Genomic DNA, 46,609 nt, shown 5'->3' on the forward strand with positions numbered 1-46,609 from the left:
ACGCGATTATAAAAGCCGGTTCGGCGTGTTCAACAGGTGGACGGGGTGATAGTGATCATCAGCGTGATCGATGAAACGGGCTGGATAGAGCATTGGGGTGAGGGTGAGCGGTGGGTGTCAGGGGGCAGCCCTGGGCGAACTCAACTGATGAAAATGATTTTCGACACCAGCTCCGCGCTGTTCTTGGCCTGTAGCTTCTTCATCAACCGCGCCCGATGCACCTCCACCGTGCGATGGGAAATCCCCAGTTCCCGCGCCACTTCCTTGCAGGTCAAGCCATTGACGATATGCAACGAAATCTCCCGCTCTCGCGGCGTCAATCGCACCGCTGGCGCCGGTTGCCGATCGAGCCGCTCGAAATGCCACACCATCAGCTTGAACGGGTCGTCCAGGGTCAAGGTGAAACCATGGGCGCGCGCCCAGAACACCTCGCCATTGCGATGCTGCATGAAGCGCTCATCGGTATAGAAGGCCCCCGGGCCGGTCTTCAACCAGTGCTCGCTGCGTTCGCCGATACTCTGGTAATCCGCATGGGAGGGGTACAGCAGCAAGGTCAGGTTGCCGCGCAGTGCCTCCCGCTCATAACCGAACAACCGCACGAAGGCCTGGTTGCAATCGAGCATGCGCCGATGGGCGGTGACCATCTGTGGGGCCGGAGAGGCCTGGAACGCCATGCGCTCGAGGTCCTGCAGGGGAAGGGTGTCGACAGTCATCGGGCGTCCTGCCTCGGTGCTTGGGGTCATGCCGGATAGCGCCCACTACTTACTCACGTACGTAGTTGCCCCAACTAGCCTGGGGTTCGGCCGCTGGCCCATTGTAGGGAATACTCGCTTCAAGGACAGAAGAATATCACCATGTTCCATGATTCAGTCTCCATCGTCGCGGCTGCGCACAGCCAGTTCGGTCGCCTGGAAGGGCAAAACCTCGAAGACCTGATTGTCCAGGTCACCCGCGACGCCCTCGCGGACGGCGCAATCGACGCCGATGAGATCGACGCGCTGTTTCTCGGCCACTTCAATTCGGGCCTGGTAGCCGACGGTTTCCCGGCGTCGCTGATGCTGCAAGCCGACCCGCGACTGCGCTTCAAACCCGCCAGCCGCTGTGAAAACGCCTGCGCCTCTGGTGCGGCGGCAATCCAGGCGGGCATCAATGCCATCCGCAGCGGCGCCGCCGAACTGGTGCTGGTGGTCGGCGCGGAGAAAATGACCAGCAACAGCACCGCTGAAGTCACTCAGGCCCTGGCCGGGGCTGGCTACCAGCACGGCCTGGATGAAACCGGGCTGAGCTTCCCCCAGTTGTTCGGCCAGGTGGCGCAGCAATATACCGAACGCTATCACAGCCCGCTGGCGTCGATGGCGGCGATTGCGGTGAAGAACCACGCCAATGCCATGGCCAACCCGCTGGCGCAGATGCACCGGGTGATGGATTTCGAACACTGCAACAACGTGTCGCCGAGCAATCCGCTGATCGCGCCGCCGTTGCGCCTGACCGATTGCTCGCTGATCAGCGACGGCGCGGCGGCGATCATTCTCGCTTCGCCCAAGCGTGCTCGCATCATGCGTCGGCAGGTGGCGATCCGCGCGATGAACCACGTGAATGATTTCCTGCCGCTGGCGCGACGCGACGTGCTGGCCTTCGAGGGACCGCAGCGGGCGATCCATGGTGCTCTGCGCGAGGCGGGAGTGACCCTGAACGACCTGAGCTTCGCCGAGGTGCACGACTGCTTCACCATCGCCGAGCTGCTGATCTACGAGGCCATGGGCCTGGCGCCGCGTGGCGAGGGGCACCGCGCGCTGGACGACGGCATCGTGCGCCAGGGCGGGCGCTTGCCGGTGAACCTGTCGGGTGGGCTCAAGGCCAAGGGCCATCCGGTCGGGGCCACGGGGGTGTCGATGCATGCCCTGGGCTTTGCCCAACTGACGGGCCGGCCTATCGGCCTGGGCGTGCCGGCGGCGGAATTCGGCTTGCTGTTCAACATGGGCGGCATGGCCGTGGCCAACTATGCCAGCGTGTTGCAGGCGGTGCGGGTATAGACCATGAATATCGCCCATTGGCTGCTTGACGCGGCGCAACGTTGGCCCGCTCGCCCGGCGCTGTTCGAAGGCACCCGCCAGGTCGCCGACTACCAGGGGTTCGCCGCCCGGGTCAGGGCTCGGGCCCTGGAGCTGCGCCAGGTTCACGGCATCGCGCCGGGCCAGCGGGTGGCGCTGCTGATGAAGAACAGCTGCGGCTACCTCGAACTGCTCTACGCCATTTGGTGGAGCGGAGCGGTGGCGGTGCCGATCAACAGTAAGTTGCACGCCCTGGAGGCCGCCTGGATTGCCGGCAATGCCGGGGCGCGTCTGATCTACACCGACGACGGCGCCGTCTTCGATGCCCTTCCTGACGACTGCCGTGAGCTGGCGGCGCCTACCCAGGACGCGGCAGTGGCGGGTGACCAGCTGTTGGCGCCGCACCCGTGCCTGGATGCCGACCTGGCCTGGCTGTTCTACACCTCTGGCACCACCGGGCGCTCCAAGGGGGTGATGCTGTCCCATGGCAACCTGGTGGCAATGTCACTGTGCTATCCGCTGGACGTCGACCCGGTGGCGGCCGACGATGCCGTGGTCTATGCCGCGCCGATGTCCCACGGTGCTGGCCTGTACAACTTCATCCATGTGCGCTGCGGCGCCCGGCACGTGGTGCCCGAGTCGCGCGGTTTCCAGGCCGAGGAGCTGTTCGAGCTGGCCCAGGCGCTGGGCCAGGTGAGCCTGTTCGCGGCGCCGACCATGGTCAAGCGCATGGTCGAACAAGCCCGCCGCCAGGGCTATACCGGCGAAGGCATCAAGACCATCGTCTACGGTGGCGGCCCGATGTACCTGGCTGACCTGGACCAGGCCCTCGACACCTTTGGCCCACGGCTGGTGCAGATCTACGGTCAGGGCGAGTGCCCGATGACCATCACTGCCTTGTCCCGCGCGCGCATTGCCGACCGCAGCCAAGCGGATTGGTCGACCGTCGCCGCCTCGGTGGGCCGCGCCCAGTCTTGCGTTGAGGTGCGCGTGCTCGATGCTGCCGGCGAACCCCTGGCGCCCGGCCAGGCCGGTGAGATTGCCGTGCGCGGCGCGGCGGTGATGCAGGGCTATTGGGCCAACCCGCAGGCCAGCGCGGCCACCCTGGTGGATGGCTGGCTGCGCACCGGCGATATCGGTTGCCTGGATGCCCAGGGCTACCTCACACTCACCGACCGCAGCAAGGACGTGATCATCTCTGGCGGCAGCAACATCTATCCTCGAGAAGTCGAGGAGGTGTTGATGCAGCACCCCGAGGTGTTCGAAGCCTGTGTGGTGGGCGAGCCCGACGCCGAGTGGGGCGAATCGGTGGTGGCCTTCGTGGTCTCACGTTCACCCGCCAGCCTCGATGCCCAGATGCTGAACCAGTGGTTCCTGGCGCGCATGGCTTCGTTCAAGAAACCGAAGAAGTACCTGTTCTGTGCCGAGCTGCCGAAGAACAGCTACGGCAAGATCTTGAAAACCCGCCTGCGCCAGTGGTTGCAGGACCCGACCAAGCCCTTGGCGTAGTGCGGTGTTTCACCAATACAACCCCACACCAATGCTGAACCGCTGCATTTTCATGGACAGTTTCACGACAGGAGTTCCCGTGATGGGCATGTCACCTTCCAATACCCTGCGCCAGCGGCGCCGGGCGTTTCTCGGCGCCACCTCGGGCCACTTGATCGAGTGGTACGACTACGGCGTCTATGGCTTCCTGGCCTTGTACATCGGCAAGGCCTTCTTCGTCTCCGACGACCCCACCAGCAGCTTGCTGGCGAGCTTCGCGGCCTTTGCCCTGAGCTTCTTCATCCGCCCTCTGGGTGGGTTGTTCTTCGGCCCGCTGGCCGACAAGATCGGCCGGCGCAAGACGCTGGTCACGGTGCTGGTGATGATGGCCGGCTCGACCTTCCTGCTTGGGCTGCTGCCGACCTACGCCAGCATCGGTATCGCCGCGCCGATCATCCTGGTGCTGATCCGCTGCGTGCAGGGCTTCTCCGCCGGGGGTGAAATCGGCACCATCACCAGTTTCATCTCCGAGTACGCCGGCCCCGGGCGGCGGGGCTTCGCCACCTGCTGGCTGATGGTGACCGCGGTGCTGGGCCTGGTGCTGGGCGGGGTGGTGGCCAACGGCATGACCTGGATGCTCGGCGCCGAGCTGATGCAGGACTGGGGCTGGCGCATTCCGTTCCTGGTGGCCGGGCCGCTGGGCTTCATCTCGCTGTATATCCGCCTCAAGCTCGAAGACAGCCCGGAGTTCGTCGCCCTGGTCGAGGCCGGCCAGACCTCCAAGGCGCCGCTGCGCGAGGTGTGGCAGTGGAAGCGGGCGATTGCCCTGGTGTTCTTCATCATCACCTTGCACAGCTCGATCTTCTACCTGGTGCTGACTTTCGCCTCGACCTACATGTCCAACACCCTCAAGTTCGACAGCGGCACCACCTTGCTCTACGTGTTCGTCGCCAGCCTGTCGGCGGCGCTGGTGATGCCGTTCGGCGGCGCCTTCACCGACCGTTACGGGCGCAAGCCGTTCCTGATGGTGATCGGCGTGCTGGCGACCCTGGCCATGTACTGGTTCTTCAAGGCCGCGCCCAGTGCCACGCCGGCCACGCTGTTCTGGCCGCTGATGGCGGTGGCGATCCTGTTCGGGCTGTATGCATCGTCCACCTATGCGCTGATGAGCGAGCTGCTGCCCACGCGCATCCGCTCCACCGGCATTGCCGTGGCCTACAACATCCCGGTGGCCGCCTTCGGTGGCAGCGCGCCGTTGATCTCCACCTGGCTGATCAAGGTCACCGGTGATATCTCCGCGCCTTGGTACTTCTACGTGGCTACTGGGGTCGCCTCGCTGCTGGCGCTGTTGCTGCTGCGCAAGGAAGACTTCGTGGCCACCACCCATCGGGCCCAGGCGAGCGAACCGGCAGCGCAGTTGCTGGCCGAGCCCCAGGCTTGAGTTCAGGCGTAGCCGCCCGAGCGGGCCAGGCCAAGCCTGACCGCCGGGCGCTGGGCGATCTGCTCGAGCCAGTCGCGTACCTCGGGGAATGGCTGCAGGTCCAGGCCCAGTTCCTCGTGGCTGCGTAGCCAGGTGAACAGGGCGATGTCGGCGATGCTGTAGCGTTCGCCGGCAATGAATGGCCGCTCGGCCAACTGCTGCTCGACCACGCCATACAAGCGCAACGCCTCGCGGGTGTAGCGCTGCAGCGCCTCGCGGTTGTCGCTGGTCGAGCCGTGGCGGAACCACCAGAGCTGCCCGAGCATGGGGCCGACGCTGGCGATCTGGAAACACAACCATTGCTGCACGACGCGCTGTTCATCGGCGCTGTCGCCTGCCAGCGCGCCTTGCCGTTCGGCGAGGTAGGTAAGGATCACTGCACTCTCGAACAGCACCAGGTCGCGGGTCTGGTCGACCAGCACCGGGATCTTGCCGTTCGGGTTCAGCCGCAGGAACTGCGGGGTCTTCTGCTCTCCCTTGTTCAGGTCGACGAAGGTCTGCCCATAGGCCAGGCCCAGCTCTTCCAGGGCAATCGAGATCTTCTGGCCGTTGGGGGTGTCGGCGGTGTACAGGTGCAGTGGCGCGGAGGTCTTCATCGGTGTTACCTTTTTGATTGCAATTGCAATCAGATTGCCTCATCCACCACGCCCGTGCAAGGGCGGTATCGGGAGGGACGCCCCATGGACACCCTGCATCTGCAACGCACGCAACACACCGGCCAGGCGGCAGCGGCCTGCCTGCGCAGCCTTGAACACACGGCCCTCGAGCCCGGTTCGCCACGCCGGGCGGCCCTCGGGCTGGTCGAGACACTGCGGCGCGATCAGCATAGCCACGGCCAGTTCTGGCTGATCGACGACCGCGCCGACCCCGAGCAACCGGGCCTGGCCATCAGTGCCTGGCCGTTGTGGTTCAGCGACAGCGCGCGCAACGATGAGCGGCCACTGTTCTACTTCACCCGCTCGGCCACCTCGGCCCACCTGGAGATGTTGACCGCGCAGACCGCCGATCGCGGCATCATCCTCAACGACATCGAGGCACTGCCTTCGCGCTGGGCCAAGGGCGCGCACCCCTGGTTACCCCTGTGGCTGGCTGCCAACTGGCACTGCTTGCCGTTCGATCCGGCCTGTGGGGCCGAGGCGCAGGCGATCATGGCCGGGGCGCTGCGCGAGTTCTACCTGGAGGGGCGCCCGGGTTTTTGCTACCTGACGTTGCACGATGCGCCGGATGAAACCCTCGATTGCGACCGCCGCGATGCCTACCGCGGCATGTACCGGCTGTGCGGCAGTGCTGCCCCGCAGGTGCGCTTGCTGGGGGCGGGGCAGATACTCCAGGAGGTTCGCGCCGCTGCCCGCCAGCTTGCCCAGGATTGGGGCGTGGCCTGCGAGGTGTGGAGCTGCCCCAGCTACACGCGCGTGGCCCGCGAGGCGGCGGCGGTACTGCGCTGGAACCGCAATCACCGGCAACACGCCGCGCGGCGTTCGCACCTGGAGGCGTGCCTGGGCAGCACAGGGGTGCCAGTGGTGGCGGTGACCGGCTACGACGCATTCGTGGTGAACCAGCTGGCCGCGCATGTCGATGCGCCGTTCACCGCGCTGGGGGCAGATACCTTGGCTTCTGGCCAGGGCCTGGGGCGCGACTGGATCACCTTCGTCGCCCTGCAGGCCCTGGCGCGTGAGGGTGTGGTTGGCACCCGCGACCTGCGCCGGGCGCTGCGCCAGTATGGCTTGGGCTGAAGGGGATGATTGCACCGCGCTACCGTGGCGCCTGGTTCGCCAGCAAGCTGGCTCCTACAAGGGGTGCCGGTCGCAGACGGCGTAGGAGCCGGCTTGCCGGCGAACACCGGCACAGCCGGTGCCATGCACCGCGTCGCCTGGTTCGCCAGGCCGCTACAGCGGTTGTGCCTTGCCTAGCCCAGATTCTGCATATTGGCCTGTTGCGGCAGGGCCGTGACCTTGATCGCCCGTACCGGCACGGCGAACTTGGCGCCAATCCGCGAGAAGCGCTCCAGCAGGCGGAAGTTGATGGCCTGCTGGATGTCCATGTACAGGTTGTAGCCGGGGTCCTTGACGATGTACACGCACTCGAACTCCAGCGCTTCCTTGCCAAAGCCGCGCAAGTGGGCGCGGTCGAAGCGCACCTGGTCCTGGGCCTTGATCGCCTCCTCGACGATGCCCGGGGCTTTTTTCACCGCCTCGGTGGGGGTGTCGTAGGACAGGCCGAACTCGAAGACGATCCGCCGTTCCTGCAGGCGCTTGTAGTTCTGGATAGTGCTGCCGATCATGCTGGCATTAGCCATGACGATCTGCTCGCCGCCCAGGCTGCGGATGCGCGTGGTCTTCAGGCCAACGTGTTCGACGCTGCCGGCCAGTGGACCGATGACGATGAAGTCGCCGACTTCGAAGGGCTTGTCCACGGCAATCGACAACGAGGCGAACAGGTCGCCGAGGATATTCTGCACCGCCAGCGCCACGGCGATGCCGCCCACGCCGAGGCTGGCGACGAAGGCGGTGATGTTCACCCCCAGGTTCGACAGCATCGCCAGCAGCACCACCGACCACAGCAGCACCCGTGCGCCCCAGGCCGACAGGGTGGCCAGGGCGCTGCCCTGGTTCAAGCCGGCGCTGCGCTGGCGGCTGAAGTAGCGGCTCAGGCCCAGGCCGATGGCGCGGTTGGCCCACAGCCCAATCTGCAGCGCGGCGACCACGAACCACAGGCTGCCGACCCGGTTCAGCCAGCGCTCGGGCAGGTCGAGCATGCCCAGACCCACCAGCAGCGAGGCGAGTAGCAGCAAGCCGTTGCTGGTGCCGGCCAGGACCTTGGCCAGCACCTGGCTCATGGCGCCGTCATGCTCCGACCAGCGTTGCACCCGCCGCCGCAGCAAACCAATGGCCGCGCGGGCGATGACGAAGGTCAGCAGGGCGGCGCCCAGCGCCAGTAGCAGGTTGAGGATGGAGATACCGAATAGCGTGGTGTCGGTGAAAAAGCGGGTGATGCGATCGTTCATGTGGCGTGCCTCCTGGTTGCCGGTAATGATTGCGCAAGGTGCGGTTGCTGGGCGTCACGCGCAGGTCTCGGGTCGAACGGATTTCATCTCCCACGCATGCAGCACAATGAATCAACCGTCGGATTGCTCCTCAGGCGGGACCTGGCCCTCGGGCCAGGCGGGGCTGGCAGCTCGGGTTCAGGCTTGGGCACCGGCTCGCCGGGGGCGTGGGGGCTTCATCGACGTAGGGATCGGGTTGCTGGGGGCATGGCGCGCTCCTTCGAGGTAGCTGACCTGCGTTAGGCCTTGGGCCGGGCGCGCCTGTTCAATCCGATTTTCCCAGAGGATGCGTGGATCGGCCGCGACATCGGCAGGTATCCCCTTGGCATGTAGGACTTTCGCTTCAGCGCGAGTCAGTGAATGCTATCAATACTGTATAAATATCCAGTATTTGCTGGAGATGCGCGCATCAGGGGGCTGGCGGCCCCAAAAGCACCCCGTGGACAGAAAAACCAGCTCGGTTAGGGTGAAGGCCTCTCCTTTGGAAAGGGAGAGTTCTCAAACTCAATGGAGCAATACCCATGAACAAACCACAAACCCAAGGCCCACTGCGTCACGGTCGTGTCACCACCCCAGCCTCCCGCGGCATGGTCGCCATCGATCTCGGTGTACTGAGCGGTTGGCAGGTCGATGAAATGGAAGGCGGCAAGAATTTCCCGGCCCTGGCCGCCGGTCCGTTCCCCGCGCCGTTCCAAACCGACAACCCCAGCGTCGCGCCACCGGCCGATGGCTACATCCTCAGCGGCGGCAAGGCCGACGCCCGCGACTGCGTCAACTTCACCGACGAGGAAATGAGCAAGAAGCTCAACCGTGCCTTCACCTGGCCGCTGATCAATGTCGACGCCGGGCAAGTGTTCAAGGTGACCTGGAGGTACACCGCGCCGCACACCACCCGCGGCTATCGCTGGCTGATCACCAAGGATGGCTGGGACCCGAAACAGCGCATCAGCCGCGCGCAACTCGACGCGCAACCCTTCGCCGAGGACTTCTACCCGCAGGTGCCGTACTACAGTCATGCCGGCGAGTTGAAGGCCAAGGTCGACCACGAAGTGAAGCTGCCGGCCAACAAGAAAGGCCGTCACGTCATCGTGCTGATGTGGATCGTCGCCAATACCGGCAACGCCTTCTACCAGGCCTTCGACGTCGACTTCCAGTAAGTCGACCCATCATCCATACGTTCTAAAGGATTGGAACATGGTAACTATTGACTTCACCCAGCACGCCTCGCGGCTGGACGATGCCGCCTCGCGCATGCCGAGCCTGGATGGCAAGAAGATCCTCATGGGTTATTGGCACAACTGGCCGGCCGGCCCTGCCGATGGCTACCAACGCGGGCAGTTCGCCAACATGAGCCTGGAGGAGGTACCGCGCGACTACAACGTGGTGGCGGTGGCTTTCATGAAAGGCAGCGGCATTCCGACCTTCAAGCCGTACAACCTGTCCGACGCCGAGTTCCGCCGCCAGGTGGGCGTGCTCAACAGCCAGGGCCGGGCGGTGCTGATGTCCCTGGGCGGCGCCGATGCGCATATCGCCTTGAACAAAGGACATGAGCAGCCATTGGCCAACGAAATCATTCGCTTGGTGGAAACCTACGGTTTCGATGGGCTGGACATCGATCTTGAACAGAGCGCGATTGATTTCGCCAGTAACAAGACCGTGTTGCCTGCCGCGCTGAAGCTGGTCAAGGACCACTACAAGGCCCAGGGCAAGCATTTCATCATCAGCATGGCGCCGGAGTTCCCCTACCTGACCAGCGCCGGGCGCTACGTCGACTACCTCAAGGCACTGGAGGGGTACTACGACTTCATTGCCCCGCAGTTCTACAACCAGGGTGGCGATGGGCTGTGGGTCGAGGAGGCCAACAATGGCCGCGGCGCCTGGATTGCCCAGAACAACGAGGCGCTGAAAGAGGACTTTCTCTTCTATCTCAGTGAAAGCCTGGCCACTGGCACCCGCGGCTTCACCCGGATTCCGGCCGACAAGCTGGTGATTGGCCTGCCGGCCAACGTTGACGCCGCAGCCACCGGCTATGTGAGCAACCCGACTGCGCTGACCAATGCGTTCAAGCGCCTGTATGCCAAAGGCGTGCAGATCAAGGGGCTGATGACCTGGTCGGTCAATTGGGACAGTGGGGTCAACAAGGACCACGTGCCTTACAACCAGGAGTTCAGCCGGCGCTATGGGCCGTTGATCAACGGCGCCAAGGCCGCCCAAGAGGGGGTGTCGGCCAGCGCCCGCTAGCCCTTGGCCGCAGCGGTGCCCGGCAGACGTGCCGGGTGCCCGTTGCGCAACTGGCCTGCCATGACAATCCGCTGCCGCGAGGCAGCGGATTGTTTCACGTTGGGCACGGCGGCGCTGCGCTCATGGCTCGAACAGCAGTTCGGCAAAGTGATCGGCCATGCTCACGCGGGACTGCGCCGGCCAGATGGCGCTGAGCTCGAAGTGCGGCAGGTCGGCGCCGTCGCGGATCTGGCTGTAGCGAGTGCCTTCGAAATGCAGGGCTTGCACCGTGGCCGGCAGCAGCGAGACACCACGCCCGGCGGCGACATAGGCCACCACCGTCAGGGTGCGGTTGGCTTCCTGGATGATCTCGATGGGGTGGCCTTGGCGGCGGAAGGTGCTGAGGATCGCGTTGCGGATCAGCGGCAACTGCTGTTCGGGGAACCACACCAGGCCAGTGGCCGCGAGCTGCGCCAGGCCGACCTTGCCATCCTCGCCCACAGGATAGTCGCTGGGCAGCACCGCGATCAGGGGGTCCTGGTTGATGCGTTGTTCGCGCATGTTGCCCTGGATCGACACCGGCGTATGCAGCAGGCCGATGTCGATTTCGCCGCGTTGCAGGGCCAGGGCCTGTTCAGCGTTGCTCATTTCGCGCAACACCATGTCGACGCCGGGGTGGCGTGCCTGCATACGGTCGAGGGCACGGGGCAGGGTGCCGAACAGTGCCGTGGACACGAAGCCGATGATCAGGCGCCCGGCGCGCTTGGCCCCGATGGCGCGGGCGCGCTGCGTGGCGGCGTCGATTCTGGCCAGGCTGGCGCGCAGGTCATCGATGATGGCGCTGGCCGCGGGGGTCAACACTGCGCCGCGGCGTGAGCGCTCGAACAACTTGACCCCAAGCTCCTTTTCCATGCGGACCAGGGCCTGGCTCAGGGCAGGCTGGGCGATATCCAGTTGTTCGGCGGCGCGGGTGATGCTGCCGCTGTCGGCAATCGCCAGGAAATAACGCAGATGTCGGGTTTCCATACGCTCACGTTATGTTTTTTGATCGTTCGCATAATAGATATCAATCCATGGTTTTCATAGGATGGCGCCATGGATTGGATCCAATGCCTTGGGCAGCAAGGAGCGTGTAATGGACAGGGACGTCGAGGTCACGAGCAGATCGCCGCTCGAAGCGGCAGGCGCCGATGGCGACGGCTTCGCCGATCGCTGGCATGCCGGCACGGACGTGTCGGTGAGCGCCATCGATGGTCATGCCCATGTCTTCGTGCAGGGCCTGCCTATGTTGCGCGAACGGCGTCATACACCCGACTACAGCGCCACGGTGGATGACTATGCGCGGCAACTGGCAGCGCAGCGAATTTCCCATGGAGTGCTGGTGCAGCCCAGTTTTCTCGGTACCGACAATGCCTTCCTGCTGGGCATGCTGGCGCGTTACCCCAAGCGTTTTCGTGGAGTGGTGGTGGTTGAACCGGAAATCGCCGAGGCCCGGCTCGAGGCCTTGGCCAGCTGCGGTGTGGTCGGTGTGCGCCTGAACCTGCTGGGCACCGCGTTGCCAGACCTGGCGCAGCCGTCCTGGCAGCGCTTCATGGCACGGATCAAGGCGCTGGACTGGCATATCGAAGTGCAGCGTCAGGCTGCGGACCTGCCCTATCTGCTCAACGCCATGCTGCGCAGTGGCTGCAAGGTGGTGGTCGATCACTTCGGCCGTCCAGAGCCCCGGCAGGGCACCGCCGACCCAGGTTTCCAATACCTGTTGGGCCAGGGCGACAGCGGCCAGGTGTGGGTCAAGTTGTCTGGGGCCTATCGCTGCGCAGCAACGCATGCCGACCCTGCCGGGCAGGCGTTCGGCGAGCGCGCCAGCGGCTTGTTACTGCAGGCCTTCTCCAGCTCGCGGCTGCTCTGGGGCAGCGACTGGCCACATACCCAGCACCGCCGGTGGGTCGATTTCGCCGCCGCGAAAGCGTCCCTGGCGCAGTGGGTGCCGGACCCGCTGGCGCGCTTGAATGTGTTGCGCCACACCGCCCAGGGCCTGTTCAAGTTCTCTCAATGAGGTGTTTCCATGACTGATTCAAGCATGCAGCGCAGAGCCGCGTTCCGCCGTCAGGTCGAAGCACGCCAGGGGCTGCTGGTAGCCGGCGTGTTCAATGCCCTGAGCGCTCGGATTGCCAGTGATGTCGGCTTCCAGGCCTTGTATCTGAGCGGTGCCGGCGTCACCAACATGTCGCTGGGCCTGCCCGACCTGGGGTTCGTTGGCCTGGACGAGATGGCGGCCCATGCGGCCCGGGTGCGCGACAGCGTCGCGCTGCCCTTGATCGTCGATGCCGATACCGGCTTCGGCAATGCCCTGAACGTGCGTCATGCGGTGCGGGTCCTGGAGCGCAGCGGAGCGGACGCGATCCAGTTCGAAGATCAGGTACTGCCGAAGAAATGCGGGCATTTCGACGACAAGGCAGTGATCAGTTGCGAAGAGATGGTCGGTAAGCTAAAGGCCGCGGTTTATGCTCGCGAAGACCCGAACCTGATGATCATCGCGCGGACCGATGCTGGCGCCGTGGAAGGCATGACTTGCGCAGTCGAGCGTGCCCATCGCTATGCGCAGGCTGGAGCTGACATCCTGTTCATCGAAGCCACCGAGCGCCTGGAGGATGTCCATCGCCTGCCAGGGCTGTTCCGCACGCCGAGTTTGATCAACATCGTCATTGGCGGCAAGACGCCGGTGTTGGGCCGTGCCGAGCTCGCCACACTGGGTTACGGTATGGTGCTGTACGCCAATGCTGGCCTGCAGGGGGCCGTGCTGGGCCTGCAACGTGCATTGACGGGCTTGTTCGAGCAAGGGCGCCTGGACGAGGACCCTGCCCTGGTGGTGTCGTTCGCCGAGCGCCAGCGGTTGTTGGACAAGTCCCGCTTCGACCGGCTTGAGCGCGCGTATGCCGTGCATGCCCAATAGCAGGCACGCCCTGGGTAGCGGGGATGGTACATCCAGGACGATGCCCCAGGCTCTCAGTGATACCCGTCGCCCACCTTCACCTTGCCCCTGAACACGTAGTAGCTCCAGGCGGTGTACACGAGGATGAACGGCAGGATGAACAGCGCGCCGATCAAGGCGAACAACTGGCTGGCGAGCGGTGACGCCGCCTGCCAGATGGACACCGTCGGCGGGATGATATTGGGCCAGATGCTGATGCCCAGGCCGCTGTAGCCTAGGAAGATGATCAGCAGGGTCAACAGGAATGGTGAAGCGGTGGCCCGGTGCGCCAGGGTGGTGAGGGTGCTGATGAAGCAGAACAGCAGCAGCAGTGGCACCGGTAGGAAGTAGAACAGGTTGGGCAGGCTGAACCAGCGCTGGGCGATCTCTGGGTGGGCCAGCGGTGTCCACAGACTGATCACCGCGATGGCGCCCAGCAGGCCCCAGATGAAATACGACGAATAGCGGTACATCTCCTCCTGCAGGCGGCCTTCGGTCTTCATGATCAGCCAGGTACTGCCCAGCTGCGCGTAGGCCAGCAGCAGGGCGAAGCCGCAGAACAGCGGGAATGGCCGCAGCCAGTCGAGCGAGCCACCAGCGTACAGGTTGTTGGCCACCGGGATGCCGTCGAGGAAGGCACCCAACGCCACGCCCTGGCTGAAAGTGGCGACGATCGAGCCGCCGATGAAGGCTTTGTCCCACCAGTGACGGTTGCGCTCGCTGGCCTTGAAGCGGAACTCGAAGGCTACTCCACGGAAGATCAGCCCCAGCAGCATCAGCACCAGGGGCAGGTACAGGGCGCTGAGGATCACCGAATAGGCCAGCGGAAACGCCCCGAACAGGCCGGCACCGCCCAGCACCAGCCAGGTCTCGTTGCCGTCCCACACCGGAGCCACGGTGTTCATCATCACGTCGCGCTCGTCCTTGTCCTTGATCGCCAGGAAAAGTATGCCGATCCCCAGGTCGAAGCCATCCATGATGACGTACATCATCACGCCAAAGATGATGATCAGTGCCCAGATCAAGGTGATATCGACGCCCATGGCTTTCGCTCCTCAGGTTGCAGTCGCCTGCGACAGGGTCAGTGATCGTCCGCCGCGGACAGGGGCCGGGCTGGGGTTTTCGCCTGGCCCGCGCCCCCGTCGACGGCGTGTTCGCCGGCATGTGGCTGCGGCCCCTTGTGCACCAGCTTGAGCATGTAGGCGATGCCGGTGCCGAACAGCACGAAATACACCAGCACGAACAGCGCCAGGCTGATGCTCATTTCGGCGGTGGTCAGCGGCGACACGGCATCCTTGGTACGCATCAGTCCATAGACCACCCACGGTTGTCGGCCCATTTCGGTGGTGACCCAACCGGCGATCAGGGCGATCAGGCCCGAGGGGCCCATCACCAGCATGAAGCGCAGGAACAGCGGCGAGCGGTGCAGCCTGTCGCCGCGGCGCAACCACAGGCTCCACAGCCCGGCGAGGATCATCAGCAGGCCCATGCTCACCATCAGCCGGAAGGTCCAGAAGATCACCGTGGAATTGGGCCGATCCTCGGGTGGGAACGACTTGAGCGCGGGGATCTGCCGATCGAGGCTGTGGGTCAAGATCAGGCTGCCCAGGTACGGCACCTCGATGGCGAAGTGGGTCTTCTCGGCCTGCATGTCCGGCCAGCCGGCGAGGATCAGCGGCGACGGTTCGCCCGGGACGTTTTCCCAGTGGCCCTCGATGGCGGCGATCTTCGCCGGTTGGTGCTCCAGGGTGTTCAAACCATGGGCATCGCCCACCAGGGCCTGGATCGGCGCTACCACCAGGGCCATCCAGCAGGCCATCGACAGCATGGTTCGCGCAGGCTCCAGGTGCTTGCCGCGCAACAAGTGCCAGGCACCGGAGGCACCGACGAAAAACGCCGTGGCGAGGAACGCGGCAATGGCCATGTGCGCCAGGCGGAACGGGAACGAAGGGTTGAAGATCACCGCCAGCCAGTCCACCGGCACCGCGCGGCCATCGATGATCGCGTGGCCCTGTGGCGTCTGCATCCAGCTGTTGGAGGAGAGGATCCAGAACGTCGAGATCAACGTGCCCAGCGCCACCATGGCGGTGGCGAACATGTGCAGGCCACGGCCCACCCGTTCCCAGCCAAACAGCATCACCCCGAGAAACCCGGCTTCGAGGAAGAACGCGGTCAACACCTCGTAGGTGAGCAACGGCCCGGTGATGCCACCGGCAAAGTAAGAGAACTGCGCCCAGTTGGTGCCGAACTGGTAAGCCATGACCAGCCCGGAAACCACGCCCATGCCGAAGTTCAGGGCGAAGATCTTTATCCAGAACATGTAAAGTTCACGGTAGACATCGCGCCCGGTCTTCAGCCAGAGCGCCTCGAGTACCGTGAGGTAACTGGCAAGGCCGATGGTAATGGCCGGGAAGATGATGTGCACCGCCACCGTGAAGGCGAACTGGATACGGGCCAGATCAAGCGCTGTGGAGCTGAATGTGTCCATGTGGTCTGTGCCTCACAGGGCGTTTTGCTACGCCGAGTTGTGATGGAGGCGCAACGAAAGATGAGCGGGCATCGATCCGTTGCCTTGACATGTCGAGGGGGTGTGGCTTGATTCTAGATCATGATTTTTGTAGCGGCGCAAACTTTTAAAGTTACGCCGCCCGGCTGTCGGCGGAAACTTTCCGGCGTTGTGTTTATCACGACAGGTTGTACGCTTGGCAATGGCTATTGCAACTTGTGATGCCCTAGGTCCCGCTAGAACAGCGGCTTATTACGCAACCAACTATTTATAGCCGATGCCTATAAATAGTTTAGGCGCTGTACGCAAAGCCTTGAGACGAAGGTCAGCCAAGGCTTTGCGTACAGCGCCCGAGGAGCGACCATGGCGACGCGACGCAAGGTACCCGGAGTACGCAACTACGATGGTCCGGCCGGTGGCTGGGGGGCTTTGAAGGCGACCGCGACGGCGGTGCGCGAGCAGATGGACACGCTCAAGGCGCCGTTGACCCTGATGCGCACCAACCAGCCGGACGGTTTCGACTGCCCAGGGTGCGCCTGGCCGGACAAGGAGCACAAGTCGACCTTCCAGTTTTGCGAGAACGGCGCCAAGGCGGTGACCTGGGAGGCGACCAACAAGCGCGTCACTCCCGAGTTCTTCGCCAACCACCCAGTGGCGACGTTGCTGCACCGCACCGATTACGAGCTGGAGGACCTTGGCCGGCTGACTCACCCGTTGGTCTACGACCACGCCAGCGACACCTACAAACCGGTGGAATGGGAGCAGGCCTTCGCCCGCATCGGCGAGATTCTCCGCGGGCTGGCGCCGAACCAGGTCGAGTTCTACACCTCCGGGCGCGCCTCCAACGAGGCAGCCTATCTGTACCAACTGTTCGCCCGGGCGCTGGGCACCAACAATTTCCCCGACTGCTCGAACATGTGCCATGAGCCGACCAGTGTCGGCCTGCCACGCTCCATCGGCATGGGCAAGGGTTCAGTGTCGCTGGACGATTTCGACGCGTGCGAGTTGGTTATCTCCATCGGCCACAACCCCGGCACCAACCACCCGAGGATGATGGGCACGCTGCACGAAGTGTCGCGGCGCAAGGTGCCGATCATGGTTCTCAACCCATTGCGCGAGCGGGCCCTGGAGCGCTTCGCCGATCCGCAGGACATGATCGAGATGGCCACCTATGGCTCCACCCGGATCGCCTCGACCTACCTGCAGGTCAAGGCTGGAGGCGACGCGGCGGCGATCAAGGGGGTGATGAAGGCGTTGCTGGAGATGGAGGACTCGGTCGGTCAGGTGCTCGATTTCGAATTCATCGCCCAGCACACCAACGGCTTCGAGGCGCTCAAGGCCGACCTGCTGGCAACCGCGTGGCCCGATATCGAACACGCCAGCGGCCTGGGCAAGGCCGAGATGGAGAAAGTGGCCGCGGCCTACGCCAAGTCCAACGCCACCATCGTCACCTACGGCATGGGTATCACCCAGCACAACGAAGGCACCGCCAACGTGCGGCTGATCTGCGACCTGCTGATGCTGCGCGGTAATATCGGCAAACCTGGTGCTGGCATCTGCCCGTTGCGCGGCCACTCCAATGTGCAGGGCAATCGCACGGTGGGCATCACGGAGAAGCCTGCGGCCGAATTTCTCGAGAAGATCGAGCAGGTGTTGGGTTTCAAACCGCCTGTCGAGCACGGACACGATTCGGTACAGGCCATGCAGGCAATGATTGCCGGCACGTCCAAGGCTCTGATCTGCCTGGGAGGCAACTTTGCCGTGGCCTTGCCCGACCCGGGCCAATGCTTCCCGGCGATGGGCAAGCTCGACCTGAGCGTCCACATTGGAACCAAGCTCAACCGTACGCACCTGCTGGTGGGCAAGGAAACCTACTTGTTCCCGTGCTTGGGGCGCACCGAACTGGATATGCAGAACGGCGAGCGCCAGGCGATTACCGTCGAGGACTCGATGTCGATGGTGCACGCCTCTGCCGGCAAACTGACCCCCGCGTCCGAGTTCCTGCGCTCGGAGCCGGCGATCATCGCCGGCATGGCCAACGCGACCTTGCCGGACAGCCTCGTGCCCTGGCTGGAGCTGGGCGCCGACTACGACAAGATCCGCGACCTGATCGAGAAAACCCTGCCAGGCTTCGACGACTACAACGCGCGCATCCGCGTGCCGGGCGGTTTCCGCATGCCGCTGCCGGCCACCGAGCGGATCTGGATGACGCCGTCGGGCAAGGCCGAGTTCTTCGTCTTCCCAGGCTTGCATGAGGACAAGGAGGTCGAGGGCGACGATGTGCTGCGCCTGATCACCTTGCGTAGCCATGACCAGTACAACACCACCATCTATGCCCTGGACGACCGCTATCGCGGCGTGTTCGGCCGCCGCGACGTGCTGTTCATGCACCCGGCGGACTTGGCGGCGCGTGGCCTGGCCCATGGCGACCTGGTGGACATCGAGACGGTCACCCACGGGCGTAAGATGCGCTACGAGCGGATCACCGCCATCGAGTACAAGATCTCGCCGGGATCGGTCGGTGCCTACTATCCCGAGGCCAACCAGCTGGTGCCGCTGGACTACATTGATGCGGACAGCGGCACGCCGTCGTACAAGTCGGTGCCGGTGCGGGTACTGCGCTCGGAGCTTAACTGAGAGGAGGGCGGTTGCAGCGGTTAGGGCAAGGCTGCAACCGCCAGCGCGGCGCCTGCGGGGAGACGTGCGGGGTGGCCAGTTGCACAAATCACGCCGCCTATTGGCGGCGCTTCTTGCGCTCATGCTACGTTGTCGCTCCTCGCCGTAGCTGGGCTAGTCTGGTCAAGACGCCTTGCTTAAGCACAAAAAGCACGCGCGCCTTGTTGGAGGTATTTGCAAAACATCCCCTTAAAGGCCTGGCTTGGCACGCATAAAGACCCAGATCCCCGTCGCGATCACCGCCAGGCAGATCAGCACGTTTTCACGGCGCAGCAGGTGCCAGGGCAAACGCCGGAGTGGGCGCATGATGGCAGCTCGTAGCCGGTCCCACAGCGGCACCCTGCCGCCGCTGAGGGCCAGGTGGGTGAAGTACAGCGTGCCCACGAACATCAACAGGGGGCTGCTCCACTGCAGCCAGGGCACCTCCTTGCACCATACGAACGCCAGGGCGGCCGGCGCGGCGCTGGGCAGTACATGGCGCAGCACCAGCAGCCCGGCACTTTGCCGATACCAGGTCGGTGGCAGCATCCAGCGGCTCAGCGGCACATCGAGCGGCGCCAAGAGCACCGCCAGGAACGTCCAGATCCGGTAAACCTTCATGCCCACGAACACCACGGCGGCGACGAACAGCGGCGACAGCAGCAGGGCGCTGCTTCCCAGCCTGTTGGGGTGGGTAACCAGCGTTGCCAGCAACAGCAGCGACAGGCTGAACCACAGGAACGCGTATACCCCGAAATAGCTGGTCGCCGGCAGCCACTGCCGCCAGTTGTCGAGCGGCTGCAGGTCCAGGCGCGCGGGCAGCTCGGGGTGCTGGTATTCGAGGGTTTGGGCGAGCTCGCTAAAACGTTGCCAATCGTAGTCGTGGAACAGGTCGGCCAGGCTGCGGCGTTGGCGGTCGCTCATGGGTTTGAGCAGCAGGGCGGTTTCCCGGTACAGCTCGGGGTCGGCGTCGAACCGGTCCAGGTTCTGCCGCACGGCGACTTCCAGGGCGTGCTGTTCGCATCGCTGGATCAGGCCGCTCCAGCGCCAGTATGCGCAGGGCAGCGCGCCCTGGGTTGCGTCCCAGCCCATGGCCTGGCACACCCGTTCGAAGAAGGCCGGGGACCACTGGGGCGCCGACTCGAGCCACGCCAGCAGGTCCTGCTCGAACTGTTCACGGCGTTCGAGCGCAACCAGCCACTCGCTGGCCAGCCACAGGTGCAGCGCGTCGATGACCTGGCGCTCCTGGCCGTCGGCCAGCCATTGCTGCATCTGCGCCAGGGACGGTTGCGGCGGGCTGGTGGCGAGTGTGGGGGCGATCTGTTCCAGAGGCAGCGCTGGCGGCGTGGATTGCGCGCTGGGGGGGCTTGCCGGCGCAGGCGCGGCAAGCACCTGCTGATCATCCTCGGCCCGCCAGGCCGCTTCGGCCAAGGCGCTCTCGTAGGCTTCGCGCAGGCGTTGGAACGCCTGCGGGTCATCGTCCGGGCGGTGCTGCTTGAGCAGCCGGGCATAGGCACGCTTGATGCTGCGTGCATCGGCATCTTCGCTGAGTTCCAGCAGTTGCCAGTGGCTCATGGCTCAGAACTCCCGCTCAAGGTCGGCCAGGTGCTCGGTCACCTCGCTGCGGGCCTTGCGGACCTGCTGCTCATCCTGGGTATCGAGCATGCGTTGGAAGTAGTTGGCCAGCCCGGCGACATGCTCGCGATCCGCCCCCAGGCGTTCCTGGTACAGGCGGTCGAGCCGGGCCAACAGCAGCGTGTTGACCTGCTGGTCGCGCGGATGCACCTTCAGGGCTTGCAGCGCGGCCAGGCGTTGGGCGATTTCCTCGGGGGGCAGGACCCCGGGGTTGTTCTCGATCACCAGCCGACGGGTTTCGCCGTTGATCGGCAGGTGCACCTGGGCTTCCAGTAAGCCGTTGTTGTCATAGGTGAAGCGTACATCCAGGTCCACTTCACCAGCCTTGCGCGGCGGCACCGCAATCTCCAACTCGCCAAGGAAGATATTGTGGCTGACCAGCCGGCTTTCACCTTGGTAGATCCCCAGCTTGACCACTGTCTGGTTGTCGCTGAGGGTCGACACGCTGCGTGAGCGACTCACCGGTACCACGGTATTGCGCTCGATGATCGGCAGGTAATGACCCGCCTGGTAACCGTTACCGTGCTGCACCGACGTCTCGATGCCCAAGGTGTAGGGGCAGACATCGGTCAGCACCACCTCTTCAAGCGAGGCATGGCGGGCCTGCAACGCGGCCTGGATGGCCGCGCCCTGGGCCACTACTTCGTCGGGGTTGAGCTGCATCGACGGGATCCGGCCGAACAGCGCGGCCACCAGCTTGCGCACCAGCGGCATGCGCGTGGTGCCGCCGACCAGGAGGATTTCGTCCAGGTCGGCGACCTTGATACGGGCATCGCGCATGGCGCGTTCGATGGGCGCGCGCAGGCGCTCGAGCAAGGGCCGAACAATTTCTGCCAGTTCGCCCTGGGTCACCTCCAGGCGCCACTCACGGTCTTGCTCGCGCAAGGTGAAACTGGCAACCGGCGCCTGCCCGAGGGCATGCCGAACCCGCTGGGCTTCGCGACGCAAGCGCTGGGCAGTGGCGGGGAGAGTGGTGTCGGGCAGGTCGGCGCGGCCGATCTTGCTAATGAAATGCTCTACCAGCAGGTCGTCGAAGTCTTCCCCGCCGAGAAAGTTGTCGCCCGCGCTGGCGCGGATTTCCATGACGCCTTCGAACAGTTCCAGGATGGACACGTCAAAGGTGCCGCCCCCCAGGTCGAACACCAGGAAATTCGCTTCGCTGCGCTGTTGCAGGCCGTAGGCCAGGGCGGCGGCGGTGGGTTCGTTGATCAGCTTGTCGACCTTCAGGCCGGCCAGTTCGCCGGCGATCCGCGTCGCTTTGCGCTGGGCATCGCTGAAGTACGCCGGCACGCTGATGACCGCGTGCTCGACAGGCTGGCCCAACGCGCGCTCGGCGTCGGCCTTGAGGCTGCGCAGCAGCAGCGCCGACAGCTCTTCGGCACGGTAGGCGCGCCCGCCGAGCTGGGTCTCGCGGGCGCTGCCCATGTAGCGCTTGAACAGCGAGGCGCTCAGTTGCGGATGGGTGTGGAGCCGCTCGCGGGCGATTTCCCCAACTACCAGTTGGCCTTCGTCGTCGAGGCCGACCACGCTTGGCGTGAGTAGCCCGCCCAGGGCATTGGGCACGATCCGTGCCTGTTCGCCATCCCAGTAGGCGACAAGGCTGTTGGTGGTACCCAGGTCGATGCCGATGATCACAATCACGCTTCCTTAAATGACGCAGCCGGGCGCCAAGGCATCCAGGCTGCAAGTATCGTCACCACGCTTGTGCCAGCGTCATGGCCTGGGTTATCGGCAGGGCCGCTGGCAGCGTTAACCCGTTTGTGGCTAGGGGCGCTCGAGGTGGTGCGAGTCCTTGGCGGTAGCATTTAGCCATAACCGCAGGGCTGACGGCAGCTAGAAATTTTCGCCGCCTGGGCCATGCTCACAGGGTTTGTTTGCCGTCTAATCAAGGAGCGTGATGGATGAAACTCATTGGCATGCTGGATTCACCCTATGTGCGCCGTGTGGCGATTTCCCTGGATCTGCTGGGGATCAGCTTCGAGCATGAGCCGTTGTCTGTGTTCAGCACGTTCGAGGCGTTTTCCCGGATCAACCCGGTGGTCAAGGCGCCGACCCTGATACTGGATGATGGCTCGGTACTGATGGACTCGACGCTGATCATCGATTATTTCGAGCGCCTCGCCAGCCCCGCCAAGTCGCTGATGCCGTCGGCGCAGCAGCCCCAGGCGCTGGCCGCGGCCCTGGGTAGCCTGGGGCTGGCGCTGGCGGCGTGCGAGAAGGCCGTGCAGATCGTCTATGAGCACAAGCTGCGGCCGGCGCAAAAGCTCCACGAGCCTTGGGTCGAGCGCATCTGCGGGCAGTTGCTGGCGGCCTGTGCCGAGCTCGACAGGCGCTGGGCGGCGCGGCCGGTGCAAGGTGAGCGGCCAGACCAGGCGGCGCTCAGTACCGCGGTGGCCTGGTCGTTCATGCAACTGATGGTGCCCGAGTGGGTCAAGGCTGGAGATTTCCCAGCCCTCGCGGCGCACACGGCGCAACTGGAGGCGAGCGAGGTGTTCAAGCGCTATCCGATCGCTTGATCGCGGGTGCGAGTCGCACCTCGAGGTTCTTTTGCTATGGCCAACCCCAGGCCAGCCGCCGGCCAGACGGTCATGGCGGATTGCCTCGCGGGGACTATCGTTGCTGGACCGAGCAGTGACTACCGACCGAGGGCAGCGCCATGAACACGAGTGATCTACTGGAACAGTTGCTTCGGGCCGGGCAGGGCTCGAAGCAGCAGGCAAGCAGCGACATGCCAGCGCCAGGTAGCCTTGGCGGTTTGCTGGGCGGATTGCTGGGTGGCGGCAGGGCAACGGCAGGTGGTGGCCTGGGTGATTTACTGGGTGGCCTTTTAGGTGGCCGCGGCGCTAGTCAGGGACGCGCCACGGGCAGCGTCAATTACGCAGCGCTGGCGTCGCTGGGCATGATGGCGTTCCAGGCTTATCAAAGCTGGCAGCGCAGCCAGGCGACTGCCCCACAACAGGCCGTGCGTACCGTGGATCAATTGTCCGGCCCAGAGGCCGACGATCACAGCCATGCAATCCTGCGCGCGCTGATTGCCGCCGCCAAGGCTGACGGACGCATCGACCCGCAAGAAGAGCAACTGATCCGCGCTGAAATCAAAGGTCACACCAGCGATCCGCAACTACAGCAATGGCTGGATGATGAGCTCAGCAAACCCCTTGATGTCGCCGAAGTGGCGCAGTCGGCCCAGGATCCGGCCATGGCAGCGGAAATGTACCTGGCCAGCGTGATGCTGGTGGATGACCAGCAGGCCGCAGAGCGGACCTACCTTGACCAACTGGCCAGCGCCCTGCAAATCGACCCGACCTTGCAGGTGCATCTGGAGCAGCAGGCCAAGGGCACCGCCTGAACCGCGGAGTTGCCTGCGCTGCTCGTCAACCTGCCGCCGGCACCTGGTGGCGTGAACCGCTGCTGGGTGCCCACTCAGCTATCACGCCGATCCGCGTCCTCCACTTGGTCCTGCCCTCGGCGATGCTTAGCTTGCGCTAGCCGCCAGCGCATCAGGTCGTCCGCGCCTGGGCCGGCCTCGATGGCGATGTCCAGCGGCGTCAGGGGTTCCCCCGTTTGCTGATCGAATAAGCCCCAACTGACGTTGGCGCCTGTTTTGCGGCTGACAAACTTCAGGGGCGGCGCTACCGCGCCGGAGACATCCAGGCGCTCGCCGATCTGGGCCAGTACCAGCATTAGCGGGGCGAGTTGCCGACCTTGTGTGGTCAGCAGGTACTCGAAGCGTTCCGGGTTCAGTTGGTAACGCCGCCGTTCGACCAGGTTATTGCCCTCCAGATGCTTGAGCCGGTCACTGAGGGTGGCGTTGGTCACCCCGGAGGATCGGCGAAAGTCATCGTATCGGCCAATCCCCAGGACAAGGTCGCGCAGGATCAGCAACCCCCAGCGATCACCGATCGCCGCCATGACGCCAGCGATCGGGCACACCATTCCGTCAAAACCTTTTGAGCGCATGAGTCATTTCCCAGGGGGCATCGAGGTGGTTCTCAGGTGGGTCTGATTATAAGAGTTGGCTGCCAAGTGGTGAAGAACAGATTGCGCAAGTACGCATGTGACTCCTATTATAAGAGTTACTGCTTGCCAGTGGCGATCGGGACCAGGATGGCGCAGGGCCGGATCGCTTCGCAGGTTGTCGCTTGCACAGCAATCGCTACGTTCACTCAACACCGAGGAACCCACGATGTCCGCTTACTCCACGTCCAAGATTTTTGTCATCGGTGGCACCGGGGCCCAGGGCCTGCCGATCATCAGCGGCCTGGTCGCCGACAGGAAATATGCCGTGCGCGCTTTGAGCCGCGACCCCGGCTCGCGGCGGGCGAAGGCCCTGCTAGAACTGGGCAACGTATCCATCGTCAAGGGCACCTTCGCCGACGAAGCGGTGCTGCGCGAGGGCTTTCGCGGCTGCGATGGTGCGTACGTCAACCTGGATGGTTTCAACACCGGGGAGAAGACCGAGCTCTACTGGGCGATGCGCTGCTATGAGATCGCCATTGAAGAGGGGATCAAGTTCTTCGTGTATGGGAATCTCGACTACGCGCTGAAGAAGGCGGGCTACGATTCGAAATTCCGTACCGGCCACTATGATGGCAAGGGCCGCATCGGTGAGTGGATCCTGTTTCAGAACGGGTTCAACCAGGCGCGCATGAGGGCTGCGCTGTTCACCACGGGGCCTTACATGGAGATGGCCGTCTCGCCGATGACGCCGATGACGCCCGCGGTCGAGGACGGTGTCGTGACCTGGCGAGTGCCGCTGGGCAGTGGTGCCGTTCCCCATGTGGCGCTCGAGGACTGTGGACACTATGTTCGCTGGTTGTTCGACAACCCCGAGCGCGGCAACGGCATGAACCTGGAGGTTGCCATCGAACACGTCGAGTACCAGAAACTGGCCGAGGCGTTCGAGCAAGTGACCGGGCACCCGGCGCGCTACATCGACACCGACCTGGACACCTACTGGCGTGGCCCGCTACAGATGGTGGCCGGTTTGCCGACCGGGTACAACGCCGACCCTAACGACAAGAGCACGATGAGCTTCGGCGACAATTTCACCGGGTTCTGGAATGTCTGGAAGCACAATATCATCCAGCGTGATTACGCCCTGCTGGATGAGATCCACCCGAACCGCATCAGAAGTGTCGAGGCGTGGTTGGCGCGGGCTGATCAACGGGGACGGGAGCTGGGGCAGGGCGGCTTGTGGGCGCGTGTCCAGCCAGAGAACTGCTTCAAGTCGCCACCGCTTCTGAAAATGCTCGAAGATGGCCGCTCGGGCGCGTTGTAGGGGCTTGAGTCACGGCGTTTGTCACTCACGGCGCTGCTGCAGCACCTTCGGTACAGTCTACCTGGGCAGCTCATCTAGACTGCCCATGCATGACGTTTGCAGGCGGAGGAAACAAGGCAACGAATCTAGTCGAAGAGGCTGCTTTACTCCCCTGCGCGTGGCGCTGTCACAAATAACTCATGATGAACGTGACCTCGGTGTTGGCAGTACCGCCCGTCACGCCCTTGTCTTGTGCGCCTGCGCCTGCGCCAGCGTTGGGTAGCGTGCGTATATACCTGGCATTCAGCGGGATCGAGAAATTGCCACCGCCTGCCGTCAGCTCGTTGAAGCTGTAATTCTTATCGAGCTGCATGGGATTCTGGTTGCTGTCGAGCAGTTGCAGGGCAATGCCTTTTGCGGTTGAAGCGTTATTTAACGCAACGATTCCCTGTGCGGCGTTCACGGCAGGTGCGGTCGGGTTGGCGGACAGGCTGTACGAGATTTTCTTGACGGTGCTGGAGCAGTTGTTCAGTAGCAGGTTGAATGCTTTGGGCAGTGTGAAATCGCCGTAGCGCGGGAAGTCCCGAGTGGAGTAGTCGCCTAACTCAACCTTCACGTCAGGTGTTTCGCAAGTTGGCGCAGGTGGCTTCATGTTGGCCAAGCGCAAGCACGGGCCGAACTTGCCAATGGCTCCGCCGATACTAGGCCCAATCCTTGACGTGGTCAGCCCGGCACAAGCATCGCTTACATCCACTGAGGCAGGGATAACAATAGAGGTTCTGAAGGGCACGTAAAACCCTTCTCTTTGCAGGTCGGTCAACATGTTGCCCAGTGTGGATCCCGAGCGGGTCGGTATGCGCCATGACTGCGTACCGCTGGTAGGGTAGTAACTGGTATCCGACCCGGTTGAGTAACGCCAGGTGGAAGTGTAGATATTGCAAATTGTAACGCCCGGTGCCCATTCGCAAACCCCTCTGCTGGAGTCGAAGGTTGACCAGTCACTAATGATGAAGTTGTAGCGTATCATGTCGCCTTCTATCGTCGCGCCCGCGGCAGCCAGGGTGAAAGCCTGCGCATGAGTTACGATGCCAGCGAATAAATAAACTAGAGTAGTGGCAAGGCGATGGAAGCGTGCGGATGTGTTTTTCATGTGTCACCGATAGTTAACCAGGCGTCGAGGGGAAGAGAAAAGACAGTCGTTATCGTCATGTCTTGGCGCGCCGCTCAACGAATCTCCAGTCAAACTCTGGATGGTCATTTTTCAGTGTGTCGATGGCCTCGGTAAGATTATCTAGTGTAAGGTTGGTGCTATGAGTGTTAGTGGGGGATTGCGTTTCTGTACATGCAGAAAGTGTAATTAAAGTGCTTGTTATAAATGCCGCAGCCAAGTAAAATGCTTGCTTGCTTGCTTGCTTGCTTGCTTGCTTGCTTGCTTGCTTGCTTGCTTGCTTGCTTGCTTGCTTGCTTGCTTGCTTGCTTGCTTGCTTGCTTGCTTGCTTGCTTGAGCGTAACTTTGTCTGAGTTTTGCATAGCGCATGCTCGATAAATAAAGCCTCGAATCTACGTGCGGATCTTCTGCTGGTTAATCAGACGATTCTGATAGCTTCTCATGCGCGACGGCGTTGGAGCGCAACGTTCCAGCAGTCATCATCTACTTTGGTTGGTTGGCGGTCCTTTCTGGCAATTGTTAGAATCCATCAGTTCTTATGGATCAATTGCAAATGCAAATTTTTCGTACTCTTATTTGCTCGGCCATGCTTGCATCCCTTGCAGGCTGCGCAACACCTGGCGAGCCGACCGGTAGCAAGCTTACTCGCAAGACCCCAGAGGCATATGCCGCCTGTGTGCTGCCCAAGTGGCAAGCGTTGGCGCCGCAGACCACGCAGAAATCGATTTCCAATGGTTATCGAATCACTGCGTCCAGCTCGGTGACCTCTGATGATGTGCTGGAAGTCGTCAAATCCCACGATGGCAGCCGTGCCACGTTCTACAAAGGCAGCTTCCTGTCCACCAATCGCCTGCGCCAGGCCGCTAAAGCCTGCCTGGATTGAAGGCACTCACAGCGGTGTGACGATGAGGCTTGGGCATGGGCGCGCACCCGGACAGGTGCAAGCGGCGGGGTACCCCGCTCACTGTGAGTGGGGTGAGATGGCAGGCCATGCGCGATGGCCTGCCGGGGGCTGTCAACGCTTGCCCGAAGCGTCCTGCTCGACCACCAGGTCCAGGACATAGACCTGCGACGGTGCGTCGGCCGGGGCGTTCTTCCACGCGTACTGCTTCACCCGCAATACGTTGCGTACACCGTCCTGATGCTCATAGCCCTCGATGGACTGGTACAGCGGGTGCCAGGCATCCTGGGTCGGCAGTTGCAGGCCGGCGTCGTCATAGCGCCGCTCGCGCACTTGCAGGCACTGGTAGTTCGGGATCAGCGGGTGGCTGCACTTGACGGTCTTGGCGGCCACTTCCAGGAACTTGATCTCGCCCTTGCTGCCGTAGCGGGTCTCTGGGGTGGCCTCGCCCTGGAACTTGAGGACCGAGCCGTCCTGGGTGGTCAGCTGCAGCAGTGGCTCCGGGGGCTGGCCGCTGATGGTGGTCCGCAGGTCACCCTTGAGCAGTTGGCCGACTTGGGCGTCCAGGTCCATCAGGCTTTTTTCGCAAGCCATCAGGGTCGAGGCGAGGGACTGCACCTTGAGCACGCCGTCCTGGTAGCTGTAGCCACCGAACTGACCGTTGCAGCCGCCGCTGATGTTCAGGTTCTGTTCGCCGAAGGTCAGTCGCAACTTGCGCTCGACACCCTTGGCCAGCGCGGCGATGGGTTTGCCCGAGGCGTCAGTGGCCGAGACCAGGTTCCAATAGTAGGCCGGCAGTGTCGGTTGGGCGGCGACAGTGGCGCTGGTGGCAGGCATCGAGGGCGATCCTTCGTGTGGGGTGGAAGCCGAAGTGCAGGCCTGGAGGAGGGCGGCACACACGGCCACGAGGAGAAGATTCTGTTTCATGATTCGCTCTTTCAGCCTTGAAAAATAAAGGGCGGCATTGGCTGCAAGCAGCCAGCACGCGCCGGTAACCCAGGGGTCGAGGCCGGCCGGGCTGGCCCGTTGCAACGACCTCTGCCGTTACCGATGGCAATGGGACAGCATTGGTTCCGTTCGGTTTCATGGTGTCAGGCAGCGAGGATGTTGCCAAATATTGCATGAGCGGCGTTGAGTACTGAGGGACGGGTGTGAAACGGGTTGTTTCGTGGGCCTTCCTCTGGGTAAAGTCGCGGCGATCACTTCAGGCCGCGTCGTCTGCTTCGCCGGCAAGGCCGGCTCCTACGGGGATTTGCCATGCTGGCCGGTTTCAATCACCTGACCCTGGCGGTCGCTCAATTGCCGCGCAGTGTCGATTTCTACCACCAGGTGCTGGGTTTCAGGCTCGAAGCCCGCTGGGCCCGGGGCGCCTACCTGAGCCTGGGCGACCTGTGGCTGTGCCTGGCGCTCGACCAGGTCCAGGCCCAAGACCTGCGGCGCAACTATACCCACTATGCGTTCTCGATAACGCAGCAGCACTTCAGCGCTTTCGCGCAACGCTTGCGCGAGGCCGGTGTGGCGCTGTGGAAGCAGGACAAGAGCGAGGGTGAGTCGCTGTACTTTCTCGACCCTGACGGCCACCAGCTCGAAGCCCATGTCGGTGACCTGCGCTCACGGCTGGCGGCTTGCCGGGCCAAGCCCTACGAGGGCATGCAGTTCTTCGATTGAGGCGCCGCAGGGCGGCGCAACCGCGCCATGTACAGGGCATCGACCAGCTGGCCGTCGCGCACCGCATAGTCGCGCAGACGGCCCTCGGCCTCGAAGCCGAACTTGCGGTACAGTGCCTGGGCGGCTTCATTGTCGGCATAGACGGTCAGTTCCAGGCGCGCCAGGTTCATCCAGTTGTCGGCAACCTCCAGTGCGCCAGCCAACAGCCGTGAGCCGATGCCCTGGCCCTGCCAGGCCGTGGCGACGCCCATGCCCAGCACGCCGGCATGCATGCGCCGCACCCGGCTCACTTGCTCGAGGCCGATATTGCCGATGACCTGGCCCTGGTGCAGCGCCACCAATTGCAAGTGCCGTTCGCTGTCCCCGGTCAGGCGCCTGCGCCAGGCATCGGCCGACTGAAAAGGCATCTGCAGGACCTGGCGGCATACCGCCGGTTCGTTGTACAGCGCGGTGACGCCTGGCACATGGGCTTCGGCAAAGCGTTCGAGGGTAATGTCCGGGTTGAGCGAGGGCACTGTATTTTCATCCTTGGCAAGACAAGTGGCAGGCTAGTGTGGTGCTTTGCAAAACACCACGCCAGTGTAAGGCGCGGCCAAGGATCGCTACCAGAGCAAGAAACCGGGTGCGCATCCACCCCGGCCTGGGTACAGTGCCTCGATCAGCCACTGCCCAGAGCCTGCCCATGTCTTGCGCCTTCACCTTGCTGCAATCGCCGGTCGGCACCCTCACCCTGGTCGCGCGCGGCGAATGCCTGGCCGCCGTGTTGTGGGAGCAGGAGCGAGAGAACCGGGTGCGCCTGGGCGCGCTGCATCGCGACGACCAGCACCCGACCTTGCGGGAAAAGGCCCGACAGTTGGGCGAGTACTTCGCCGGGCAGCGCCAACGCTTCGACCTCAAGCTGGATTTCACCGGCACGGTATTTCAACGTCAGGTATGGGCGGCGCTGCTGAGCATCCCCTTTGGCCAGACCCGCAGCTACCGCGATATCGCCCAGCAGATCGGCCACCCCAGCGCGGTGCGGGCGGTGGGCGCGGCCAACGGGCGCAACCCGATCTCGATCATCGCCCCGTGCCATCGGGTGATCGGCGCTTCGGGCAGCCTCACCGGATTTGCCGGCGGCCTGCCGGCCAAGCAGTACCTGCTGGGGCTCGAGGGGCGGCAAAGCCTGGCATTGGCGTTCTGAACCAGGTGTTCAGCCGAGCCAGGCCGCCAGGCTCACCAGCAGCAAGGTCGAAGCCGTGCCGACAAACAGGCTGTAGTGCCGATGGGCACGCCGTGCATGCTCCTCGACTTCACGCAGGTACTGCCCAGCTGGCGGCGCGTCAGGGCGGTGGCGCAGGCTTTCGGCCAGGTCGGCCAGGCGCCCGCGGATCAGCAAGCCCATCAGGTAGTAGCTGGCGCCGTAGCTGGTCAGGGTCAACAACAGGTATTTCATGTCGCCGCTTCCTTGGCGTTGAGGCAAGCCCCGAGGATACTATCGGCGCAGCCGCCTTCACCAGGCGCCAGGCTTGGATTTCATGGAAGAACAGCGATGACCCATACCGCCACCATCCCCGCCGACTCGCTTATCGCCGCGCATGCGGCCCAGGCCAGTTTTCGCCATTGTCGGGCTATCATCCTCGCCGATGAGCAGCAGCCGGCCATGGCCCTGTTCTTGCGGCTGATGGCCGACATGCCGGGCTGGATCGACCACCTCATGGCGCTGCGCAACCGTGTGGTCGCGCCAATGGGCCTCAAGGACCTCGGGCGTCTGACCGCCATCGATCCCGCCCGTGGCGCCGCCAGCTACCAGCCGGGTGAGCGGGTGGGAGTCTTCACCTTGCTCGCCAACCAGGCGGACGAGGTGCTGCTCGCCGACTGCGACCGTCACCTGGACGTGCATATCGCTCTACTACGCCGCCCGCTCGGCGCAGGCCAGTGCGAAGTACGGGTCAGCACGGTGGTGCGCACCCACAACTGGCTGGGGCGGCTGTACATGCTGGCGGTGGCGCCATTTCACCGTTTGATCGCGCCGATCGCCCTGCGTCGGTTGCGCACCTGACGGTCGGGACGCCGGCGGGCGAAACACACCTCGAGCTGCGTGATCGGGGTGCTCTGTGCCATGCTGTCGCATGCCTGGCCGGCAGGCTCCTGAGCCAGGGCGATTTGCCTTATGCCCCTCTGGTGTCGCGCCCGTAGTAGAGGATCGATGCAATGAACGCTTTTCGGCGGCTAGCTGCCAATACCCGCGGGCGCGATCTGGCCGTGGGGGACATCCATGGGCATTTCGGGCGTTTGCAGGCCTGCCTGGACGCAGTGGGGTTCGATCCTGCGCTCGATCGCCTGTTCAGCGTGGGGGATCTGGTCGACCGTGGCCCGGACAGCCCGCAGGTTTTGGCGTGGCTGGCCAAGCCCTGGTTCCATGCGGTGCAGGGTAACCACGAGACGCTGGCGATCAATCACCTGTGCGGCGGTCGCGTCGACCTGGCAACCTACCGCGCTGTCGGTGGCGCCTGGTTCCTCGATCTACCTGCGCAGGCGCAGCGGCTTTTTGTCGAGGCGTTCCAGCAACTGCCCGTCGCGCTGCAGGTCGAAACCGCTGACGGCCCGGTTGGCTTGCTGCACGCCGACAGCCCTTTCAGCGACTGGGCACAGGTGCGTGAGGGGCTGGACGATGCAGCGGTTCGCGAGGTGTGCCAGTGGTCGCGGCGGCGCCTGCAGGTTGGCGACAGCACACCCGTGCAAGGGCTACGCGCCTTGCTGGTCGGCCATACGCCGGTGCCTGCGGTCAAGGTGCTGGGCAATGTCTGGCACCTGGACACCCGGGGCTGGAGCAGTGGCTCTTTCAGCCTGCTGGACCTTGCCAGCCTGACCTTGGTCAGCCCCACAGCAGATGCATGAGCACGGCAACGGCGAGCAGCATCAGCAATATCCCCGAAGCCCGTTCCAGCCAGGGCAGGGCCAGGCCGAAGCGGCGTAGCACCCGGTGGTTGCCGATGGCCATGGCCACCAGCAGGTCCCAGAGCAGCACGGCGCTGAACATCCAGCTGCCGTAAGCCAGCTTCACCAGGGCGGTGCTGCCGGCGAGCATGCTCGCCAGGCTGGCGTAGAACAGGGCGTTCTTGGGGTTGAGGATGCCCGAGGCAAAGCCCAGGCCCAGGTTGCCCAGCCACCCCGTGGCCGTTGCAGGGCCTTGGCCTGGCTCCAGGCGGCTGTGCCCGGCATGGCGCAAGAACAGTTGCCCGATGTACAGCAGGTAGCCGCAGCCGGCCAGTTGCAAGGCGATGAACAGGGCGCTGCCGGCCTGCAGGAGCGACACCCCGGCAAAGGCCGCGACAATGAACACGCCGTTGGCCAGCGCCACTCCCAGGCATGCGCCACTGGCCACGCGCCATCCCGCGTTGGCGGCGGCGCGGGCGATCAGGAAGAAGTCCGGACCAGGGGAGAGCAGGGCGAGGAAGTGGGCGGCGGCGATGACCAGGAACTGTTGCATGGGGCGGTTTCCTTGCAGGCAAAACCGCAGTCTGGCGCTGCTCGAACGCGGGGTATTGAAGATTATTGCAAGGGCACCGAAACGGCGCTAAACCCGCGCCATGACTGGCCGATACAAGGGCTCACCCCTTGCAATGGAATGGATTCATGAGCAGCTCCGCCACCCCGCCCACCTATCAGAAACCCAAGAACCTTGCGGGCTTGGGCCGACGCTGGGGCGGGCAGATGATCGATGTGCTGGTTACCTACGCGATTTTCTTCGTGACCTTCAGGGTCGTCGAGCTCTTGCCACTGCCCGAGCAGGTGGCCACGTTGCTGGCGCTAGGGGTGCCGCTAGCGTACTACCTGTTCTCCGATGCCTTGCCCAATGGCCAGAGCGTGGGCAAGAAACTGCTGGGGATCTGTGTGGTGGACGAGCGCAGTTACCTCAATTGCAGCCTTGGGCAGTCGTTCGTGCGCAACATCACGACGCCGTTCCTGAGCATCTTCGACTGGATCTTCATCTTCTTCGGCTCGCGCAAGCGGCTGGGCGACATGCTGGCCAACACCATTGTGATCAAGGCCTGAGGCCACCGCGTGGCCTGCTTCGCCAGCAAGCTGGCTCCTACGGGCCGGTGTCGGTCGCTCACCTGCAGGAGCCGGCTTGCCGGCGAACACTGGCACCGCCGCTGCCCGCCATCGCGGCGCCTGGGGTGATGGCGGATGCCCGATACACCCCAGGCGTCACCCCAGCATGGGCCTTGAACACCCGCTGGAAGTGCGCCTGGTCGGCAAACCCCAGGCGGTAGGCAACCTCCGCCAACGCCTGACCCTGGCGCAGCAGTGCGCGCGCCTGGTTCACCCGGGCGTTAAGCAGGTAAGCATGGGGCGTCAGCCCTGTGGCGGCGGCAAAGGCGCGAATCAGCTGGTAACGCCCCATGCCGGCTTGCTCGGCCAACTGCCCCAGGTTCGGCCCGTCCAGCGCTTGCGCCTCGAGCCGCCCCAGCAGCTCGCGCAGCAGCGACGGTTGCAGCGCTGGCGCCGGCAGCAGGGCCGGGGGCGCGGCAAAATCCTGGTCGCCGATGAATGCCACCAGCGCGGCCTCTTTCGCAAGCAGCGGCGCCACTGAAAACAGCAGCGCGTTGAGTGCACAGAACTGTCGATAGACAGCCCTCGATCGCACGATCCGTGCCGCGGCCCCCGGCTCTGCGGCGGCCACCCCCGACTCCAGGCGCAGGTTGCGCAGCCATTGGGCATCCAGGTGCAGCATCTGGTAGCTCCAGGCCTGTCCTGGCTCGGGATTGCAAGCATGCACCCGCTCGGCAGGCACCAGTACCAAGGTGCCCGGGGTCAGGCGCACCTCACCCTCGCCAGCGCCGGTAAAACGGCTGAACCCGGCGTCCACCGCGCCGATGGATAAACTCGGGTGGCTATGGGCCCGGTAACAGGCGCGGCTATGGCAGGCGCGGCGGCTTTCGACATAGGGCAGGGCCGGATCGTGCCAGATTTCGCTGCGGTGAGGGGACATGGCCGGCGACCTGGAGGCTGGCGGAAAATCGCAGTCTACCTGCTGGCCACTGTGCCGGTCATTCAACTCGTCGCTGTGCTTGACGCCATGACCCGACGGGCGCGACGCTGCGGGCCCGTGAAGGAGAATAAGAATGGACCTGTCGAGCCTGCTGCTGTTCATCCCTGCCTGTTTTGCCCTGAACATGGCCCCCGGGCCGAACAACCTGCTGTCGCTGCACAATGCCAGCCGCTATGGCCTGCGCACCGCCTGTGTGGCTGGCGCCGGGCGCCTGTTGGCCTTCAGCGGCATGATCGCCCTGGCGGCCATGGGCCTGGCAGTGGTGCTGCATACCAGTGAATACCTGTTCCTGGCGATCAAGGTGCTGGGCGCCGGCTACTTGTTCTACATCGCCTGGCAGTTATGGCGGGCACCGGTGGTGCAGGCCGCAGCCACCGGCGAGCAGCCTCGCGGCACCTGGAAGCTGGCGCGCCAGGAGTTTTGGGTGGCGGCGGGCAACCCCAAGGCCATCCTGATCTTCACCGCGTTCCTGCCGCAGTTCGTTTCGGTGGGCAGCACCGTCCCGGTCGGCGAGCAGTTCCTACAATTGGGCGCGCTGTTCCTGTTGCTGGAGTGGGCGGCCATTGCCATCTATGCCGGGCTCGGTGCCTACCTGCAACGCTGGTTCGAACGGCCTGGGCCGCGTCGGTTGTTCAACCGGGTCAGCGCTGCGCTGCTGGGCTGCGCGGGCCTGGGCCTGTTGGCCGCGCGCCGCTGACGGGCTGATCCGCTGTTTTGACTGCCAGGTGATGCTTGCGCCGCTGCCCGGATGCTGGGATTTTTACCGGTCAATGCCCGCAGAGGTGCCGGGTATCAAGCGGTGGGCACGTCCCAGGAGCCAAGTGTGAAGTGGTGGAACAAAGCAGGCCAGCAGGATAAGCAAATCAACGACCTGAACAATGCGTTGCAACAGGTGCGCGAGCAACTGGTCGAAGCGCAACGGCGTGCCGCCGCCGCCGAGGCGCAGGCCACCCTGTTGTCGCAGGAGAACCAGGTGCTCACCCGTCTGGCGGGCAACTTGTCGGCGTTTTCGCAGTCCCTGGAAATGACTCAGACCTCGTTCGCCAGCCTGGCCCACAGCATGGAGCAGGAGCGCGAGTACGCCATTCGCATCCAGGGCATCGCCAGCAATAACCAGAGCAGCATCGATGCGATCGCCGACAACCTCGAGCAACTGGCCGATGCTTCTGGCGAGGCATCGGAAAAGGTCGGCAAACTCGACCACCAGGCCCAGCAGGTTGGCGGTGTGCTGGAAATCATCCGCGAGGTGGCGGACCAGACCAACCTGCTCGCCCTGAACGCGGCCATCGAGGCGGCGCGAGCCGGGGATGCCGGGCGCGGTTTTGCCGTGGTGGCCGACGAAGTCCGGACCCTGGCCCGGCGTACGGCCGACGCCACCGCCGAAATCGGCACGCTGGTCTCGGCGATTCGTGCCGACAGTGCGCAAAGCCGGGGCCACATTGCCAGCCTGGCCGAACAGTCTTCGTCCTACAGTGCCGTGGGCCAGTCCGCGGCCAGCACCATGCGCCAGTTGCTGGATATGTCGACGGTGGCGGAAAGCTCGGCATCGGTGTCGGCGCTGCGCAGTTTCTGCGAGTTGGCCAAGCTCGATCACCTGCTCTACAAGTTTCGCGTGTACAAGGTGTTGTTCGGTGTGTCGCAGGAGGGGCTGGCGGACTTCACCGACCACACCGGTTGCCGTCTGGGCAAGTGGTACCGCGAGGGCGATGGCGCCCGGCACTATGCCCACCTGGCCGGCTATCCGGAGATCGACGCGCCCCACGCAGCCGTGCACCGTGGGGCGTTCGATGCGCTCAATGCCCATGTGGCGGGGGATACCGCGGCCATGCTCAAGGCCGTGGCCGACATGGAACGCGCCAGCCTGGGGGTGCAGGAGGGGCTGGAACGGGTGGTGGCCAGCGGCGAGCAAGCGCCGGCCCTGCTGCAGCGGCGGGCTTAGTCGCGGTAGAAGGTCTGCACCAGGTGGTAACCGAACTTGCTCTTGATCGGGCCGTGCACCACGCGCAGGGGCTTCTTGAAAATAACCTGGTCGATGGCGCCGACCATCTGCCCCGGGCGCACTTCGCCCAGGTCGCCGCCGCGCTTGCCCGACGGGCAGGTGGAGAATTTCTTCGCCAGCACGTCGAAGGCCTCGCCGTTGGCGATGCGCTGCTTGAGTTTCTCGGCCTCTTCAGCGGTCTTGACCAGGATGTGGCGAGCTTGGGCTTTCATGGTGGGGTCCCTGTGTTGCGGCGCAAAAAGGGCGCCATTATGCCGCGTCGGGGTGCAAGCGCAAGCGCGCTGGCGATCGGCTCAGCGCAGTTCCGCACGGTCGCGAAACTGCTCCAGCGCCTCGGGATTGGCCAGCGCGTCGGTGTTCTTTACCGGTAACCCGTGCACCACATTGCGAATCGCCAGCTCCACCAGCTTGCCGCTGAGGGTGCGGGGAATATCGCTGACCTGGACGATCACCGCCGGCACATGGCGTGGCGTGGCGAACTGGCGGATCACCTGGCGGATGCGCTGGCGCAGCGCGTCGTCCAGTTGCAGGCCGTGACCCAGGCGCACGAACAGCACCACGCGCACGTCGCCTTGCCAATCCTGAGCGATGGCCACGCTTTCCAGCACTTGCTCGACCTTCTCCACCTGCCGGTAGATCTCCGCGGTGCCGATGCGCACGCCACCGGGGTTGAGCACGGCATCGGAGCGCCCATGGATGACCAGCCCGCCTGTCGGCAGTTGCTCGGCATAGTCGCCCTGGCACCAGACCCCCTCGAACTGGCTGAAGTACGCCTGGTGATAGCGGCTGCCATCGCGGTCGCCCCAGAAGCCCAAGGGCATCGAGGGGAAGGGATGGATGCACACCAGTTCGCCTTTTTCGCCGGTGACCGGCTGGCCCTTCTCGTTCCACACCTGCACCGCCATGCCCAGGCCCTTGCCGGCGATTTCACCACGGCGCACCGCCAGCAACGGGTTGCCGAGCACGAAGCAGGCGACGATATCGGTCCCCCCGGACATCGACGCCAGGCACAGCTCGGCCTTGAACTGGCGGTATACATAGTCGTAGCTGTGGGGCGACAGCGGCGAGCCGGTGCACAGCATCAGCCGCAGGCTGTCCAGCCGATGGGAGCTGGCCGGCTTGACCCCGGCCTGTTCCAGCGCCGCCAGGTACTTGGGGCTGGTGCCGAAGGCGTGGATGCCTTCGGCGTCGATCAGGTCCAGCAGGCGCTCGGGCCCAGGGTGCAACGGCGAGCCATCGTACAGCACCAGGGTGGCACCTACTGCCAGGCCGCTCACCAGCCAGTTCCACATCATCCAGCCGCAGGTGGTGTAGTAGAACAACACCTCGCCGGCCTTCAGGTCGTTGTGCAGGCCGTGCTCCTTGAGGTGCTGCAATAGCACGCCGCCGGCGCGGTGGACGATGCACTTGGGCACGCCGGTGGTGCCGCTGGAATAGAGGATATACAGCGGATGGTCGAAGGGCAGGGCGGTGAAGGTCGGACTGCCGCCGGGCTGGAAGAAGTCGTCCCACAGCGTGGTCGGCACCGGGCCGAATTCATCGGCACGGGTGGCGGCGCGACTGTGCGGCAGCACCAGCAGGTGCTGCAGTTGCGGCAACTGGGCGATTACCTGGTTGAGCGTGTCGACCTGGTCGAAGGTCTTGCCGGCATACTGGTAGCCGGCGCAGGCGATCAACACCCGCGGCGCGATCTGGCTGAAACGGTCGATGATGGCGTGGGCGCCGAACTCTGGCGAGCAGCTGGACCACACCGCCCCAAGGCTGCTGGCGGCGAGCATGGCGACCAGGGTCTGCCAGGTGTTGGGCATTATTGCCGCAATGCGATCGCCGGGCTGGATGCCGAGCTGGCGCAGGGCCTGTTGCAGCCCGGCCACCTGGGCGGCCAGCTGGTTGTGGGTGAGGCTGTGGCGGCTGCCATCCTCGCCCACGGCGACCACGGCCGGGCGGTCGTCGCGACGTTGCAGCAGGTGTTCGGCGAAATTCAGGGTGGCGCCAGTGAACCAGCGGGCATCGCTCATCTGCGGGCCTTCCACCAGGGCGCTGCTGGGCGGGATGTGCCAGCGCACCTGGAAGTATTCAGCCAGGGCCTGCCAGAACTGTGCGCGTTGCTCGATGCTCCAGCGATGCAGGGCGGGGTAGTCGTCCAGTTGCAGGTTGAAACGCAAGTTGACCCAGCGGCGGAAGGCGTCCATCCGGCTGGCTTCGATCTGGCGGGTGGTGGGGCGCCAGAGTACGTCGTGCATGTCAGGAGCCCTCAAAGGTAGGGTGGCCGCAGGTAGGCGCCGGCCAAGGCCGGTGCCATCCTCCTTTCACTCTAGCCGTTTCACTGCGCCAGCCAACCGCCATCGACATTCCAGGCCGCGCCGCGCACCTGGCTGCCGGCCTCGCTGCACAGGAACAGCGCCAGTTCGCCGAGATGGCGAGGGGTGACGAAGGCCTGCGATGGCTGCTTTTCCGCCAGCAGGTCGTATTGTGCTTGCAGCGGGTCGCCGCCATTGCCGGCGCGATCGTCGATCTGTTGCTGCACCAACGGCGTCAACACCCAGCCGGGACAGAGGGCATTGCAGGTGACGTTGCTGGTGGCGGTTTCCAGGCCGATCACCTTGGTCAGGCCGACCACGCCATGCTTGGCCGCCACGTAGGCGGCCTTGCCGGTGGAGCCGACCAGCCCGTGCACCGAGGCGATGTTGATGATCCGCCCCCAGCCCCGCGCCCGCATGCCCGGCAGCGCCAGGCGGCTGCCATGGAACACCGCCGAGAGGTTCAGCGCGATGATCTTGTCCCAGGCCTCGACCGGGAAATGTTCGACCGGCGCCACGTGCTGGATACCGGCATTGTTGACCAAAATGTCCACGGCGCCGAATTTACGCGCGGCCATGGCGAACAGCTGTTCGATCTGCGCCACGTCGGCCAGGTCGGCCGGATGATGGGCAACGTTCACGCCGTGCCGGGCGATTTCGGCGATGGCCGGTGCCGGGTCGCCGAAACCGTTGAGCAGGATGTTGGCGCCGGCCTCGGCCAATACCTGGGCGATCCCTAGGCCGATGCCGCTGGTGGAACCGGTGACCAGTGCGGTCTTGCCTTTGAGCGTCATGCTGTTCTCCTTCATACGATGCCGGTGGCGTAGAACGTGGCGATGACCACGAACACAGCCAGGGTCTTGATCAGGGTAATGCCGAAAATGTCCTTGTACGCCTCGCGGTGGGTCAGCCCGGTCACCGCCAGCAGGGTGATCACCGCGCCGTTGTGCGGCAGTGTGTCCATGCCGCCGCTGGCCATGGCGGCGACCCGGTGCAGCACCTCCAGGGGAATGTGCGCGGCGTTGGCCGCGGCGATGAAACTGTCGCTCATGGCCGCCAGGGCGATGCTCATGCCACCCGAGGCGGAGCCGGTGATGCCGGCCAGCAGGGTCACGGTGATGGCTTCGTTGACCAGCGGGTTGGGGATGCCGCGCAGGGCATCGGCCAGCACCAGAAAGCCCGGTAGCGAGGCGATCACCGCGCCGAAGCCATATTCCGAGGCGGTGTTCATGGCCGCCAGCAGGGCACCGCCGACCGCGCTTTTGCTGCCTTCGGCCAGGCGCTGGCGCAGGGTGCCGAAGGCGCATAGCAGCACCATCAGGATGCCCACCAGCAAGGCCGCCTGCACTGCCCAGATCGCAGTAAGCTTGGCCACATCGCTGTGCACCGGCGTGGCCATGCCCGGCAGTTGCAGGCTGTGGCTGGCGCCGTACCAGTGCGGGATCCAGTGGGTGAACAGCAGGTTCATCACCCCCACCAGAATCAGTGGTGCCAGGGCCAGCCAAGGGTTGGGCAGCGCGATGTCGTCGGCGGTCTGCGGTTCGTTGCGCAGGTCGCTACCGTAGCCTTCGCCGGCGCGCTGGGCCTTGTTGCGCTGGCGCTGCAGGTAGAGCATGCCGGCGCAGAACACGAACAAAGTGCCGATCAACCCCAGCCAGGGCGCGGCCCAGGCAGTGGTGTTGAAGAAGGTGCTGGGGATGATGTTCTGGATCTGCGGGGTGCCGGGCAGCGCATCCATGGTGAAGGAGAACGCGCCCAGGGCGATGGTTGCCGGGATCAGCCGCTTGGGGATATCGCTCTGGCGGAACATCTCGGCGGCGAACGGGTACACCGCGAACACCACCACGAACAGCGAAACGCCGCCGTAGGTGAGCAGGGCGCACACCAGCACGATCACCAGCATCGCCTGGCGGGTGCCGAGCAGGCGGATGGCGGCGGCGACGATCGAGCGCGAGAAACCGGACAACTCGATCAGCTTGCCGAACACCGCGCCGAGCAGGAACACCGGGAAGTACAGCTTGATGAAACCGACCATTTTTTCCATGAACACCCCGGTGAAGGCCGGGGCCACGGCGGCGGGGTCGGTGAGCAGCACCGCGCCGAGGGCGGCAATGGGGGCGAAGAGGATGACGCTGTAGCCGCGGTAGGCGGCGACCATCAGCAGGGCCAGGGCGGCGAGGGCGATGAGCACGGTCATCGAGGGTCTCCAACTGTTGTTTTTATGGTTGGATCCGCTGTTGGCGATATTCGTGCCAATTGTGTAACTAGTTGATTTTATTGAGTAAATATTTAATTTTTAGCAAATTTGTCTCGATCTTGAGACGTTCGTCCATCCCCTGTAGGAGCCGGCTTGCCGGCGAACACCGGCATGGCCGGTGTCATCCACCGCGTCGCCTGGTTCGCCGGCAAGCCGGCTCCTACAGGGTTGGTTGTCTCTGTTTTGAAACTCGATTTCCGTTATTGAGACGAAATACCCAGCGCGACCATTTTCTTGTACAGCGTCGAGCGCCCCAAGCCCAATGCCTGCGCCGCTTGCGGCACACTCCCGGCATTGCGGGCAAGGGCATCGACAATCACCCCCCGCTCGAACTGCACACAGGCCTCGCGATAACCCAACGACGGCGCGGCGACCTGCACCGGGCTTACCGGGCCCAGCGCATTGGCCAGGTCCTGCGCGCTCAGCCGCGGCTGGTCCGCCAGCAAGGTCGTGCGCTCCAGGACATTGCGCAGCTCGCGAATATTTCCCGGCCAGGCATGGCGCCCCAGCAGCGCCTGGGCCTCAGGTTCCAGCTCATACTGGCTGCCCAGCTCGGCGAGGATTGCCTCGCACAAGGCCGGCAGGTCCTCCAGGCGCTCGCGCAGCGGCGGTACCTCGATCGGCAGCACATTCAGCCGGTAGTACAGGTCGGCGCGGAACGTCCCCTGGGCCATGGCCGCCTGCAGGTCGATGGAGGTAGCGGCGATGATCCGCACATCGCTGCGCAGCATCTGGTTGGAGCCCACCGGCTCGTACTCCTTCTCCTGCAGCACCCGCAGCAGCTTGCTTTGCAGGGCCAGGGGCATGTCGCCGATCTCGTCCAGAAACAGCGTGCCGCCCTCGGCCAGTTGCAGCTTGCCATTGCGGCCCTTGCGCTCGGCGCCGGTGAAGGCGCCGGGGGCGGTGCCGAAGAATTCGGCCTCGAGCAAGGTTTCCGGGATTGCCGCGCTATTGATGCTGACGAAGGCCTTGGGGGCCCGTGGCGAGGCGGCGTGGATGGCATGGGCCAGCAGTTCCTTGCCGGTGCCGGTCTCGCCCAGCAGCAGTACCGGCGAGTCGCTGGCGGCGCCACGTCTGGCCCGGCGCTTGGCCTCGAGGCAGGCAGCGCTGCTGCCGACGAACTGGGCGAAGCTGTAGCGCGCCTGGCGCGCGCGCAGTTGCGAGCGGGTGCTGGCCAGCTCCTGCTGCAGGGTCGCATAGCGCTTGAGCAGCGGTGACAGGCTGCGCAGCTCGTCGAACAGGGCAAAGCCGATGGCGCCGATCAGCGCGCCATGGTCGTCATGGATCGGCAGGCGCATCACCACCAGCGGCTCGTTGGCGGTGTCGAGCATGTCCAGCAGGATCGGCTTGCCGTTGCTCACCACCTCGCGCATCAAGCTGCCGGGGATCACCGCCTCGCAGGGCTGGCCGATGGCGCTGGCGGCGTCGGCCAGGCCGAAGCGCCGGGCATAGCGCTCGTTCATCCAGACGATGCGCGCCTGGCGGTCGACGATCACCGTGCCCTCGCTGGACTGTTCGATGATCTCGAACAGCGAGCGGATCGCCAGTTGCCGGGCCTGGGGGTAGTCCTTGAGGTTGTCGTGTATCGAAGCTGTCCGTTGATTCATGATTGCCACTCCTACAGGGATCGTGTCGTGGCTATCGTCGTGGATCGAAGGCCTCGCGCAGCGCATCGCCGATCAATACCAGCAACGACAGGATCAGCGCCAGGGCAAAGAATGCGGTGAAGCCCAGCCAAGGCGCTTCCAGGTGCTGCTTGCCCTGGGTCACCAGCTCGCCCAACGAGGCGCTGCCCGCCGGCATGCCGAAGCCAAGAAAGTCCAGCGCGGTCAGGGTGGTGATCGCCCCGGTGAGCATGAACGGCACATAGGTCAGGGTCGCGTTCATCGCATTGGGCAGGATATGCCGCAGCATCACCTGGGTGTCCGGCAAGCCCAGTGCCCGCGCGGCCTTCACATACTCCAGGTTGCGCCCGCGGAGAAACTCGGCGCGCACCACATCGACCAGGGCGAGCCAGGAGAACAGCGCCATGATCCCCAGCAGCCACCAGAAATCCGGCTCGACGAAACCCGACAGGATGATCAGCAGGTACAGCACCGGCAACCCCGACCACACTTCCAGCAAACGTTGACCGAGCAGGTCGACCCAGCCACCGTGGTAACCCTGCAGGGCACCGGCGGTCACGCCGATCAGCACGCTTAGCATGGTCAAGGCGAAGGCGAACAGCAGCGACACCCGGGTGCCGTACAGCACCCGCGCCAGCACATCGCGGCCCTGGTCGTCGGTGCCCAGCCAATTGACCGTGCTCGGTGGGCTGGGGGTGGGCACCTGCAAGTCGTAGTTGGGCGTGTCGGCGCTGAACGGGATCGGCGCGAACAGCATCCAGCCGCCCTGGCCCTCGATCAGCTGGCGCACGTACTGGCTGCGGTAATCTGGCTGGAAAGGCAACTGGCCGCCGAACTGCTGCTCGGTATAGCGCTTGAGCACAGGGCTATACAGCTCGCCCTGGTAGCCAAGCAGCAGCGGCTTGTCGTTGGCCACCAGCTCGGCGCCGAGGCTCAGTAGCAGCAATGCGGCGAACAGCCACAGCGAGCCCCAGCCAAGGCGATTGCCACGAAAGCGTTGCAGGCGGCGGCGAGCGATGGGCGAGAGCATCAGCGGCCCCTCGTGTCGAAGTCGATGCGCGGGTCGAGCAAGGTGTAGCACAGGTCACCGATCAGGCGGATGAGCAAGCCGGCCAGGGTGAAGATGAACAGCGTGCCGAACACCACCGGGTAATCCCGCGACACCGCCGCCTCGTAGCTCAGGCGCCCCAGGCCGTCGAGGGAGAAGATCACCTCGATCAGCAAGGACCCGGCGAAGAACACCGTGATCAAGGCCTGCGGCACCCCGGCCACCACCAGCAGCATGGCGTTGCGCAACACGTGCCCGTACAGCACCCGGCGCTCGCTCAGGCCCTTGGCCCGGGCGGTGACCACGTACTGGCGCGAGATCTCCTCGAGAAAGGCGTTCTTGGTCAGCAGGGTCAGGGTGGCGAAGCCGCCGATCACCAGCGCGCCCACCGGCAGCACCAGGTGCCAGAAGTAGTCGGCCACTTTGCCCAACAGGCTGAGCTGGTCGAAGTCGTCCGACACCAGGCCGCGCACTGGGAACCAGTTGAGCGAGGTGCCGCCGGCGAATAGCACGATCAGCAGCAAGGCGAACAGGAACGAGGGCAGGGCGTAACCGATGACGATCAACGCGCTGCTCCAGGCATCGAAGCGGCTGCCATGGCGGACGGCCTTGCGTATGCCCAGCGGGATCGATACCAGGTAGGTGATCAGCGTCGCCCAGAAGCCCAGCGACAAGGTGACCGGCAGCTTGTCGAGGATCAGCTCGGTGACCTTGGCGCCGCGAAAGAAGCTCTGGCCAAAATCCAGCCGCGCGTACTGGCCGAGCATCAGCCACAGGCGCTCGGGGGCGGACTTGTCGAAACCGTACTGGTGCTTGATCTGCTCGATCAGTTTCGGGTCCAGGCCACGGCTGGCCCGCGAGCCGCCCTGGAGCGCCTCGACCCGTGCGCCCGGCGCGCCGCCGCCGATGCCCTGCAGGCGCGCCACGGCCTGCTCCACCGGCCCGCCAGGCGCGGCCTGGACGATGGCGAAATTGACCAGCAGGATCGCCAGCAAGGTCGGGACGATCAGCAGCAGGCGGCGCAGGATATAGACGGTCATGGCGTTTTTCCCTGACGCGCGGCCATCTGCTCACGGGTCAACGGCGTTGGGCTGATCTCCCACCAGGTGTCCAGGCCTTCGTCATAGGCGGCCTGGATCTTGGGCAGGCCGAAGCGGTTCCACCACACCGTCGAGCTGCCAGGCGGGTAATAGTTGGGAATCCAGTAGTAGTTCCATTGCAGCACCCGGTCCAGGGCATGGGCATGGCGCAGCATGTCGGCCTGGGTGCTGGCCCGTACCAGGCCATCGAGCAGGTGATCCACGGCCGGGTCCTTGAGCACCATCAGGTTGTTCGAGCCGGGGTCGTTGGCCGCGGCCGAGCCAAAATAGGTGTACAGCTCGCTGCCCGGCGACAGGGTGACCGGGTAACCGGTGACGACCATGTCGTAGTCGCGGGCCATCACCCGGTTGACGTACTGCGCCGCGTCTATGTTGCGGATGTTCAGCTCGACGCCGATCTGCGCCAGGTTGCGTTTCCACGGCAGCAGCAGGCGCTCCATGCCCGACTGGCCATTGAGGAAAGTGAAGCTCAGTGGCTCGCCTGCCGTGTTGACCAAACGGTCGCCCTGGGGCTGCCAGCCGGCGGCCTGGAGCAGGGCAAGGGCCTGCAATTGTTGCCCGCGGACAATGCCTGAACCATCGCTAACCGGGGCGTTGAACACCTGGTTGAACACCTCGTCCGGCACCTTGCCGCGCAGCGGCGCGAGCACCTTGAGCTCGTCGGCGTCGGGCAGCCCCCGGGCGGCCTGCGGGGTGTTGGAGAACAGGCTCTGCTGGCGGATGTACAGGTTGCGCATCATCTGCCGGTTGCTCCACTCGAAGTCCCAGAGCAAGGCCAGCGCCTGGCGCACCCGACGGTCCTTGAACTGCGGCTTGTCCAGGTTGAACACGAAACCCTGGGCGATCTGCGGCTTGGCCGGGCCCAGGTGGGCGCGGCGCAGGCGCCCGTCGTCCAGCGCGGCGCCGTTGTAGCCCAGGGTGTAGGCGGTGGCGGAGTATTCGCGGTTGTAGTCGTAGCCGCCGCCCTTGAGCACCTGGCGGGCGACTTCGGTGTCGCCGAAGTACTCGATGCGGATCCGCGCGAAGTTGTACAGGCCGCGGGCCACCGGCAGGTCCCGGGCCCACCAGTTGGGGTCGCGCTCGAAGGTGATGCTGCGGCCATTGTCGATCCGGCCGATGCGGTAGGGACCGCTGCCCAGCGGCTGGTCGAAACCGGCGCCGTTGGCAAAATCACGTTGCTGCCAATCGTGCTCGGGCAGCACCGGCAGGCCTGCCAGTTCCAGGGGCAGGGTGCGGCCATGGCCCGGCTTGAAGTCAAAGCGCACCTGGCGCGGGCCTTCGACCGTCACGCCGCTGACGTCGGTGAACTGCGTGCGGTACTTCAGGCTGCCCTGGCCCATCAGCACATCGAAGCTGAAGCGCACGTCCTCGGCGCGCACCGGTTTGCCGTCGGCGAACGTGGCCCGTGGGTCGAGGTAGACCCGCAGCCAGGCATCCTCGGGGCCGCGTTCCAGGCGCTGGGCGATCAGGCCGTAGACCGTGTAGGGCTCGTCGAGCGAGCGCAGCGCCAACGGCGCGTACAGCCAGCCATCGACCTGGCTGACGCCGGTGCCGTTGTCGATGTACGGCAGGATATGGTCGAACTGGCCAATCTCCATGGCCGAGCGGCGCAGGCTGCCGCCCTTGGGGGCCGCCGGGTTGACGTAGTCGAAGTGGTGGAAGTTCGCGGGGTAGCGGGGGGCTTCACCGTAGACGGTGAGGGCGTGGGTCGGGGCGGCGTTGGCCATGCATGACAACAGCAGGCCACAGAGGCCCTGCATGAGCGCATTCAGCCGCGATAGCGTCCTCCCAGGCAACTTTGCCTGCCCTGACGCATTCGCGGATGAATCCGCTCTTACAAGGCCGGTCATCGTCTGCGATGACTTAGTCCTGACGGCTGGTCACTTCCAGCAGGTGGTAGCCGAACTGGGTCTTCACCGGGCCTTGCACCACGTTCAGCGGCGCGCTGAACACCACGGTGTCGAACTCCTTGACCATCTGGCCTGGGCCGAACGAACCCAGGTCGCCGCCCTGGCGGCTGGACGGGCACGTGGAGTTGGCCTTGGCGATTTCGGCGAAGTCGGCACCGCCTTCGATCTGGGCCTTGAGTTCGTTGCACTTGTCTTCGCTGCTGACGAGGATGTGGCGGGCAGTGGCTTGGGCCATGGGGTAACTCCTTGAGTAAAAAGGCACAGAGTAGCCTAAAAGCGATGTCTT

Annotated in this window: 45 protein-coding genes and 1 pseudogene; 21 read left to right on the forward strand and 25 right to left on the reverse strand. The window is 64.5% G+C overall.

The window, feature by feature from the left end:
- Positions 1-140: 140 nt before the first annotated feature.
- Complete coding sequence (locus E3U47_RS20725) at positions 141-713, reverse strand: LuxR C-terminal-related transcriptional regulator (protein ID WP_134693477.1); 573 nt, start codon at positions 711-713, stop codon at positions 141-143.
- A gap of 141 nt (positions 714-854) precedes the next feature.
- Between E3U47_RS20725 and E3U47_RS20730 the strand changes: the two genes are divergently transcribed.
- The 3 genes from E3U47_RS20730 (at position 855) to E3U47_RS20740 (ending at position 4,980) form a co-directional block, all read left to right on the forward strand.
- Positions 855-2,033: an acetyl-CoA acetyltransferase gene (locus E3U47_RS20730; protein WP_134693478.1), complete on the forward strand. Its 1,179-nt coding sequence runs from the start codon at positions 855-857 to the stop codon at positions 2,031-2,033.
- 3 nt (positions 2,034-2,036) lie between these two features.
- A complete protein-coding gene (locus tag E3U47_RS20735) occupies positions 2,037-3,560 on the forward strand; it encodes a class I adenylate-forming enzyme family protein (RefSeq protein WP_134693479.1) in 1,524 nt (507 codons plus the stop codon).
- Between the two features lie 82 nt (positions 3,561-3,642).
- Positions 3,643-4,980 (forward strand): MFS transporter, encoded by a 1,338-nt coding sequence (locus E3U47_RS20740; RefSeq protein ID WP_134693480.1) that lies wholly within the window; start codon positions 3,643-3,645, stop codon positions 4,978-4,980.
- A gap of 2 nt (positions 4,981-4,982) precedes the next feature.
- On the opposite strand, the gene E3U47_RS20745 is transcribed toward E3U47_RS20740, so the two are convergent.
- The gene (locus E3U47_RS20745; protein ID WP_134693481.1) at positions 4,983-5,615 is read right to left on the reverse strand and encodes a glutathione S-transferase family protein; all 633 of its coding nucleotides are present in this window, start codon (positions 5,613-5,615) and stop codon (positions 4,983-4,985) included.
- Between the two features lie 84 nt (positions 5,616-5,699).
- Between E3U47_RS20745 and E3U47_RS20750 the strand changes: the two genes are divergently transcribed.
- The gene (locus E3U47_RS20750) at positions 5,700-6,752 is read left to right on the forward strand and encodes a pyruvate dehydrogenase (RefSeq protein ID WP_134693482.1); all 1,053 of its coding nucleotides are present in this window, start codon (positions 5,700-5,702) and stop codon (positions 6,750-6,752) included.
- A gap of 173 nt (positions 6,753-6,925) precedes the next feature.
- Here the strand turns inward: E3U47_RS20750 and E3U47_RS20755 are convergent, their stop codons facing one another.
- On the reverse strand, positions 6,926-8,023 hold the full coding sequence (locus E3U47_RS20755; protein WP_134693483.1) for a mechanosensitive ion channel family protein: 1,098 nt from the start codon (positions 8,021-8,023) through the stop codon (positions 6,926-6,928).
- 560 nt (positions 8,024-8,583) lie between these two features.
- Between E3U47_RS20755 and E3U47_RS20760 the strand changes: the two genes are divergently transcribed.
- Together E3U47_RS20760 and E3U47_RS20765 are read left to right on the forward strand one after the other, a co-directional pair.
- Complete coding sequence (locus E3U47_RS20760; RefSeq protein ID WP_134693484.1) at positions 8,584-9,219, forward strand: lytic polysaccharide monooxygenase auxiliary activity family 9 protein; 636 nt, start codon at positions 8,584-8,586, stop codon at positions 9,217-9,219.
- A gap of 37 nt (positions 9,220-9,256) precedes the next feature.
- Positions 9,257-10,303 carry a chitinase gene (locus tag E3U47_RS20765; RefSeq protein ID WP_134693485.1) on the forward strand — a complete coding sequence of 349 codons (1,047 nt, stop codon included), beginning with the start codon at positions 9,257-9,259 and terminating at the stop codon, positions 10,301-10,303.
- Positions 10,304-10,423: 120 nt separating this feature from the next.
- Here E3U47_RS20765 and E3U47_RS20770 read toward each other — a convergent pair whose 3' ends face one another.
- Complete coding sequence (locus tag E3U47_RS20770; protein ID WP_134693486.1) at positions 10,424-11,308, reverse strand: LysR family transcriptional regulator; 885 nt, start codon at positions 11,306-11,308, stop codon at positions 10,424-10,426.
- A gap of 109 nt (positions 11,309-11,417) precedes the next feature.
- On the opposite strand from E3U47_RS20770, the gene E3U47_RS20775 reads away from it, so the two are divergent.
- The gene (locus E3U47_RS20775; protein WP_134693487.1) at positions 11,418-12,338 is read left to right on the forward strand and encodes an amidohydrolase; all 921 of its coding nucleotides are present in this window, start codon (positions 11,418-11,420) and stop codon (positions 12,336-12,338) included.
- Positions 12,339-12,347: 9 nt separating this feature from the next.
- Positions 12,348-13,235 (forward strand): oxaloacetate decarboxylase, encoded by an 888-nt coding sequence (locus E3U47_RS20780; RefSeq protein ID WP_134693488.1) that lies wholly within the window; start codon positions 12,348-12,350, stop codon positions 13,233-13,235.
- A 53-nt stretch (positions 13,236-13,288) separates the two neighbouring features.
- On the opposite strand, the gene cydB is transcribed toward E3U47_RS20780, so the two are convergent.
- Together cydB and E3U47_RS20790 are read right to left on the reverse strand one after the other, a co-directional pair.
- A complete protein-coding gene (gene cydB, locus E3U47_RS20785; protein ID WP_134693489.1) occupies positions 13,289-14,296 on the reverse strand; it encodes a cytochrome d ubiquinol oxidase subunit II in 1,008 nt (335 codons plus the stop codon).
- A gap of 38 nt (positions 14,297-14,334) precedes the next feature.
- Complete coding sequence (locus tag E3U47_RS20790; protein ID WP_134693490.1) at positions 14,335-15,741, reverse strand: cytochrome ubiquinol oxidase subunit I; 1,407 nt, start codon at positions 15,739-15,741, stop codon at positions 14,335-14,337.
- A gap of 381 nt (positions 15,742-16,122) precedes the next feature.
- On the opposite strand from E3U47_RS20790, the gene E3U47_RS20795 reads away from it, so the two are divergent.
- Positions 16,123-18,396, forward strand: a complete 2,274-nt coding sequence (locus E3U47_RS20795; RefSeq protein ID WP_134693491.1) for an FdhF/YdeP family oxidoreductase — start codon at positions 16,123-16,125, stop codon at positions 18,394-18,396.
- 228 nt (positions 18,397-18,624) lie between these two features.
- Here the strand turns inward: E3U47_RS20795 and E3U47_RS20800 are convergent, their stop codons facing one another.
- Complete coding sequence (locus E3U47_RS20800) at positions 18,625-19,989, reverse strand: J domain-containing protein (protein WP_134693492.1); 1,365 nt, start codon at positions 19,987-19,989, stop codon at positions 18,625-18,627.
- A gap of 3 nt (positions 19,990-19,992) precedes the next feature.
- Entirely contained in the window at positions 19,993-21,684 is a 1,692-nt protein-coding gene (locus E3U47_RS20805) for an Hsp70 family protein (RefSeq protein WP_134693493.1), read from the reverse strand.
- 266 nt (positions 21,685-21,950) lie between these two features.
- On the opposite strand from E3U47_RS20805, the gene E3U47_RS20810 reads away from it, so the two are divergent.
- Both E3U47_RS20810 and E3U47_RS20815 read left to right on the forward strand, forming a co-directional pair.
- Positions 21,951-22,565, forward strand: coding sequence for a glutathione S-transferase (locus E3U47_RS20810; RefSeq protein WP_134693494.1), 615 nt, complete (start codon positions 21,951-21,953; stop codon positions 22,563-22,565).
- 140 nt (positions 22,566-22,705) lie between these two features.
- Positions 22,706-23,398, forward strand: coding sequence for a tellurite resistance TerB family protein (locus E3U47_RS20815; protein WP_134693495.1), 693 nt, complete (start codon positions 22,706-22,708; stop codon positions 23,396-23,398).
- Between the two features lie 74 nt (positions 23,399-23,472).
- On the opposite strand, the gene E3U47_RS20820 is transcribed toward E3U47_RS20815, so the two are convergent.
- Positions 23,473-24,009, reverse strand: coding sequence for a helix-turn-helix domain-containing protein (locus E3U47_RS20820; RefSeq protein WP_134693496.1), 537 nt, complete (start codon positions 24,007-24,009; stop codon positions 23,473-23,475).
- Between the two features lie 226 nt (positions 24,010-24,235).
- On the opposite strand from E3U47_RS20820, the gene E3U47_RS20825 reads away from it, so the two are divergent.
- Positions 24,236-25,330, forward strand: a complete 1,095-nt coding sequence (locus E3U47_RS20825; protein ID WP_134693497.1) for an NmrA family NAD(P)-binding protein — start codon at positions 24,236-24,238, stop codon at positions 25,328-25,330.
- A gap of 166 nt (positions 25,331-25,496) precedes the next feature.
- Here E3U47_RS20825 and E3U47_RS20830 read toward each other — a convergent pair whose 3' ends face one another.
- Entirely contained in the window at positions 25,497-26,459 is a 963-nt protein-coding gene (locus tag E3U47_RS20830; protein ID WP_134693498.1) for a fimbrial protein, read from the reverse strand.
- Positions 26,460-26,626: 167 nt separating this feature from the next.
- On the reverse strand, positions 26,627-26,839 hold the full coding sequence (locus tag E3U47_RS20835; RefSeq protein WP_134693499.1) for a hypothetical protein: 213 nt from the start codon (positions 26,837-26,839) through the stop codon (positions 26,627-26,629).
- A 191-nt stretch (positions 26,840-27,030) separates the two neighbouring features.
- Between E3U47_RS20835 and E3U47_RS20840 the strand changes: the two genes are divergently transcribed.
- A complete protein-coding gene (locus E3U47_RS20840) occupies positions 27,031-27,360 on the forward strand; it encodes a hypothetical protein (protein WP_256660318.1) in 330 nt (109 codons plus the stop codon).
- 132 nt (positions 27,361-27,492) lie between these two features.
- On the opposite strand, the gene E3U47_RS20845 is transcribed toward E3U47_RS20840, so the two are convergent.
- On the reverse strand, positions 27,493-28,215 hold the full coding sequence (locus E3U47_RS20845) for an META and DUF4377 domain-containing protein (protein ID WP_256660319.1): 723 nt from the start codon (positions 28,213-28,215) through the stop codon (positions 27,493-27,495).
- Positions 28,216-28,635: 420 nt separating this feature from the next.
- Here E3U47_RS20845 and fos point away from each other — a divergent pair, with 420 nt between their 5' ends.
- Complete coding sequence (gene fos / locus E3U47_RS20850; protein WP_134693502.1) at positions 28,636-29,046, forward strand: fosfomycin resistance glutathione transferase; 411 nt, start codon at positions 28,636-28,638, stop codon at positions 29,044-29,046.
- Here fos and E3U47_RS20855 read toward each other — a convergent pair.
- The gene (locus E3U47_RS20855) at positions 29,019-29,561 is read right to left on the reverse strand and encodes a GNAT family N-acetyltransferase (protein WP_134693503.1); all 543 of its coding nucleotides are present in this window, start codon (positions 29,559-29,561) and stop codon (positions 29,019-29,021) included. The genes fos and E3U47_RS20855 overlap by 28 nt on opposite strands.
- Before the next feature lie 167 nt (positions 29,562-29,728).
- Between E3U47_RS20855 and E3U47_RS20860 the strand changes: the two genes are divergently transcribed.
- Positions 29,729-30,229, forward strand: coding sequence for a methylated-DNA--[protein]-cysteine S-methyltransferase (locus tag E3U47_RS20860; protein WP_134693504.1), 501 nt, complete (start codon positions 29,729-29,731; stop codon positions 30,227-30,229).
- A 9-nt stretch (positions 30,230-30,238) separates the two neighbouring features.
- Here the strand turns inward: E3U47_RS20860 and E3U47_RS20865 are convergent, their stop codons facing one another.
- Complete coding sequence (locus tag E3U47_RS20865) at positions 30,239-30,481, reverse strand: hypothetical protein (protein WP_134693505.1); 243 nt, start codon at positions 30,479-30,481, stop codon at positions 30,239-30,241.
- A 96-nt stretch (positions 30,482-30,577) separates the two neighbouring features.
- Here E3U47_RS20865 and E3U47_RS20870 point away from each other — a divergent pair, with 96 nt between their 5' ends.
- A complete protein-coding gene (locus E3U47_RS20870; RefSeq protein ID WP_134693506.1) occupies positions 30,578-31,087 on the forward strand; it encodes a DUF2867 domain-containing protein in 510 nt (169 codons plus the stop codon).
- A 152-nt stretch (positions 31,088-31,239) separates the two neighbouring features.
- Complete coding sequence (locus tag E3U47_RS20875) at positions 31,240-31,926, forward strand: metallophosphoesterase (protein WP_134693507.1); 687 nt, start codon at positions 31,240-31,242, stop codon at positions 31,924-31,926.
- On the opposite strand, the gene E3U47_RS20880 is transcribed toward E3U47_RS20875, so the two are convergent.
- Positions 31,904-32,518, reverse strand: a complete 615-nt coding sequence (locus E3U47_RS20880) for a LysE family translocator (protein WP_134693508.1) — start codon at positions 32,516-32,518, stop codon at positions 31,904-31,906. The two genes, E3U47_RS20875 and E3U47_RS20880, sit on opposite strands and share 23 nt — an antisense overlap.
- Positions 32,519-32,664: 146 nt before the next feature.
- On the opposite strand from E3U47_RS20880, the gene E3U47_RS20885 reads away from it, so the two are divergent.
- A complete protein-coding gene (locus tag E3U47_RS20885) occupies positions 32,665-33,084 on the forward strand; it encodes an RDD family protein (protein WP_134693509.1) in 420 nt (139 codons plus the stop codon).
- 58 nt (positions 33,085-33,142) lie between these two features.
- Here the strand turns inward: E3U47_RS20885 and E3U47_RS20890 are convergent, their stop codons facing one another.
- The gene (locus E3U47_RS20890; RefSeq protein ID WP_134693510.1) at positions 33,143-34,024 is read right to left on the reverse strand and encodes an AraC family transcriptional regulator; all 882 of its coding nucleotides are present in this window, start codon (positions 34,022-34,024) and stop codon (positions 33,143-33,145) included.
- Positions 34,025-34,157: 133 nt separating this feature from the next.
- Between E3U47_RS20890 and E3U47_RS20895 the strand changes: the two genes are divergently transcribed.
- The 3 genes and pseudogenes from E3U47_RS20895 to E3U47_RS25550 all read left to right on the forward strand — a co-directional run bounded on the left by E3U47_RS20895 (position 34,158) and on the right by E3U47_RS25550 (position 36,023).
- Positions 34,158-34,781 (forward strand): LysE family translocator, encoded by a 624-nt coding sequence (locus E3U47_RS20895; protein WP_134693511.1) that lies wholly within the window; start codon positions 34,158-34,160, stop codon positions 34,779-34,781.
- A gap of 528 nt (positions 34,782-35,309) precedes the next feature.
- Positions 35,310-35,552, forward strand: a pseudogene (locus tag E3U47_RS25545) (methyl-accepting chemotaxis protein); the annotation flags it as partial.
- Positions 35,553-35,603: 51 nt separating this feature from the next.
- Positions 35,604-36,023 carry a CZB domain-containing protein gene (locus E3U47_RS25550; RefSeq protein WP_256660321.1) on the forward strand — a complete coding sequence of 140 codons (420 nt, stop codon included), beginning with the start codon at positions 35,604-35,606 and terminating at the stop codon, positions 36,021-36,023.
- Here E3U47_RS25550 and E3U47_RS20905 read toward each other — a convergent pair.
- The 9 genes from E3U47_RS20905 to E3U47_RS20945 all read right to left on the reverse strand — a co-directional run bounded on the left by E3U47_RS20905 (position 36,020) and on the right by E3U47_RS20945 (position 46,558).
- Complete coding sequence (locus tag E3U47_RS20905) at positions 36,020-36,295, reverse strand: peptidylprolyl isomerase (protein ID WP_133323846.1); 276 nt, start codon at positions 36,293-36,295, stop codon at positions 36,020-36,022. The genes E3U47_RS25550 and E3U47_RS20905 overlap by 4 nt on opposite strands.
- 81 nt (positions 36,296-36,376) lie before the next feature.
- Entirely contained in the window at positions 36,377-38,326 is a 1,950-nt protein-coding gene (locus E3U47_RS20910; protein ID WP_134693513.1) for an acetoacetate--CoA ligase, read from the reverse strand.
- A gap of 80 nt (positions 38,327-38,406) precedes the next feature.
- Positions 38,407-39,177 carry a 3-hydroxybutyrate dehydrogenase gene (gene hbdH, locus E3U47_RS20915; RefSeq protein ID WP_134693514.1) on the reverse strand — a complete coding sequence of 257 codons (771 nt, stop codon included), beginning with the start codon at positions 39,175-39,177 and terminating at the stop codon, positions 38,407-38,409.
- An 11-nt stretch (positions 39,178-39,188) separates the two neighbouring features.
- A complete protein-coding gene (locus E3U47_RS20920) occupies positions 39,189-40,580 on the reverse strand; it encodes a GntP family permease (protein WP_134693515.1) in 1,392 nt (463 codons plus the stop codon).
- 260 nt (positions 40,581-40,840) lie between these two features.
- The gene (locus E3U47_RS20925; protein ID WP_167659515.1) at positions 40,841-42,247 is read right to left on the reverse strand and encodes a sigma 54-interacting transcriptional regulator; all 1,407 of its coding nucleotides are present in this window, start codon (positions 42,245-42,247) and stop codon (positions 40,841-40,843) included.
- A 31-nt stretch (positions 42,248-42,278) separates the two neighbouring features.
- Positions 42,279-43,295, reverse strand: coding sequence for an ABC transporter permease (locus E3U47_RS20930; RefSeq protein WP_134693516.1), 1,017 nt, complete (start codon positions 43,293-43,295; stop codon positions 42,279-42,281).
- Positions 43,295-44,353, reverse strand: a complete 1,059-nt coding sequence (locus E3U47_RS20935) for a microcin C ABC transporter permease YejB (protein ID WP_134693517.1) — start codon at positions 44,351-44,353, stop codon at positions 43,295-43,297. The genes E3U47_RS20930 and E3U47_RS20935 overlap by 1 nt, the downstream gene beginning before the upstream one ends.
- A complete protein-coding gene (locus E3U47_RS20940) occupies positions 44,350-46,263 on the reverse strand; it encodes an extracellular solute-binding protein (RefSeq protein WP_134693518.1) in 1,914 nt (637 codons plus the stop codon). The genes E3U47_RS20935 and E3U47_RS20940 overlap by 4 nt, the downstream gene beginning before the upstream one ends.
- Positions 46,264-46,276: 13 nt before the next feature.
- Entirely contained in the window at positions 46,277-46,558 is a 282-nt protein-coding gene (locus E3U47_RS20945; protein ID WP_134693519.1) for a peptidylprolyl isomerase, read from the reverse strand.
- Between the last annotated feature and the right edge of the window lie 51 nt (positions 46,559-46,609).

The organism is Pseudomonas sp. RIT623, assembly GCF_004519305.1.
GTDB lineage: Bacteria > Pseudomonadota > Gammaproteobacteria > Pseudomonadales > Pseudomonadaceae > Aquipseudomonas.

Coding starts and splice junctions, on each gene's coding strand:
- E3U47_RS20870 (WP_134693506.1), top strand. CDS start 30,578: ATGACCCATACCGCCACCATCCCCGCCGACTCGCTTATCGCCGCGCAT.
- E3U47_RS20865 (WP_134693505.1), bottom strand. CDS start 30,481: ATGAAATACCTGTTGTTGACCCTGACCAGCTACGGCGCCAGCTACTAC.
- E3U47_RS20830 (WP_134693498.1), bottom strand. CDS start 26,459: ATGAAAAACACATCCGCACGCTTCCATCGCCTTGCCACTACTCTAGTT.
- E3U47_RS20815 (WP_134693495.1), top strand. CDS start 22,706: ATGAACACGAGTGATCTACTGGAACAGTTGCTTCGGGCCGGGCAGGGC.
- E3U47_RS20945 (WP_134693519.1), bottom strand. CDS start 46,558: ATGGCCCAAGCCACTGCCCGCCACATCCTCGTCAGCAGCGAAGACAAG.
- E3U47_RS20730 (WP_134693478.1), top strand. CDS start 855: ATGTTCCATGATTCAGTCTCCATCGTCGCGGCTGCGCACAGCCAGTTC.
- E3U47_RS20745 (WP_134693481.1), bottom strand. CDS start 5,615: ATGAAGACCTCCGCGCCACTGCACCTGTACACCGCCGACACCCCCAAC.
- E3U47_RS20780 (WP_134693488.1), top strand. CDS start 12,348: ATGACTGATTCAAGCATGCAGCGCAGAGCCGCGTTCCGCCGTCAGGTC.
- E3U47_RS20940 (WP_134693518.1), bottom strand. CDS start 46,263: ATGACCGGCCTTGTAAGAGCGGATTCATCCGCGAATGCGTCAGGGCAG.
- E3U47_RS20840 (WP_256660318.1), top strand. CDS start 27,031: ATGCAAATTTTTCGTACTCTTATTTGCTCGGCCATGCTTGCATCCCTT.
- E3U47_RS20875 (WP_134693507.1), top strand. CDS start 31,240: ATGAACGCTTTTCGGCGGCTAGCTGCCAATACCCGCGGGCGCGATCTG.
- E3U47_RS20925 (WP_167659515.1), bottom strand. CDS start 42,247: ATGAATCAACGGACAGCTTCGATACACGACAACCTCAAGGACTACCCC.
- E3U47_RS20825 (WP_134693497.1), top strand. CDS start 24,236: ATGTCCGCTTACTCCACGTCCAAGATTTTTGTCATCGGTGGCACCGGG.
- E3U47_RS20800 (WP_134693492.1), bottom strand. CDS start 19,989: ATGAGCCACTGGCAACTGCTGGAACTCAGCGAAGATGCCGATGCACGC.
- E3U47_RS20835 (WP_134693499.1), bottom strand. CDS start 26,839: ATGCAAAACTCAGACAAAGTTACGCTCAAGCAAGCAAGCAAGCAAGCA.
- E3U47_RS20775 (WP_134693487.1), top strand. CDS start 11,418: ATGGACAGGGACGTCGAGGTCACGAGCAGATCGCCGCTCGAAGCGGCA.
- E3U47_RS20860 (WP_134693504.1), top strand. CDS start 29,729: ATGTCTTGCGCCTTCACCTTGCTGCAATCGCCGGTCGGCACCCTCACC.
- E3U47_RS20890 (WP_134693510.1), bottom strand. CDS start 34,024: ATGTCCCCTCACCGCAGCGAAATCTGGCACGATCCGGCCCTGCCCTAT.
- E3U47_RS20820 (WP_134693496.1), bottom strand. CDS start 24,009: ATGCGCTCAAAAGGTTTTGACGGAATGGTGTGCCCGATCGCTGGCGTC.
- E3U47_RS20810 (WP_134693494.1), top strand. CDS start 21,951: ATGAAACTCATTGGCATGCTGGATTCACCCTATGTGCGCCGTGTGGCG.
- E3U47_RS20930 (WP_134693516.1), bottom strand. CDS start 43,295: ATGCTCTCGCCCATCGCTCGCCGCCGCCTGCAACGCTTTCGTGGCAAT.
- E3U47_RS20795 (WP_134693491.1), top strand. CDS start 16,123: ATGGCGACGCGACGCAAGGTACCCGGAGTACGCAACTACGATGGTCCG.
- E3U47_RS20885 (WP_134693509.1), top strand. CDS start 32,665: ATGAGCAGCTCCGCCACCCCGCCCACCTATCAGAAACCCAAGAACCTT.
- E3U47_RS20750 (WP_134693482.1), top strand. CDS start 5,700: ATGGACACCCTGCATCTGCAACGCACGCAACACACCGGCCAGGCGGCA.
- E3U47_RS20735 (WP_134693479.1), top strand. CDS start 2,037: ATGAATATCGCCCATTGGCTGCTTGACGCGGCGCAACGTTGGCCCGCT.
- E3U47_RS20790 (WP_134693490.1), bottom strand. CDS start 15,741: ATGGACACATTCAGCTCCACAGCGCTTGATCTGGCCCGTATCCAGTTC.
- E3U47_RS20725 (WP_134693477.1), bottom strand. CDS start 713: ATGACTGTCGACACCCTTCCCCTGCAGGACCTCGAGCGCATGGCGTTC.
- E3U47_RS20920 (WP_134693515.1), bottom strand. CDS start 40,580: ATGACCGTGCTCATCGCCCTCGCCGCCCTGGCCCTGCTGATGGTCGCC.
- E3U47_RS20895 (WP_134693511.1), top strand. CDS start 34,158: ATGGACCTGTCGAGCCTGCTGCTGTTCATCCCTGCCTGTTTTGCCCTG.
- cydB (WP_134693489.1), bottom strand. CDS start 14,296: ATGGGCGTCGATATCACCTTGATCTGGGCACTGATCATCATCTTTGGC.
- E3U47_RS20910 (WP_134693513.1), bottom strand. CDS start 38,326: ATGCACGACGTACTCTGGCGCCCCACCACCCGCCAGATCGAAGCCAGC.
- E3U47_RS20935 (WP_134693517.1), bottom strand. CDS start 44,353: ATGACCGTCTATATCCTGCGCCGCCTGCTGCTGATCGTCCCGACCTTG.
- E3U47_RS20770 (WP_134693486.1), bottom strand. CDS start 11,308: ATGGAAACCCGACATCTGCGTTATTTCCTGGCGATTGCCGACAGCGGC.
- E3U47_RS20765 (WP_134693485.1), top strand. CDS start 9,257: ATGGTAACTATTGACTTCACCCAGCACGCCTCGCGGCTGGACGATGCC.
- hbdH (WP_134693514.1), bottom strand. CDS start 39,177: ATGACGCTCAAAGGCAAGACCGCACTGGTCACCGGTTCCACCAGCGGC.
- fos (WP_134693502.1), top strand. CDS start 28,636: ATGCTGGCCGGTTTCAATCACCTGACCCTGGCGGTCGCTCAATTGCCG.
- E3U47_RS20845 (WP_256660319.1), bottom strand. CDS start 28,215: ATGCCTGCCACCAGCGCCACTGTCGCCGCCCAACCGACACTGCCGGCC.
- E3U47_RS20905 (WP_133323846.1), bottom strand. CDS start 36,295: ATGAAAGCCCAAGCTCGCCACATCCTGGTCAAGACCGCTGAAGAGGCC.
- E3U47_RS20760 (WP_134693484.1), top strand. CDS start 8,584: ATGAACAAACCACAAACCCAAGGCCCACTGCGTCACGGTCGTGTCACC.
- E3U47_RS20755 (WP_134693483.1), bottom strand. CDS start 8,023: ATGAACGATCGCATCACCCGCTTTTTCACCGACACCACGCTATTCGGT.
- E3U47_RS25550 (WP_256660321.1), top strand. CDS start 35,604: ATGTCGACGGTGGCGGAAAGCTCGGCATCGGTGTCGGCGCTGCGCAGT.
- E3U47_RS20740 (WP_134693480.1), top strand. CDS start 3,643: ATGGGCATGTCACCTTCCAATACCCTGCGCCAGCGGCGCCGGGCGTTT.
- E3U47_RS20880 (WP_134693508.1), bottom strand. CDS start 32,518: ATGCAACAGTTCCTGGTCATCGCCGCCGCCCACTTCCTCGCCCTGCTC.